Origin of the sequence: Methylocystis borbori (assembly GCF_036576025.1) — a bacterium.
GTDB classification, from domain to species: Bacteria; Pseudomonadota; Alphaproteobacteria; order Rhizobiales; family Beijerinckiaceae; genus Methylocystis; species Methylocystis borbori.
This window is the reverse complement of the sequence record NZ_JAZHYN010000028.1, coordinates 1-44,051: the sequence shown is the minus strand read 5'-3', so window position 1 is coordinate 44,051 and position 44,051 is coordinate 1. Positions and strand designations below refer to the sequence as shown.

At 64.1% G+C, this 44,051-nt stretch carries 42 protein-coding genes and 1 pseudogene; 27 read left to right on the top strand and 16 right to left on the bottom strand.

Annotation, left to right across the window (positions count from 1 at the left end; genetic code table 11):
• The 9 genes from ribD to V3H18_RS10565 form a co-directional block, all read left to right on the top strand.
• The coding region (ribD, locus tag V3H18_RS10605; RefSeq protein ID WP_332082013.1) for a bifunctional diaminohydroxyphosphoribosylaminopyrimidine deaminase/5-amino-6-(5-phosphoribosylamino)uracil reductase RibD at window positions 1-966 on the top strand (966 nt) is incomplete at its 5' end.
• Window positions 966-1,604, top strand: coding sequence for a riboflavin synthase (locus V3H18_RS10600; protein ID WP_332082012.1), 639 nt, complete (start codon window positions 966-968; stop codon window positions 1,602-1,604). The genes ribD and V3H18_RS10600, both read left to right, overlap by 1 nt.
• A 255-nt stretch (window positions 1,605-1,859) precedes the next feature.
• Window positions 1,860-2,342, top strand: a complete 483-nt coding sequence (gene ribH, locus V3H18_RS10595; protein WP_332082010.1) for a 6,7-dimethyl-8-ribityllumazine synthase — start codon at window positions 1,860-1,862, stop codon at window positions 2,340-2,342.
• Window positions 2,339-2,791 carry a transcription antitermination factor NusB gene (gene nusB, locus V3H18_RS10590; protein ID WP_332082009.1) on the top strand — a complete coding sequence of 151 codons (453 nt, stop codon included), beginning with the start codon at window positions 2,339-2,341 and terminating at the stop codon, window positions 2,789-2,791. The genes ribH and nusB overlap by 4 nt, the downstream gene beginning before the upstream one ends.
• A gap of 203 nt (window positions 2,792-2,994) precedes the next feature.
• Window positions 2,995-3,945 (top strand): thiamine-phosphate kinase, encoded by a 951-nt coding sequence (thiL, locus tag V3H18_RS10585; RefSeq protein ID WP_332082006.1) that lies wholly within the window; start codon window positions 2,995-2,997, stop codon window positions 3,943-3,945.
• Window positions 3,946-4,124: 179 nt separating this feature from the next.
• Window positions 4,125-6,305 carry a sodium-translocating pyrophosphatase gene (locus V3H18_RS10580; RefSeq protein ID WP_332082005.1) on the top strand — a complete coding sequence of 727 codons (2,181 nt, stop codon included), beginning with the start codon at window positions 4,125-4,127 and terminating at the stop codon, window positions 6,303-6,305.
• 115 nt (window positions 6,306-6,420) lie between these two features.
• A complete protein-coding gene (locus V3H18_RS10575; protein WP_332082004.1) occupies window positions 6,421-6,648 on the top strand; it encodes a hypothetical protein in 228 nt (75 codons plus the stop codon).
• 7 nt (window positions 6,649-6,655) lie between these two features.
• The gene (locus V3H18_RS10570) at window positions 6,656-7,063 is read left to right on the top strand and encodes a type II toxin-antitoxin system death-on-curing family toxin (protein WP_332082003.1); all 408 of its coding nucleotides are present in this window, start codon (window positions 6,656-6,658) and stop codon (window positions 7,061-7,063) included.
• Complete coding sequence (locus V3H18_RS10565) at window positions 7,060-9,093, top strand: NAD(+) synthase (RefSeq protein ID WP_332082002.1); 2,034 nt, start codon at window positions 7,060-7,062, stop codon at window positions 9,091-9,093. The genes V3H18_RS10570 and V3H18_RS10565 overlap by 4 nt, the downstream gene beginning before the upstream one ends.
• 57 nt (window positions 9,094-9,150) lie before the next feature.
• On the opposite strand, the gene V3H18_RS10560 is transcribed toward V3H18_RS10565, so the two are convergent.
• Window positions 9,151-9,324 (bottom strand): DUF1328 domain-containing protein, encoded by a 174-nt coding sequence (locus V3H18_RS10560; RefSeq protein ID WP_332082001.1) that lies wholly within the window; start codon window positions 9,322-9,324, stop codon window positions 9,151-9,153.
• Window positions 9,325-9,484: 160 nt separating this feature from the next.
• The gene (locus V3H18_RS10555) at window positions 9,485-9,790 is read right to left on the bottom strand and encodes a CsbD family protein (protein WP_332081999.1); all 306 of its coding nucleotides are present in this window, start codon (window positions 9,788-9,790) and stop codon (window positions 9,485-9,487) included.
• Between the two features lie 220 nt (window positions 9,791-10,010).
• On the opposite strand from V3H18_RS10555, the gene V3H18_RS10550 reads away from it, so the two are divergent.
• Entirely contained in the window at window positions 10,011-10,676 is a 666-nt protein-coding gene (locus tag V3H18_RS10550; RefSeq protein WP_332081998.1) for a DUF6629 family protein, read from the top strand.
• A gap of 46 nt (window positions 10,677-10,722) precedes the next feature.
• On the opposite strand, the gene V3H18_RS10545 is transcribed toward V3H18_RS10550, so the two are convergent.
• Window positions 10,723-11,580 carry a D-amino-acid transaminase gene (locus V3H18_RS10545; protein WP_332081996.1) on the bottom strand — a complete coding sequence of 286 codons (858 nt, stop codon included), beginning with the start codon at window positions 11,578-11,580 and terminating at the stop codon, window positions 10,723-10,725.
• Between the two features lie 273 nt (window positions 11,581-11,853).
• Between V3H18_RS10545 and V3H18_RS10540 the strand changes: the two genes are divergently transcribed.
• A complete protein-coding gene (locus tag V3H18_RS10540; protein ID WP_332081995.1) occupies window positions 11,854-13,254 on the top strand; it encodes a hypothetical protein in 1,401 nt (466 codons plus the stop codon).
• A 9-nt stretch (window positions 13,255-13,263) separates the two neighbouring features.
• The gene (locus tag V3H18_RS10535; protein WP_332081994.1) at window positions 13,264-14,292 is read left to right on the top strand and encodes a M14 family metallopeptidase; all 1,029 of its coding nucleotides are present in this window, start codon (window positions 13,264-13,266) and stop codon (window positions 14,290-14,292) included.
• Between the two features lie 166 nt (window positions 14,293-14,458).
• On the opposite strand, the gene V3H18_RS10530 is transcribed toward V3H18_RS10535, so the two are convergent.
• Window positions 14,459-15,418: an endonuclease/exonuclease/phosphatase family protein gene (locus V3H18_RS10530; RefSeq protein WP_332081993.1), complete on the bottom strand. Its 960-nt coding sequence runs from the start codon at window positions 15,416-15,418 to the stop codon at window positions 14,459-14,461.
• A 115-nt stretch (window positions 15,419-15,533) separates the two neighbouring features.
• Between V3H18_RS10530 and V3H18_RS10525 the strand changes: the two genes are divergently transcribed.
• The 10 genes from V3H18_RS10525 (at window position 15,534) to V3H18_RS10480 (ending at window position 25,616) form a co-directional block, all read left to right on the top strand.
• Window positions 15,534-16,223, top strand: coding sequence for a Crp/Fnr family transcriptional regulator (locus tag V3H18_RS10525; RefSeq protein ID WP_332081992.1), 690 nt, complete (start codon window positions 15,534-15,536; stop codon window positions 16,221-16,223).
• Window positions 16,224-16,353: 130 nt separating this feature from the next.
• The gene (locus V3H18_RS10520; protein WP_332081990.1) at window positions 16,354-16,758 is read left to right on the top strand and encodes a polysaccharide deacetylase; all 405 of its coding nucleotides are present in this window, start codon (window positions 16,354-16,356) and stop codon (window positions 16,756-16,758) included.
• Between the two features lie 262 nt (window positions 16,759-17,020).
• Complete coding sequence (locus V3H18_RS10515) at window positions 17,021-18,370, top strand: tetratricopeptide repeat protein (protein ID WP_332081988.1); 1,350 nt, start codon at window positions 17,021-17,023, stop codon at window positions 18,368-18,370.
• Between the two features lie 12 nt (window positions 18,371-18,382).
• Complete coding sequence (locus V3H18_RS10510) at window positions 18,383-19,309, top strand: FecR family protein (protein ID WP_332081987.1); 927 nt, start codon at window positions 18,383-18,385, stop codon at window positions 19,307-19,309.
• 96 nt (window positions 19,310-19,405) lie between these two features.
• Window positions 19,406-21,610 (top strand): CHASE2 domain-containing protein, encoded by a 2,205-nt coding sequence (locus tag V3H18_RS10505; RefSeq protein ID WP_332081986.1) that lies wholly within the window; start codon window positions 19,406-19,408, stop codon window positions 21,608-21,610.
• 86 nt (window positions 21,611-21,696) lie between these two features.
• Complete coding sequence (locus V3H18_RS10500; protein ID WP_332081985.1) at window positions 21,697-22,383, top strand: HD domain-containing protein; 687 nt, start codon at window positions 21,697-21,699, stop codon at window positions 22,381-22,383.
• Between the two features lie 244 nt (window positions 22,384-22,627).
• Window positions 22,628-23,440 (top strand): hypothetical protein, encoded by an 813-nt coding sequence (locus tag V3H18_RS10495; protein ID WP_332081984.1) that lies wholly within the window; start codon window positions 22,628-22,630, stop codon window positions 23,438-23,440.
• A gap of 125 nt (window positions 23,441-23,565) precedes the next feature.
• The gene (locus V3H18_RS10490; protein ID WP_332081983.1) at window positions 23,566-23,958 is read left to right on the top strand and encodes a hypothetical protein; all 393 of its coding nucleotides are present in this window, start codon (window positions 23,566-23,568) and stop codon (window positions 23,956-23,958) included.
• Window positions 23,959-24,153: 195 nt separating this feature from the next.
• Entirely contained in the window at window positions 24,154-24,651 is a 498-nt protein-coding gene (gspG, locus tag V3H18_RS10485; protein WP_332081982.1) for a type II secretion system major pseudopilin GspG, read from the top strand.
• Complete coding sequence (locus tag V3H18_RS10480; RefSeq protein WP_332081981.1) at window positions 24,648-25,616, top strand: type II secretion system minor pseudopilin; 969 nt, start codon at window positions 24,648-24,650, stop codon at window positions 25,614-25,616. The genes gspG and V3H18_RS10480 overlap by 4 nt, the downstream gene beginning before the upstream one ends.
• A gap of 3 nt (window positions 25,617-25,619) precedes the next feature.
• Here V3H18_RS10480 and gspD read toward each other — a convergent pair whose 3' ends face one another.
• Window positions 25,620-27,953, bottom strand: a complete 2,334-nt coding sequence (gene gspD, locus V3H18_RS10475; protein ID WP_332081980.1) for a type II secretion system secretin GspD — start codon at window positions 27,951-27,953, stop codon at window positions 25,620-25,622.
• 485 nt (window positions 27,954-28,438) lie between these two features.
• On the opposite strand from gspD, the gene V3H18_RS10470 reads away from it, so the two are divergent.
• Window positions 28,439-28,972, top strand: a complete 534-nt coding sequence (locus tag V3H18_RS10470; protein WP_332081979.1) for an A24 family peptidase — start codon at window positions 28,439-28,441, stop codon at window positions 28,970-28,972.
• A gap of 85 nt (window positions 28,973-29,057) precedes the next feature.
• On the opposite strand, the gene V3H18_RS10465 is transcribed toward V3H18_RS10470, so the two are convergent.
• Genes V3H18_RS10465 through V3H18_RS10445 form a run of 5 tightly spaced genes read right to left on the bottom strand, consistent with a single transcriptional unit; the run spans window position 29,058 to window position 33,496 of the window.
• Window positions 29,058-29,660, bottom strand: coding sequence for a prepilin-type N-terminal cleavage/methylation domain-containing protein (locus V3H18_RS10465; RefSeq protein WP_332081978.1), 603 nt, complete (start codon window positions 29,658-29,660; stop codon window positions 29,058-29,060).
• Window positions 29,657-30,064: a prepilin-type N-terminal cleavage/methylation domain-containing protein gene (locus V3H18_RS10460; protein ID WP_332081976.1), complete on the bottom strand. Its 408-nt coding sequence runs from the start codon at window positions 30,062-30,064 to the stop codon at window positions 29,657-29,659. The genes V3H18_RS10465 and V3H18_RS10460 overlap by 4 nt, the downstream gene beginning before the upstream one ends.
• On the bottom strand, window positions 30,049-30,510 hold the full coding sequence (locus tag V3H18_RS10455; RefSeq protein ID WP_332081975.1) for a GspH/FimT family pseudopilin: 462 nt from the start codon (window positions 30,508-30,510) through the stop codon (window positions 30,049-30,051). The genes V3H18_RS10460 and V3H18_RS10455 overlap by 16 nt, the downstream gene beginning before the upstream one ends.
• Window positions 30,510-31,730 (bottom strand): type II secretion system F family protein, encoded by a 1,221-nt coding sequence (locus V3H18_RS10450; RefSeq protein WP_332081974.1) that lies wholly within the window; start codon window positions 31,728-31,730, stop codon window positions 30,510-30,512. Before V3H18_RS10450 ends, V3H18_RS10455 begins: the two co-directional genes overlap by 1 nt.
• 8 nt (window positions 31,731-31,738) lie before the next feature.
• Complete coding sequence (locus V3H18_RS10445) at window positions 31,739-33,496, bottom strand: GspE/PulE family protein (RefSeq protein ID WP_332081973.1); 1,758 nt, start codon at window positions 33,494-33,496, stop codon at window positions 31,739-31,741.
• A 169-nt stretch (window positions 33,497-33,665) separates the two neighbouring features.
• Between V3H18_RS10445 and V3H18_RS10440 the strand changes: the two genes are divergently transcribed.
• On the top strand, window positions 33,666-34,385 hold the full coding sequence (locus tag V3H18_RS10440) for a DUF1190 domain-containing protein (protein WP_332081972.1): 720 nt from the start codon (window positions 33,666-33,668) through the stop codon (window positions 34,383-34,385).
• 107 nt (window positions 34,386-34,492) lie between these two features.
• Here the strand turns inward: V3H18_RS10440 and V3H18_RS10435 are convergent, their stop codons facing one another.
• The 3 genes and pseudogenes from V3H18_RS10435 to V3H18_RS16655 all read right to left on the bottom strand — a co-directional run.
• The gene (locus V3H18_RS10435) at window positions 34,493-36,865 is read right to left on the bottom strand and encodes a hypothetical protein (protein ID WP_332081971.1); all 2,373 of its coding nucleotides are present in this window, start codon (window positions 36,863-36,865) and stop codon (window positions 34,493-34,495) included.
• Window positions 36,866-36,997: 132 nt separating this feature from the next.
• Complete coding sequence (locus V3H18_RS16660) at window positions 36,998-37,915, bottom strand: outer membrane protein (protein ID WP_408631778.1); 918 nt, start codon at window positions 37,913-37,915, stop codon at window positions 36,998-37,000.
• Between the two features lie 80 nt (window positions 37,916-37,995).
• Window positions 37,996-38,752: pseudogene (locus V3H18_RS16655) on the bottom strand (outer membrane protein); the annotation flags it as partial.
• A 588-nt stretch (window positions 38,753-39,340) separates the two neighbouring features.
• Between V3H18_RS16655 and V3H18_RS10425 the strand changes: the two are divergent.
• From V3H18_RS10425 to V3H18_RS10415, 3 genes are read left to right on the top strand one after another with little or no spacing between them, the layout of a single operon-like run.
• Window positions 39,341-40,321: a PilN domain-containing protein gene (locus V3H18_RS10425; RefSeq protein ID WP_332081969.1), complete on the top strand. Its 981-nt coding sequence runs from the start codon at window positions 39,341-39,343 to the stop codon at window positions 40,319-40,321.
• Complete coding sequence (gene gspM, locus V3H18_RS10420; protein WP_332081968.1) at window positions 40,318-40,908, top strand: type II secretion system protein GspM; 591 nt, start codon at window positions 40,318-40,320, stop codon at window positions 40,906-40,908. Before V3H18_RS10425 ends, gspM begins: the two co-directional genes overlap by 4 nt.
• Window positions 40,909-40,940: 32 nt before the next feature.
• Window positions 40,941-41,507 (top strand): hypothetical protein, encoded by a 567-nt coding sequence (locus tag V3H18_RS10415; protein WP_332081967.1) that lies wholly within the window; start codon window positions 40,941-40,943, stop codon window positions 41,505-41,507.
• Window positions 41,508-41,532: 25 nt separating this feature from the next.
• On the opposite strand, the gene V3H18_RS10410 is transcribed toward V3H18_RS10415, so the two are convergent.
• The 3 genes from V3H18_RS10410 to V3H18_RS10400 form a co-directional block, all read right to left on the bottom strand.
• Window positions 41,533-43,002, bottom strand: coding sequence for a L,D-transpeptidase family protein (locus tag V3H18_RS10410; protein WP_332081966.1), 1,470 nt, complete (start codon window positions 43,000-43,002; stop codon window positions 41,533-41,535).
• Between the two features lie 24 nt (window positions 43,003-43,026).
• Window positions 43,027-43,359, bottom strand: a complete 333-nt coding sequence (locus V3H18_RS10405) for a hypothetical protein (RefSeq protein WP_332081965.1) — start codon at window positions 43,357-43,359, stop codon at window positions 43,027-43,029.
• Window positions 43,360-43,652: 293 nt separating this feature from the next.
• Window positions 43,653-44,051: DUF2076 domain-containing protein (locus V3H18_RS10400; RefSeq protein ID WP_332081964.1), on the bottom strand; the 399-nt coding region annotated here is incomplete at its 5' end.

Genomic DNA, 44,051 nt, shown 5'->3' with positions numbered 1-44,051 from the left:
GGCGGGCGTCCTCACGCCGAGGCCATCGCGCTCGCCGCCGCGGGCGAAGCCGCGCGCGGGGCGACGCTCTATGTCACATTGGAGCCCTGCGCCCATCACGGCGCGACGCCGCCCTGCGTCGACGCCATCATCGCCGGCGGGATCGCGCGCGTCGTCACCGCTATGGAAGATCCCGACCCCCGCGTTTCCGGCGATGGCCATGCCCGCCTGCGCGAAGCGGGGATAGAGGTCGTCGTTGGCGTCGAAGCGGCCGCGGCCCGCGCCGACCATCTCGGCCATATCTTGCGGGTGACCAGACGCCGTCCCATGGTGACGCTGAAACTCGCGCAGACGGCGGACGGCTACGCCGCCGGCGCCGCGCATGATCCGCGCCTGCACATCACCGGTCCGGTCGCCGACGCCTTCACCCATGTGCAGCGTTCGCTGCATGACGCGATCATGGTCGGCGCCGGCACCGTGCGCGAGGATGATCCGCTGATGACGGTGCGCCTGCCTGGCCTTCAGGACTGCAAGCCGCTGCGCATCGTCCTCGACCGCAGGCTCACGCTTTCGCCGCGCTCGCGGCTTGCGTCGACGGCGCGCGAAACGCCGCTGCTCATCATCGTCGGCGACGAGACGACGGATGACGCCGCGCGCGCCTTCGAGGAGGCGACCGGCGCGGAGGTGGCGCGCGTCGCGACGCGGGACGGGCGACTCGATCTCGGCGCGGCGCTGCGTCTTCTCGCCGATCGCGGCATGACGCGCGTCTTCAGCGAAGGCGGGCCGCGCGTCGCGGAGAGCCTGCTGATGGGGAACCTCGCCGACGAGGTGATCCTGCATAAAGGCGTGAAGCCTCTGGGGCGGCAAGGGCGCCTCGCCCTGACGCCCGCCGCGCGCGCCGCGCTCGAAGACGACGCGCGTTACCGGATCATCGAGACGCGTTCGCTCGGCGCCGATACGATGACCAGATATGCGAAGGTCGGCTGATGTTCACGGGCATCGTCACGGACCTTGGCGAAGTCGTTTCCGTCGAGCCGCGCGGGGCTTTGCGGCGGCTGCGCATTGCCTGCTCCTATGATGCGCAGGGAATCGCCATCGGCGCCTCCATCGCCTGCTCGGGAGCATGCCTCACGGCGGTGGCGGCCGCGCGCGACGGCGGCCGCACGATTTTCGACGTCGACGCCGCCGCGGAGACGCTCGCGAAGACGACTGTCGGAAATTGGGAGCAGGGGACGCGCGTCAATCTCGAACGATCGCTGAAGATCGGCGACGAACTCGGCGGCCACATCGTCACCGGCCATGTCGACGGCGTGGCGCGCATTCTGTCGCGCGACGACTTTTGCGATAGCGGGCCCGAAGCGCGCCCATTAGAAGAAACAAGCATGGCGCGCTTCTGGATCGAAGCCCCGGCGCCGCTTGGGCGTTTCATCGCGCAAAAAGGCTCCGTCGCGCTCGACGGCGTGTCGCTTACGGTGAACGAAGTGGAGGAGAACCGTTTTTCGATCCTGCTCATTCCGCATACGCTCGCGGTGACGAGCTTCGGCGCGCGCAAGCCCGGCGACGCGCTCAATATCGAGGTCGATCTCATGGCGCGCTATGCGGCGCGGCTGAGCGAGGCGCGATAACCCGGCTGACATCCGCTTCGCCTTATGACATAAGGCGCGGCCAACAATTAAGGGCGCGACAACCCTCTCCCTTTGGGAGAGGGTGGCCCGGCGGAGCCGGGTCGGGTGAGGGGTCTTCACGGTTGAAACCCTTGTGCCTACTTGCTCTCTGATGTCACTCGTCTCATTTGGCGCATTGGTACCCCTCACCCGGCTGCTCCGCAGCCACCCTCTCCCGAGGGGGAGAGGGTTGTCGCGCGAACTTGCGGAGCTCCAATGGCAGGTTTCTCACCCGACGACGCTGACGCCGCGCCCGTTCCCGGTGCGCGCATTCTCGTCGTCGCGGCGAAATTCAACATTCATATCGTCGCGCTTTTGCACGAGGGCGCGCTTGACGCGCTCAAGCAAGCGCAGGCGCAGGCGAGCGTGATCGACGTTCCCGGCGCGCTGGAGATCGCGACCGCCGCGGCGATCGCGCTCGACGCGGCCGAGGCCGCGGGCGCGCCCTATGAGGGCGTCGTCGCGCTCGGCTGCGTCATTCGCGGCGAGACCTATCATTTCGAGATCGTCGCCAATGAAAGCGCGCGCGCCTTGACCGACCTTTCCGTCTCGCGGCGCCTGCCGCTCGGCAATGGAATCCTCACCGTAGAGAATGACGAACAGGCGATTGTCCGCGCCGATCCCAAACAGGGGAACAAGGGCGCCGACGCCGCCCGCGCGGCGCTTGCGCTTGTGCGCCTGAAGCGAGGCGCGGCATGAGTTTGGACCAGCGTTCCGCGGCGCGTCTCGCCATCGTTCAGGCGCTCTATCAGATGGAGGTCGCCGGCAAGGGCCTCAATGAGATTTTCGCGGAGTTCGAGTCTCACTGGATGGGGCGCGAAATCGAGGGCGCGCAATATAAGCCAGCCGACGCCGGCTTTTTTCGCGACGTGCTGCAGGGCGTATTGACGGATCAGGTGGCGATCGACCGGCAGATCGACCACGCGCTTTCGGGCGGCTGGCCGCTTTCGCGGCTCGAATCCGTGATGCGCGCCGCGTTGCGCGCCGGGACTTATGAGTTGCGCGCGCGCAAGGATATTCCGGCGCGCGTCGCGATCAAGGAATATGTCGATGTCGCCGGCGCCTTTTTCGGCCCGACCGAGTCGGGCATGGTGAACGCCGTGCTCGACAGGATCGCGCATGAGGAGCGCGCCGAGGAGCTAGGTTGACAGGAAGAGAGCCGCCGGCTTCCTCGTCCTTCGAGACGCCTGTACCGATCTCGGGTTTACCCGAGATCGGCATTTGAAGCCCAAATCGGGCAAGCCCGACTTGGGCGCAGGCTCCTCAGGATGAGGAAGCCGGCGGCGCGCTTGACTCGCCCTCATGCTGAGGAGCGAGCGAAGCTCGCGTCTCGAAGCGCGAGGGCGAGGCTATGCCGCAACGCTACAGCGAAGATGAGATCATCGCCCGCGTCTTCGCGCCGATCGCGGGCGTAGGCGCCCTTGGCCTCAAGGATGACGCGGCGCTTCTCGATCCTGTAAAGGAGCCGCTCGTCCTCACGACCGATATGGTCGTCGCCGGCGTGCATTTCTTCGCCGACGACCCGCCGGCGCTGATCGCCAAAAAGGCGTTGCGCGTCAATCTCTCCGACCTTGCGGCGAAGGGCGCGGAGCCCATAGGCTTTCTCCTGTCGCTCGCTTTGCCTGATGATTGGACGAATAGCTGGCTCGAGGCCTTCGCCGCCGGCCTTGCGGAGGATGCGCGCGCCTTTCGAGCGCCGCTCATCGGCGGCGACACGACCGCCACGCCCGGGCCGCTAACGATCTCGATAACCGCGCTTGGCCGCGCGTCGCGCTTCGTTCCCCGCGACGGCGCGCGGGCGGGCGACGCGATCTATGTTACCGGGACGATCGGCGACGCCGCGCTAGGTCTCGCCGTTCGGCGGGACCAAGCGCTCGCGCAGCGTCTTTCCCCTGAGGCGCGCGACGATCTGATCCGCCGCTATCTCTTGCCCAAGCCGCGCCTCGATCTCGCGCCCTGGTTGCGCGCCAACGCCGGCGCCGCGATGGACATTTCGGACGGCCTCGCGGGCGATCTTGCGAAGCTCGCGCGCGCCTCCAGGACGAGCGCGATCGTCGACCTGCCGTCCGTCCCGCTCTCGGAGGCGGCGCGCGCGGCGATCGCATTGGACGCCGCGCTGTTTGAGACGGCGATAACTGGCGGAGACGACTACGAAATTCTCTTCACGGCCGCTCCGGCGGCGGTCCCGCCGGCGGGCGCGATCCGCATCGGGGAGATCGTCGCCGGCGATGCGCCGCCGCTCTTCCTCGACGCCAGGAAAAAGCCAGTGAATTTCAAAAAAATGTCCTTCTCGCATTTCTAGGAAAGGCGGCCGCCGCCGGCATTGCCGGGCGGCGCCGTTTCTGGCAGAAAGCGCCCCGGAAATTCGTGGTCCGCCCCGATTCGTCGGGCGCGGTCGCAGCTTCTTTCGTTGCGCGATATCCCCCGTGGCGCGACTGTTTCGGCCGTCCTCCGGCCGGCGAACGAAAAGGCGAAATCAATATGGTTCTGTTTCTGACCATCGTCTTCGGACTGGCGTCTATCGTCTATGGCGTAATGACCTCCAAGGAGCTGCTCGCGGCCGATCCCGGCTCGAAGCGCATGCAGGAAATTTCGGACGCGGTGGCGGAGGGCGCGCAAGCCTATCTCGATCGCCAATATAAGACGATCGCCATCGTCGGCGGCGTGATCTTCGTACTGCTCGTCATTCTGCTCGGCTGGGCGGTCGCTTTCGGCTTCCTCGTTGGCGCGACGCTGTCGGGCGCGGCGGGCTATATCGGCATGAATGTCTCGGTGCGCGCCAATGTGCGCACGGCGCAGGCGGCGACGAAATCGCTCGCCGGCGGCCTCGACATCGCCTTCAAGGCCGGCGCCGTCACCGGTCTCCTCGTCGCGGGCCTCGCGCTGCTTGGCGTCGCGGTCTATTACGCAATCCTCACCTGGGTGCTGGGCTATACGCCGGCCGACCGCACGGTGGTCGACGCGCTGGTGGCGCTCGGCTTCGGCGGCTCGCTCATTTCGATTTTCGCGCGTCTCGGCGGCGGCATCTTCACCAAGGGCGCGGATGTGGGCGCCGATCTCGTCGGCAAGGTCGAGGCGGGCATTCCCGAGGACGATCCGCGCAATCCGGCGACCATCGCCGATAACGTCGGCGATAACGTCGGCGACTGCGCCGGCATGGCGGCCGACCTCTTCGAGACCTACGCCGTGACCGTCGTCGCGACCATGGTGCTGGCGTCGATCTTCTTCGCCGGGCAGCAGGGACTTTCCGACGCCATTATCTATCCGCTCGCCATCGGCGGCCTGTCGATCCTGACCTCCATCGCCGGCACCTATTTCGTGAAGCTCGGCGACGACGACACGCCATGGGGCAAAATCGCCGCCCCCTATTTCAAGAAGCTCGGCATCGACGACTCGATCATGGGCGCGCTTTACAAGGGCCTCATCGCCACCGGCGTGCTGTCGATCGTCGGCCTGTTCCTGGCGACGACCTTCACCGTCGGCTGGGGCGAGATCGGCAAGGTCAATGGCGAGGCGATCCACGGCTACGGACTGTTTCTCTCCGGGATTCTCGGGCTGATCGTCACCGGCGCCATCGTCTATATCACCGAATATTACACCGGCACGGGCAAGCGCCCGGTGGTGTCGATCGCCCAGGCGTCGGTGACGGGCCATGGCACGAATGTCATTCAGGGCCTCGCCGTGTCGCTTGAATCGACCGCGGCGCCGGCGCTCGTCATCGTGCTCGGCATCGTCCTCACCTATGAGCTGGCGGGCCTTTACGGCACCGCCATCGCGGTCACGACCATGCTCGGCCTCGCCGGCATGATCGTCGCGCTCGACGCCTTCGGCCCCGTGACCGACAACGCCGGCGGCATCGCTGAAATGGCCGGTCTACCGAAGGAGGTGCGCCACGCGACCGACGCGCTGGACGCCGTCGGCAACACCACCAAGGCCGTGACCAAGGGCTACGCCATCGGCTCGGCGGGTCTCGGCGCGCTGGTGCTCTTCGCCGCCTATACGAATGACCTGAAGCATTTCATCGACACCGACGTGCCCTTTTTCAAAGGGCTGGGGAAGATTGATTTCGAACTTTCCAACCCCTATGTCGTCGCCGGCCTCATCTTCGGGGGCCTCATCCCCTATCTCTTCGGCGGTATCGCCATGACGGCGGTGGGGCGCGCGGCGGGCTCCGTCGTCGTCGAGGTGCGCCGGCAGTTCCGCGAAAAGCCCGGCATCATGGATGGCTCGGAGCGCCCCGACTATGGCCGCGCCGTCGATCTGCTGACGCAGGCGGCGATCAAGGAGATGATCGTGCCCTCGCTGCTGCCGGTGCTAGCGCCGATCGTCGCCTTTCTGGTCGCCTGGATATTGGGCGGCAAGGCCAACGCCTTCGCGGCGCTCGGCGCGTTGCTGCTCGGCGTCATCGTCAACGGCCTGTTCGTCGCGATCTCCATGACCTCGGGCGGCGGCGCCTGGGACAACGCCAAGAAGTCCTTCGAGGACGGCTTCGTCGACAAGGACGGCGTGAAGCACGAGAAGGGCTCGGAGGCGCATAAGGCCGCCGTGACCGGCGACACGGTCGGCGACCCCTATAAGGACACCGCTGGGCCGGCCGTGAATCCGGCGATCAAGATCACCAATATCGTCGCGCTGCTGCTGCTGGCGATCCTCGCGCATTAAGCGAAGCGCGACTTACGAAAACAAGGGCGGGGGAGACTCCGCCCTTTTGCTTTGTGGGAGCGACTTGATGTTTCTTGATAAAAGAAGATAATATTTTTAATCTATTGGAGTCAGAATGACCGCCGCTCGTGAGAAATTCGCCACTCAGGTGGATAAGGACCTGCTCGCCGCGATCCGCAAGATCGCGAAAGACGAGGGGCGGCAACTTCAGGCGGTGGTCGAGGACGCCTTGCGCGCGCATATTGAGGAGCGCGACAAGGCGCGACCGCGCCGTCATGTGATGGACGCCTATCGTTCGAGCCTGCCGCGCTACGGCGGACTCTATGAAAAGCTCGCCAAGTGAGGCGCAAGTGAGCGGGGAGAGGGTCGACTACCTGACCATCGCGGAAATCCTCGCCATTCACGACGATCTGATCGAACGCTATGGCGGCGCGCCCGGCCTGCGGGACGCGGGGCAATTGGAGGCGGCGTTGTTTCGGCCGCAGACCGGTTATTATCCCGATGCGATCGCGCAGGCCGCCGCGTTATGGGAGAGCCTGTCGCAAAACCACCCCTTCCTCGACGGCAATAAACGGACGAGTTTTGCGGGCATGTTCGCCTTTCTTGCGATTAACGATGTTGCGATTACGGCCGAAGCCGATGCGACATGGAACTTCGTTTCCGCGCTATATGAGAGCGGAGATTTTTGCTTCGAAAAATTGGACGCCTGGCTGCGGAGCCATACAAAAGCGTTAAGCGACGGGCGCCGAAGTTCATGACTCATCCCTTCTTTTGTCTGCACACCCATGGCTTTATCCGCGTCGCGGTGGCGACGCCGCGGGTTCGCGTCGCGGATCCCGCCTTTAATGTCGCGCGCACGATCGAACTTGCGCAGGAGGCCGACCGCCGCGGCGCGTCCCTTGTTCTTTTTCCAGAACTCGGGATTTCCGCCTACGCCATCGACGATCTCCTGCAGCAGGAGGCGCTGCTCTCCGCGGTCGAAGCCGCGCTCGCGGAGCTGATCGAGACGTTGCTGGACATTCATCCGCTGATCGTCGTCGGCGCGCCGCTGCGCCATCGCGGGAGGCTCTATAATTGTGCGGTCGCGATCCTGCGCGGGCGTCTGCTCGCCGTGACGCCAAAGGTCTATCTGCCGAACTATCGCGAATTCTACGAGCGTCGACATTTCGCCTCCGGCGCTTTCGTCGCGGGCGAAGAGATTTCCATCGCCGGACAATATGCGCCCTTCGGCTCCGATACGCTGCTCGAGGCGAGCGACTTCGACGGCCTCGTCATTCATATGGAGATATGCGAGGACGTTTGGGTCCCGATCCCGCCGTCTTCGCGCGCGGCGCTCGCCGGCGCCACGGTATTGCTCAATCTCTCGGCGTCTAACGCCATCGTCGGGAAGTCCGACTATCGCGAGACGCTTTGCGCCGCGCATTCGGCGCGCTGTCTTGCGGCCTATCTTTATTCCGCCGCGGGGCAGGGCGAGTCGACGACCGACCTCGCCTGGGACGGCGAGGCGCTCATTTGCGAGAATGGCGCCGTGCTCGCCAAGGCGCCACGCTTTTCCGACGCGCCGCAACTGACCCTCGCCGATATCGACGTTTCCCGCCTCCTCGCCGAGCGCGCACGACAGGGCACATTCGGCGATTGCGCCGATGTGGAGCAGGGCGCCGTCGCCTTTCGTCGCATCGCTTTCGACCTCGCTGCGCCGCGCGATCGCGATCTCGGCTTTTTGCGCGAGGTCGGGCGCTTTCCTTTTGTGCCGGCCAATGAGGCGCGCCTCGCGGAATTGTGCTTCGAGGCCTTCAACATTCAGTCGCATGGGCTGGAGCAGCGATTGCGCGCCGCAAAAATCGACAAGGTCGTGATCGGCGTCTCGGGCGGCCTCGATTCCACGCACGCTCTTCTCGTCGCCGTGACGGCGATCGACGCGCTGGGACTGCCGCGCGAAAATATTCTCGGCTTCACCTTGCCGGCTTTCGCGACGAGCGCGCGCACCAAGGAGAACGCCTGGCGGCTCATGCGCGCGCTTGGCGTCTCGGCGCAGGAGATCGATATCTCAGACGCCTGCAAGCAGATGCTCCTCGACATCGATCATCCGGCGGCGCGAGGCGAGGCCCTTTACGACGCGACCTATGAGAATGTGCAGGCCGGCGCGCGCACCTCGCTTCTGTTTCGTCTCGCCAATCGGCATGGCGCGATCGTCATCGGCACGGGAGATTTATCGGAGCTCGCGCTTGGCTGGTGCACTTATGGCGTCGGCGACCAGATGTCGCATTACAACGTTAATGCCTCCGTGCCGAAGACGCTCATCCAGCATCTCATTCGCTGGTGCGCGCGCGACGCGCGCTTTGGCGCCGAAACCGTTGCGGTCCTCACCGATGTTCTCGCCACCGAGATTTCGCCGGAGCTTATCCCTGGCGAGGCGACACAGCGGACCGAGGACGTCGTCGGTCCATACGCTTTGCAGGACTTCAACCTGTTCTACGCGACGCGTTATGGCTTCGCGCCGGCCAAGATCGCCTTCCTCGCATGGCGCGCCTGGCGAGACGCTTCCGACGGCGCATGGCCGTCGGGCGTATTGGAGCGAGACAGAGTCGCTTACGATCTATCGACGATCAAACATTGGCTCGGCGTTTTCGTGAGACGATTTTTCGAGACGAGCCAGTTCAAGCGGTCGGCGTTGCCCAATGGTCCCAAAGTCAGTTCGGGAGGATCGCTTTCGCCGCGCGGCGACTGGCGCGCGCCTTCGGATTCGAGCGGAGAGGCCTGGCGCACGTCGCTTGAGGACATTCCATAAAGTCAGCCGGTCGAGGGAGCGACCGGCTGACATGGGCGTCTCTCGGTTGTCGCGGATTCAGGCGCGTCGAATAAATCCGACCAAGGTCGCGACAACGAATAGGATAAGCGCGACCCAGAAGAGAAGGCGCGCGCCTTCCATCGCCGTGCCGGCGACGCCGCCGAAGCCGAGAAACGCCGCAACCAGCGCTACGATCAGGAATATAACGGCCCAATGAAACAGGCTTCCCATCTCATCCTCCTATTGGCAGATTCGGACTGATGCCAGTTAAACCCAGCATCTATGGTCTCGTTCCCCGCCCTCCCAAAAATTTCAAAATGGCTGAGATGCGCAGAAGCAATGGGGCGCCGCCGTCATAATGACGGCGGCCCATTGGTCTCGGCGCCTGACGTTACCTCGTCGCGCGATGAATCGCTTCCCTGGCGTCGTGCGTCGCACGCTTTGCGCTGTCCGCTGCGCGGTCAGCCATATCTTTCGCCGTATCCTTGGCCGTTTCCAGCGCGTCGCCGGCCGCGTTAGCGGCATCCGCCGCAGCGTCCTTCACGTCGCCGAGCATGCCTTGGCCCTTGCCCTTCATCTCCTGCAACACGCCTTCGCCCTCAAGCTTGGGCGAATCCGCCGCATCGCCAATGGCCTGTTTCGCCTTGCCAACGGTTTCGTTAACGGCGCCTTTAACCTTGTCGATGATGCCAGTCATGCGTATCTCCTTAATTCAACCGACGCATCTGCGACGCGTCTGTGCCAATAACTTGTCGGCGCATGGATTGTTCCTGGTTCGCTTCGCGGTTTTTTCGGCTCATTGGAAACATTACGTTTTAGCTTTTGAGAAAGCTTGGGCTCAGGGACTCGACGAAAATGAAGAGCGCGATATTATTCAGCGCGACGAGGCTTAAGCACTGACATTTCGCGTTCGCGCCATGTGTTATTCGCTCGAAGCAAGCATCACCGCGGGGCTCGGCCTGGGATTGGCGGGCGTCGGCATGGTCTCAAAGGCGCTACGCCATGACAGACGCATGCTCCTCTTTGCCGCCTTCCCGTTGGTGTTCTCGATTCATCAATTCACCGAGGCGGCGGTTTGGCTCACCTTGAATGATCCTAACGACGGCCAGTTTTTCCGTTATCTTTATACGCTCATCGCTTTTGCCGTCTGGCCCGTGTTCACGCCCTTCGCCGCCGCCTATGCCGAGACGGACGCCGAACGCAAGCGCGTCTTCCTCTGGATGGGCGCCGTAGGCGTCGTTCTCGCCGTCTATTTGATCGCAAAGCTCGCGGGCGCCGACGGCATCGATATTTCCGTCGTCAAACATTCGCTCGCCTATGATCCGCTGTTCGAGCGGCCGCCGCTCATTGCGCATTTTCTTTATGTCTTGCTGACCGTGGCGCCGCTGGTGATGAGCGATCGTCGCGCCATCAATATTTTCGGCGTGATGGTTTTTCTCACCTTCGTTTTTGCGCTCGCCGCCAATCGCCCGGCCTGGTATTCGCTCTGGTGCCTGACCGCGGCGGTCTTTAGCTTCGTCATTGCGCTCGGGATTGAAAGAGAGCGCAGCTCCGATTTCGACGAATTGGAGATGCAGCGATAGGCCTTAAGAATTTTTGCCGACGCCGACGCCGGTTCGGCGAAAAAAACTAGGTCGCGTCGTTCATCGCGCATTCGATATAGAGCTGGCGTAGCGCGCGCGCGTTCTCTCCCGGCACGCCCGCGCCGATTGGCCGTCCGTCGATCTCGATGACGGGAAGCACGAGACTGGAGGCGCTGGTAAGAAAGGCCTCCACAGCGTCATAGGCCTCGGCGACGGAAAAGCTGCGCTCCTCGATCGTCAGGCCTTCGCGGGCGGCGAGGGCCAGCACGGCCCTGCGCGTGCAGCCCGGAAGGATCGACTGGGAATTGGGGCGGGTGACGATCGCGCCGCCTTTCGTTACGATGAACGCGGTCGATGAAGAGCCCTCGGTGACAAGACCGTCGGCGTCGACCATCCAGGCTTCGTGACAGCCGACTTCGACCGCCGCCTGCTTGGCCAGAACCTGCGCGAGAAGAGCGACGCTCTTGATGTCGCGGCGCGCCCAGCGAAGATCCGGAACGGTGACGATCTTCACGCCGTTTTGCGCGGCGGGCGAGGAAAGAATGTTCTTCTTTTGCGAGAAGGCGACGAGCGTCGGCGCCGCGTCCTTGGGGAATCCGAAGTCGCGCTCCGCCGCGCCGCGCGTGATCTGCAAATAGACCATGCCTTCCTTGACGTCGTTTCTTGCGACGAGCTCCGCTTCGATCTCTGCGATGCGCGCGAGCGGGACCGGACTTTTAAGCCGCAACTCGCCGAGCGATCTTTCGAGCCGGGCAAGATGCGCCTCATTGTCGATCAGCTTTCCGTCGATGACGGCGGCGACTTCATAAACGCCGTCGGCGAAGAGAAAGCCGCGGTCGAGGACGGACACGCGCGCTTCCGCGAGCGGCGTGAAAGCTCCATTCACATAGGCGATGTCGGACAAGATCGGGCTCCTAGAGCGCGGCTCGCGAAAAAGTGGAATGCGGTTTTTCGCCTAAAGCGCGCTCTAAACTTTAGGAATGGATCACGTTATCTGCTTTGGGCGATTCGGCCAAAATACAGCGCGATCTGGCAAGTCGCGGCGCAATCTAAAGCAAGGGCTGCCGGCTGTCCCGCCTCCCTTTGCGGCGCCCCTGACGCGACCGCGCGATGAGCGCTACATAAAGGGCGCGCCTTGGGCTAGGGCAGGGCGCCGCGCAGCATTGGGAGCTGAAAATTGGGCGAGGAAATCGAGACGACCGGATTCACGCGCGCCGACAAGGCGCGCTTCGCCGATCGGCTTGCGCAGGAAACCGATCTCGCGCGCACGCTTTTCGCGCAAGGCAGATTTTCGCGCGCCGGCTATATGCTCGGCTTCGAGATCGAGACCTGGATCGTCGATCACAATTATGCGCCGTCCTCGATCAATCAGCGCTTGTTGGAGACGCTCGACAATCCTTACGTCGTTCCGGAGCTTTCGCGCTTCAATGTCGAATTGAACTGCGATCCCTTGCCGCTCGAAGTTGAGACGCTGCGGCGGGCCCATGAGGCGCTCACGGCGCTTTGGGCGACCTGCAATGGCGTGGCGCATCGGCTCGACGCCAATCTGGTCATGATCGGCACGCTCCCGACCCTTCGCGACGAGGATTTGACGCTCGCCAATATATCGCCGCTCAATCGCTATTATGCGCTCAATGCGGAGATACAGCGCCAGCGCGGCGGGCGGCCGACGCAAGTGGACATCGCCGGGCGCGATCATCTCCTCTCCGAACATCGCGACCTGATGCTCGAAGCGGCGACGACCTCCTTTCAGATTCATCTGAAGGCGCCGGCGGATATCGCCCATCTCTATTACAACGCGTCGATCGCGGCGTCCGGCCCCATCCTCGCGGCGTGCGGCAATGCGCCCTTCCTCTTCGGCAAGGCGTTGTGGGAGGAAACGCGCATTCCGCTCTTCGAGCAGGCGGTGAAGCCGCCGGGACCGGCGCGCGTCTGCATGGGGTCGGGTTATACGACGCTCTCCCTCATGGAAGTCTTCGAGGAGAATGCGCGTGACTATGACGTGCTGCTCCCGATGGGTTTCGACGATCCGCCGGAGGCCATGCGGCATCTGCGTCTGCATAATGGCGTCATCTGGCGCTGGAACCGGCCGCTGATCGGCTTCGACGACGATGGCGCGCCGCATTTTCGCGTCGAGCACCGTATCCTGCCGGCGGGGCCGAGCTTCATTGACATGATCGCCAACGCCGCGCTTTATCTCGGCCTCGCGCGGGCGCTCGCCTTTGCCGGCGACGGCGGTACGGGCGGCCTCGCATTCGCCGACGCCAGGCGCAATTTCTACGCCGCGGCGCGCCACGGCCTCGAAGCGCGGCTCGAATGGCCGGGGCTGGGCGAAATCGCCGCCGACCGGCTTCTCGCCGAGCGGCTCATTCCCGCCGCGCGCGAGGGGCTCGCCGATCTCGGCGTGGCCGAATCCGGCTTTCTCGACGTGATCGAGGGGCGGGTGCAGACGGGGCAGACGGGCGCCGTCTGGCAGCGAAAGGCGCTTGAGGCGCGGGGCGGCGAGTTCTATGCCCTGATGGCCGCCTATTGCGAGGGCCAGCGCAGCGGCGAACCCGTTCATCAATGGGGACTATGAGGAGAGCAAGTGACTGACGCGCCTTGCGCCGTGTTCGACCGGCCGCCCGAGGAATTTCTGAATTGTCCCGCCGATAGACTCGCCGAAATCCTGCCGGGGCCAAGCCTTTTCGATCTTCCGGGCCGCGATCCGCATCCGCTCTTCGTTTCGACGCTGCTGCACGGCAATGAGACGACCGGCCTCGCCGCCGTGCAGGAAATATTGCGCCGGCGCGCTGCGCGCGGCTTCGGCCGGTCGCTTATCCTCTTCATCGGCAATATCGAGGCGGCGGCGGCGCATCGGCGCACGCTGCCAAGCGGGCGCGATTTCAACCGCATCTGGCCGGGCACGCTCACCCCCCACCATCCGCTCGCCCAGATGGCCGGCTGGATTTGCGACTATGTCGCAAAGCGCGAGCCCTTCGCGGCGGTGGATATCCACAACAACACGGGCTTCAATCCGCATTATGGCTGCATCACGAGGCTGGAGCCCAAATATGTGGCGCTGGCGCAGCTCTTTTCGCGCATCGTCGTGCATTTCCAGCGTCCGCTCGGCACCTGCGCCGCCGCTTTCGCCGAAATTTGCCCCGCCGTCACCGTCGAATGCGGCAAGTCGGGGGAGAGTTCGGCGACGGCGCATGCGGCAGAGTTGCTGGAGGCGTGCCTTTCCGTTTCGCAGCTGTCCGATGACGCGCCGGCGCCGCATGATGTGGATTTGCTGCGCACTTGCGCGATCGTCCGGCCGCCGGCAGGGGCAAGCTTTTCATTCGACGGAACGCCGGCCGATTTCCTGTTTCGCCCGGACATCGACCATTTGAACTTCAGCGAATTGGAGGCGGGGGCCTCCTTCGGCGCGCTCGGCGCCGGAGACGCGCGGCTCGATATCGCGCCCGGCGACGGCCTGGACAGCCCGCCCGATTATTTCGATTACGCCGGCGGCGAAATCAGGCTCTCGCGCCCGGCGATTCCCGCCATGCTGACCGTCGACCCGCGCGCCGTCGAACAGGATTGCCTATGCTATCTCATGCACCGCATCGGCATGGACGGCGCGCGGATTTGAGCCGCCGTTGCGGCTTTTCGCGCCGGGGAGCGCCCCTAGGTCTCGATTGAAGGAAAACCCGCGCTCTTGCCGCTGAGTTGAGAGCGTCCGGCGCTTAGAGCATTTTCCGCCGAAGTGGATGCCGGTTCGGCGTAGAAAATGCGTCAATTCAATAAACGAAAGCGCGTCACGCCTCAAATTCGAAGCGCGCGACGACAGGCGCATGAAGCGATCCGACGATCGGGTCCGTTGCGTAAACTTCGTCCTCCAGCCCGTCGTTGAAGATCGTCGTTTCGCGCCAGCTTTGCGTGAGCGCGCGGGAAGCGAGAATATGGTCGATCAGCGTCGGCCGGCCAGCATGGATCACGGTGAAGCGGCGCTCGGGCGCGACGCGCGCTTCAAGCGCGACGAGCGCGCGCGCGGCCTCCTCCCCTTCGTCGCGGCCGCCGCGCAAAATCCGCGTCGGCGCGTCATGCGCGTCGGCGTTGAAGTCGCCGCAAATGGCGATTTTGGCGTCGGGCTCGGCGTCGAAGAGCGTCTCGGCGAAAAGCCGCGCTTCGAGCGCCTGTCCTTCGCGCTTGAGCGCCGCGACGAACTGTCCCTCGATCTGCGCCCGGCTGGACCCGACGCCCCGGGCCGTCGCCACGGGAACTGCGCGCGGGGCGCGCAGATGCAGATTGATGACATGCAGCAAGCCGCCGGGCGTCTCCACGCATGCGTAAAGCAGCGGGCGGTCCCAGGCGATTTCGATCGGCTCGGGCTGCGAGCCGTCGCTGTCGCGCGGCGGCGGCCAGGTCCAGCGGGCGACGATGTCGTGATAAATCTGCCGTCCCGCTCGGATCGGCCAGCGCGACAGGATCGCGAGATTATGCACGTCGGCGGGCGCGTCGCCGCCGGGCCTGACGCTTGTTGTCCGGTGAAATTCCGCATAGCGCGTCCCCGCGAGCAGCAGGTCGAGCGCGATGAATCGTCGCGCGCCATGCTTATGCGTTCGTTGCGCATCGATTTCCTGGAGGCAAAGCACGTCCGCGTCGAACGCCTCGAGCAGCGGGCGCAGCGCCTCGGCCCGGCGCGCAAAAGCTTCCGGCCGGGCGGGCGACCAGTCGAGATTTTCGAGATTGAAGGTCGCCAGCCGGAACGCGCCCATCCTTCATCATCGCCCGAAGTCGACGCCTCCGCCAGTTGGATGAGGCAATTGACGCTCGACTGGGTAGAGGATTGGCGGCAATATTCGCCACGATTGCTCACAGCGGGAGCGCCAATTGTCTCTTTTCGATGGAATTCCGTTCTTTGTCGGCCTCGATCCCGCGCGGGGCGAGGCGCTCGCGCGCCAATGCGCGCGCAAGCGCTACGCAGAGCATGAATTGGTGCTCGATTTCGACGACCCTTCGAGCGACGTCTATTTCATCGTGAGCGGCGACGTGCGCGTGCTCATTCGCACGGCGGCCGGCAAGGAGATGATTTTCGGCGATTTCGGCCCCGGCAAATTTTTCGGGGAGATGGCGGCGATCGACGGCGCGAAACGTTCGGCCAATGTGACCGCGCTCACCAACGCCGAACTTCTGCTGGTGCCGACCGGGGTTTTCAAGGAAATCGTCCTCGGCGAGCCGGAAATCTGCGAGCGTCTGCTCCGCATGCTCACCTCGCGCGTGCGCGAACTCAACACCCGTCTGTTCGAGCGTTCGGTGCTCGACCTCAAGCATCGGCTCTATTCGGAGCTTTTGCGCCTATCGGCGCCGCGCAAGGGCGTCGCCGGCCAGTCGATCGTTTCGCCGCCGCCTTTTCAGCATGATCTCGCGGCGCGCATCGGCTGCCGCCGCGAGCAGGTGAGCCGGGAGCTCTCGGCGATGATCGACGAGGGCCTCGCGGAGAAAATCCGTGGCGGGCTGGTGTTACTACGCCCGGCGGTCCTCGAAAAACGCGTGCAGGAGGCGCTCAACGAAGCGCAGTGAAAGCCGCTCAATGAAAGCCTTTAATGTGCGTTCTCGCACAAACGGACGAGGAAGGAGCGGCTAGGGTCGCTATGGTCGCCGACAAGGGTCGAAAGACCCGTCGGAAATAACAGCGATCCAGGAGAGGTCCATGCTTCCCGAATTGACGCCGATCGAACGCTGCGCCGAAATGGCCGGCCTCGAAGGCCATGAGATCGTCCTCGGGGTGAGCCCGGGCGACAAGCACTTCAGAATGTTTTCCCGTTATCGGCGGGCCGCGTCCCTTGACGCCGCGCGCGGACGCGTCGTCGCCGACATCCGCAACGCCGTGGAGATCGGAGCCGCGCGCCGCGCCGCCGATCTGCTGATCGTCTTGCGCTGGCTGTTCGCCCCGGGCGCTTCCCGCGTCGAGGACCGCTCTCCCGCGCATCTGCGCCGCCGTGTTTCTTCGCCGCGCCGCCGGATGGGCTGGAGCGTCTCGGGCGCGGCGAAGGCGACGATCGGCGCGGGCGAGGTCGTGGCGCTTTTCGATGGCGCGACGCCGGCGCACGTTTGAGCCAAGGGCGCTGTGGTTTAGTCGCAACACTCTGAATTTGTTTCATCGACAATTATGGCGACGGCGCGCCGCAACGCGCGGTGGGCGCTCGCCCAACAGGCGTATATCCATTGATAATCATATGGATGCCAAACAAGGCGATGCTGGGAGCCGCAATTCGGCGCTAAGTTGCGCCCCCGCGCCACATGAGTCAGCTTCGATCCAGCTTCGCCATGCAGGGCGTTTAAGCGCCCTCTCCGATTTCGATGGGAGCTTGTCATATATGGTTGCATATAAAACAGGGGCGATGATCGCCGGCGCTTTTTTCGCCGCTCTCGCTTTCATCGCGCCCGCTTCGGCGGATGAAGACCTGCGCGCCGAACAGGCTCGGCTCGCGGCCCATATCCAGACCCATCCCACGGATTACGACGCGACCTATCGCTACGTGCTGGTCTCGACGGAGTTGCGCGATTACGAGGCGGGGATCGGCGCGCTCGAGCGCGTGCTGATGTTCAATCCCAATCTCGGCCGCGCCCGCAAGGAGCTCGGCTTCCTCTACGCCCGACTCGGCGCCTATGAAGTCTCCGCGCAGCATCTGCGGAAGGCGTTGGGCGAGGGTGGGCTCGATCCGGTTCAGACGGCGCAGATCGAGGCGCAACTGCCCGACATCGAGAAACGCAACGAGTCGAACAGGCTCTATCTGCGCTTGCATGTCGGTCTGCGCGCGCAGTCGAACGCCAATTTCTTCCCGGCCAACAATCTGTTTCAGGTGGGCGGCGTCGGCGTCGCCTCGGGCCAGCCGAGAAAGAGCGACATCAACAGTTTCCAGCTTGTGCAGGCGGCGCACGATCTCGACTTCGAGAACGGGCGGGGAGACATGCTGGAGACGCGCGTGACCGGCTACGCCACGCAACAATTCCGTCTGCCGGAATACAGCATCGCGCTGTTCTCCGGCTCGATCGGCCCGCGCATCTTTTTTGCGCCGGATTTCTATAAGGGGCTTTCGGTGAAGCCCTATCTGACGGGCGCCGTGGCGATGCTCGGCTCCAGCAATTATCTCAACACGGGCGGCGCGGGCCTCAACCTGCGGGCGCAATTCGCCGAGGACTTCTGGCTCGAGCCCGGTTTCGAGTGGCGCTCGCTTTGGGTCGATCCGGGGCGGAGCTTCTTCGGCGTCTCGCCCTATTCCACCTTGTCGACGCTCGCCACGGGCGACGTCATCACCGGCTATTTCGGCGGCACCTACGGCATTTTTAACGACATCAAGCTCGAAGGCCGCGTCGCTTATTCGCATGCCGGGGCGGGCAATGCGCAACAATCGTCGAACCAGGTGGACGTGCAGGCTCTGCTGCGGCTCGAGGTCGATCCGCCGCTCCCCATCATTCCGCGCAAATGGACGATCGCGCCTTATGCGCGCTTCACGCAGCTTGCCTTCGAGGCCGCCAATCCGCTGGTCAATTTTGGCGTGGCGCGGCGCGACGTGGCCTGGATCGAAGGCATCATGCTCGATGCGCCGATCACCGCGACATTCGGCTTCACCGGCAATCTCGAATTCGCCCGCAACGATTCGAACATCCCGAATTTCAAGACGCAAAACGTGTCCGTCACTTTCGGACCGACGGCGAAATTCTGACGGAGAAGGACCATGAAGAAGCTTCACGCCTTCGCCTCAGCCGCGATCCTTGCGCTCGTCGCGGCGCCCGCTTGCGCGGAAGTCGTCGGCAATGTCGGCGCGGTCAATCAAACGGCGCATGGCACGCCGCCCGGCGCGTCGAAGCGGTCGCTGTCGGTCGGGCTCGGCGTGCAGAAGCGCGAGCGCGTCGAAACCAGCCCCGAGGGCAGCGCGCAGATCGTCTTCAACGACACCTCTACAGTGACGATCGGCCGCAATAGCGCCGTGACGATCGACGATTTCCTCTATAGCGGCAGCGGCGGCCGCCAGGGCGTCTCGATGGCGAAGGGCGTGATGCGTTTCGTCGGCGGCGGCGTCAGCCACGACGCCGGCGCCAAGCTGCGCACGCCCACCGCCTCGATCGGGGTGCGCGGCGGCTCGGCCATGATTCAGATCGGCGGCCAATGCGGCACGCTCGTCGTGCATCAATATGGCGTCATCGACGTCGGCGGGCAGACGCTAACGCGCTCGGGCTACGGCGTTTGCGTGTCGAACGACGGTACCGCCTCGGATCCCTTCAAGGTGCCGCCCGCAACCATCGCGGCGATGCTGGCGTCGCTCGAAAGCGGAAAAAATCAGAAAGGCGGCGTGAAGACGCAGCCGACGAGCGAAGAGGCGCATCTGCGGCTTGGTAATATTCGTCCGCCGGATGTCGTGACGCCGCCCGGCCTCGATGCGCTCAACCCGTTCTGGGCGGGCAACAGCATCGTGCAGAGCCGCGCCAATGTGGCCAATCAGCCCAGTCCTTTGCCGCCGGCGACGCCGCAGCAACAGGGTGAGTATTGCCCGCCGTGGCAAGGCGGCGGCCACGGCCATCATGGCCACGGCGGCCATGGCGGCGAAGGCGGCGGCCACGGTTATCACGGTCATCATGGCGGCGGCGGCCAAGGCGGCGAATAAAGCGGGGGCGGTTGCGGCGGCGGCGATCCTGCGCGTGACGCCAGAACGCCGCAGGGGCGTTTCCTTGCGGCGGCTCCTGCATAGCGAGCGGGAAGAATGCTGAGACGGCGGCCCGCCTATCTTTTCGCGCTCGCCGCCGCCGCGGCTCTTATCCTCCCCTGGGGCGTCGCCCAGCCGCGCGCGCTCGACGATCTGCGCAATTTCATCTTCGACACCTTTCAGCGCCTCGCGCCGCGAGCCTATGATCCCGAGACGCCGGCGCGGGTCATCGGCGTCGATGAGGAAAGCCTCAAGGCTTACGGGCAATGGCCATGGCCGCGCGCGCGGCTGGCCCAATTGGTCGATCGTCTGCGCGACCTCGGCGCGGCGTCGATCGCCTTCGATTTCATTTTTGCCGAAGCGGATCGAAGCGGCGCCGAGCGTCTGATCGACGCGATTCCGGACGCGCGCGCCCGCGCCGAGATCGAAAAGCTCGTCGCCAGGGCGCCGAGCGGCGATCAGATCTTCGCACAGGCTTTGGACGAGGCCCCCGCGTCGCTCGGCGCGACGCTGACCGATGCGGTCGGCGCGCCGCTGCAGCCGAAAGCCGGCTTCGTGATCGCCGGCGACCATCCCGGGCCCTTTCTGGTTTCATTCGCCGGCGGGGTGGGTCCCGCGCCGCAGCTTCTCCAAGCGGCGCAAGGGCTCGGCGCGACGAATTGGCTGCCCGATCACGACCAGATCGTGCGCCGCGTGCCCCTTATCGTGCGGGTCGGCGACGCGATCATTCCGTCGCTGGCGCTCGAGGCCTTGCGGGTGGCGCAAGGCGAGCGCGCCATCGTCGTGCGCTCCTCGAACGCCAGCGGTCAGACGGCCTTTGGCAAGGAAACAGGCGTGAACGCCATCAAGGTCGGCGCCTTCGAGATCGCGACGGGCCCGAACGGCGAAGTGCGGCCGCGCTATTCGCGCACCGACGCCGCGCGCGATCTTTCCGTCAGGGCCGTGCTCGAAGGGCGCGTCCCGCGCGAGGAGATCGAGGGCCGCATCATTTTCGTCGGCGCGCTGGCGACGGGGCTTGGCGACGTGCGCGCGACGCCGCTGGAGCCGGTCGTCCCCGGCGTCGACGTGCATGCGCAGATCGTCGAGTCCATCGCTTCGGGGTCGCTGCTCGCGCGGCCGGACTGGGCGCCGGGACTGGAGTTCGTCGTCGCCCTCATCGCCCTGCTGCTCGTCATGGGATTGCTGCTCGTCGCGCCGCTGGCGCTCTCCGCCGCCGCCGCGCCGCTCGCCGTCGCGGCGCTCTTCGCGGGTTCGTTTTATCTCTTCGACCGTCACGGGCTGCTGCTCGACCCCGCCTATCCGAGCCTTGCGATTCTTTGCGGCTATCTCTTCGGCGCGGTGACGCTGTGGCGCGCCGAAACCGCGTCGCGCCGCCATGTGCGCCAGGCCTTCGGCAAATTCGTCGCGCCCGCCGTCGTCGATCGGCTCGCCGAGCATCCAGAGCGCCTGGTGCTGGGCGGCGAGACGCGGGAACTCACCGTACTGTTTTCCGACCTGCGCAATTTCTCCGGCATTTCGGAAGGGTTGAGCGCGCGCGAACTCACGCATTTCATGAACGATTATCTGACGCCCGTGACCGACGCCATTCTCGAACAGGAAGGCACGGTCGACAAATATATGGGCGATGCGGTGCTCGCCTTCTGGAACGCGCCGCTCGACATCGACGATCATCCGCGCAAGGCTGTCGCGGCGGCGCTGGCGATGCGCGAGGCGCTCGCGGCGCTCAATGCGCGCCGCGCCGAGGCGGAGCCGGGAAGCGAAGCGGCGGCGATGGGCCTTGGCCTGCATCTTGGCCCGTGTAGCGTCGGCAATATGGGGTCGATCCGCCGTTTCGACTATTCGATCCTGGGCGATACGGTGAATCTCGCCTCGCGCCTCGAAGGGGCGAGCAAGGCCTTTCAAACCGACATCGTCGTCTCCGGCGCCGTCCGCGCGGCGGCCCCCGATTTCGCCTGGCTCGATCTCGGGCGGGTCCGCGTCGTCGGCCGAAGCGAGGCGACGGCCGTCTTCGCCCTCGCCGGAGATGCGGAGACCGCGAAATCCCCGGCGTATGTGCGCTGGCGCACGGCCCACGACCTTATGCGGGGCGACTATGAAGCGGGCAGATTTGACGCCGCCGCGGCGCACGCGTCGACGCTGGCGGAGACGCTGCCCAGACCCTGGAGCGCGCTCTATGTCGTTTTGGGGGAACGATATTTGGCTCTGGCGCGGGAGGGGTTGCAAGAAGGTTGGTCTTCGGTATGGAATCTCGGGAGTAAGTGACGTTTCCGTCTTCGCGCGACCGCTTTCCTGCCGTGAATTCGCACGCGTTATTGGTTCCTCTCCAGCGCCAGGATCGCCGCTCGCGCATGATCTCAAATCCGATTCAGACCTATTGGGCGCAGCTCGCCGCGCATCACGACGTAGACGCTTTCGCGACGCTGGACGCCGCCTATCGCGAACCGCAGCGCAGTTACCACGACTGGAGCCATATCGCCGATCTTCTTGGCAAGCTCGATGAGCTGAAAACGCTCGCCGTGCGGCCGGACCTCCTTGCCGCGGCGATCTTCTGGCACGACGCCGTCTATGAGACGCAGGAAGACGACGGCGCGCTGCGTCCGGACGCCGAGAATGTGCGCGCCAGCGCCAAGCTTTTCGAGCGCCATTCAACATTCGCGAAGGCCGACGCCGACGCGGTCGGCGATCTCATCATGGCGACGGCGGGCCATCTCGATGCGCGCGCGATGACCGAGCATTATCCAGGCTTTACGGGCGATCTCGATCTCTTTCTGGATCTCGACCTGTCGTCGCTCGCGGCGCCGTGGTCCGTGTTCCAGGAGAATCTCGAAAAACTGCGTTTCGAATATTCCTGGGTGCCGGAGCCGCTCTTCTGTCTCGGCCGACTGCAGATGATCGAGACCTTCGCGGCGCGCGGCGAGGCGCTCTACCGGCGCGCGGAAACGCGAAAGCTCTGGTCCGAGGCGGCGCGCGACAATCTCGCGCACGCTCAGGACGAATTGCGCGAACAGGTCGCCCGTCTCGCCTCGTCGGCGTGATGGCTCTGGCCGTTGGCCAGAAGCGGAACCGCGGGGCGGCTGAGCGCGTTAAATACGATCATCCTGCGGGCGCTCGATTGCCTTTGAGCGCCAGGCGTCGAGAGGTCGACAGTTTTCCGGAGGGGTCATGGTCCGCAATATATTGATTGCAGGCGCCGCAGCCTGTCTCTTGCCCACGCATGTGTTGGCCGCTAACGCCGCTTGTCCAAACATTTCCGTTCCGGAGCTTCAAAACGCGCTCAGGGTGGCGATCAGCGAGACCGGCAATGGCGGCGGACTCGCGCTCGGCCTCAATGTTTGGGGGACGATCGTGGCTCCCGACGGCGTCGTTTGCGTCGTCGCCAATTCGAGCGGCGATCCGGTTCAGGGCCAGTGGCTCGCCGGCCGCGTTATGTCGGCGCAAAAGGCTTACACCGCCGCCACGCTCAGCCTCGGTCAGACGCAGAATTCAGGGTCGGGAACGCCTCTGGCTTACGGCAAGCTCGCCTTGTCGACCGCCAATCTTTATGCCGCCGTCAATCCCGGCGGCAGCCTTTATGGTCTGCAGCACAGCAACCCCATTGCAGCGGCCGGAGCCTATGGCGACAGAATCGGCTTTGGCGCTTACCAGAGCGGGTTCGGCGGCTTTAGCGGCGGCTCGAGCAACACCGGGAACCTCGTCTATACGGGTCCGATCAATACGGCGGCCTATGGCACGGGAGCCGATCCGATGATCGGCCAGGTCATCGGTGGCATCAATGTCTTCGGGGGCGGCCTTGGCCTTTATGCCGGGGGCGCCGTCAAGGTCGGCGGCGTCGGCGTCAGCGGCGACACCTCCTGCGCCGAGCACCTTATCGCCTGGCGCGTTCGCAAATATCTCAATCTTGATCATCTGAAGTCGATCGCCGGCGTCGGCGCGCCGCCAGACCGCCCCGATAACATCGTGTTCGACATCATCCCAAATCCAAACGGCGGCATGGGCGTCAGCCCGAGCGGGTTTGGCCATCCTTCCTGTCTCGGCGTCAGTAACGCCGCGGCGCAAGCCGTCGCCAACACGCTGCCCGCGGTCGCGCCCTAACGCGTCGACGAAAAGCGGCTGACGAAAGCCGGGCCGCCGGAAGCGCGCCGGCTTTCATTGCCTTGTCTTGTTTTTCATTTTAAAAAACGGTCATGACGCCTGCAAAAGGGCCTTCGCTCCAGCGTATGTTGGAGTCTCGCCTCACGACCGCGAGAGATAATGTTTTGCGCCTCTCGCTGAGCGGCGGCCTGGCCATCTGCGCCGCGCCCGCGCCCGCGCAGATCAGCGTGAGGCCGGAGGCGCTCACGCATTATTCCTATTGCATCAGTCAGGCGAAGGATCGCGCCAGCGTGTTTCTGTTGGATCGCGGCACGCTCTATCGTTGCCGCGACGACATCGCGGTTTCCTATTTCAACTATCTCGGCCGTCAAAAGGCGCCTGAAAGGCGCGTCGTCGAACCTGAAGGCGTCTTTATTTATCGAATGATCGCCGGGGTCGGCAAATGCTGGAACATGATCCAGGACCCCGCCGGCCTTCCGACGTCCGTCTATGGCTGCGACGTCTATGTCGAACTCTAGAGCGCGCTGCGTGGGATCCGGCTTTACGCCCAAAGCGCGCTCTAAACTTTTGGAATTGCGCGCGCCGCATTCGGGTGATTTCGCCCAAATGCGGCGTGATCCAGGACCCTTTATTGCGGCTTGAATCGGCCGCGCCTAAAGTGACCTTCGATCGGGCGCATCGCGCTCGAATTTCTGCACGAGACGGGGCATAGAATGCGCAGCGTCGCAAAGAGCATCGGCCATGATTTTCCAAAAGCGGCCTGCGTCGCGCGACGCAGGCGCGTCTTTCGCGCGCAGCGCCGACGCGCGGGCTTCACGCTTGTCGAAATGCTCGTCGTGCTCGCCATCATCAGTTCGATCGTCGGGCTCGTCGGACCGCGCGTATTGAATTACCTGTCGGAGTCGAAAGTGAAGACCGCCCAGATTCAAATGGAGAATCTCGCGAGCGCGCTCGATCTCTTCTATCTCGACGCCGGGCGCTACCCTTCGACCGAGGAAGGCTTGACCGCGCTGGTGCAACGGCCTGCGGGGGTCTCCTCCTGGAGCGGGCCTTATCTCAAAACGGCGAGCGTGCCCAAGGACCCGTGGGGACACGCCTATCTTTATCGCGCGCCCGGGCAGACCAGCCCCTATGACATCGGCTCGCTCGGTCCCGAAGGCCGCGAAGGCGGCTCGGCGTCGATCGCGCGCGGTCCCGCTCAGGGGAAATGACGGACGCGCCGGGCCTCGCAGAGACGCGAAGAAAAAGGAAACGCGCGGGTTTCGCGCTTCTTGCCGTTATCTGGGGCGTTGGCGTCATTTCGCTCCTCGTCCTCTCCTTCATGAAGACGGGCCGTCTGCGCTTGCAGACGGCGCATAATATCGCGAGCGCGACGCAAGCGAATTATATCGCCGACGGGGTCATCAATCTCGCGATGCTGACCCTGGTCGCCGAAAAGAACGCGAACGTCGCCCCGCCGCGGAACGCGCCCGCCTATGCCGGCGCGCCGCATTATTGCGTCTATGAAGGGGCGGCGATCGCGGTCGCCATCGAAGATGAGGCCGGCAAGGTCGATCTCAACGCCGCTTCGCCTGAATTGCTGGAGATGACCTTGGCCGGTCTGGGCGTCGAAGCCCGCGCCGCGAAGTCTCTCGCTCAGGCTATTGTCGCGTTTCGTACGCCGGCGGCCCTCCTCGGCAAGCAGGATCGGCCGCCTCCTTCGGACAAGCCCTTCGCGCCCAAGCAGGCGCCCTTCGAGACGGTCCTCGAACTCGATCAGGTGGACGGCGTCAATCCGGCGCTGTTTCGCGATCTGACGCCCTTCGTGACAACGCATTCGCGCAACGCGGGCGTCGATGCGCGGGCGAGTCCGCCCGCGCTATTCGCCGCTCTTGCGGGTTTTCGGCTCGCCGACGTGCAGGCTTTACGCGCCGTCCCTTATCCCAATGCTCTCGATCGCGACGATCGTCGTTTTCCGGCGCAGTTCAATCAGCAAGGCGGCCAGAGCGCCTTCCTCATCCATGTCGAGGCGCTGCTTGCGACGGGCCAGACTGCCGCCAAGGACGCGATCCTGGACCTGTCGCCTACGAGCGGCAAGCCGTTCGCGATCAAGGAAATGCGCCGCGGGCAATCGAAATATGTCGATCGGCTTCGCGAGATGATCGCGACAAACGGGGCAGGCGTTCCGGCTTGCTGACCCTCACCGGGATTCGCGATCCGCGCGCCAGGGGCTGTGAGACCAGGGATCGAGCAGGGTCCGCCGGGTCGATTGCTCGATATCATGCGGCCGGCCGATCGCCCGCGTCGAAATGTCGAGCAGCTTGCGCTTGAATTCCTCGGTGATCTCTCGCCCCTCATTCAGCGAGCGCACGACATGCGGCGTAATCATGATGACAAGTTCGGTCTTGTCGACGGCGTCGCCCTTGTCCTTGAACAGATTGCCGACGACCGGCACGTCGCCGACGACGGGCAATTGCGAGGCGGCGCGGCCGCGCTGATCCTTGACGAGGCCGCCGAGCATCAGCGATTCCGCGTCGTTGATGACCACTTGAGTCTTAACTCGGCGCTGCTGAATGGTCGGCGTGGTGCTTCCCGGCGGCGTGTTGGGATCGACGTTCGAGACTTCCTGTTCGAGTTCGAGCATCACGCGGCCGCTCTCGCTGATATGGGGCGTGATCTTCAAAATGACGCCCGTATTGGTGTAGTTCACCGAGTTGAACGTATTGCCGATGGCGGACACGCTGGTGAGCGTTTGCACCGGGATCTGATCGCCGACCTGTAGCATCGCTTCGCGGTTGTCGAGCACGGTCAGCGACGGCGTCGAAATGACGTTCACCTCGGTGATCGCATTCAGCGCGTTCAGCGTCACCTGCTGGTTGAGCGCGCGGAACGCGTATGCGAAGCCGGGGAAATTCGCCGCGACATTGGTCCCGAGAAGATTCTGGCCGAGTATCGTATTCGCCGCTGGCCCTGTCTGGTTGCCGGTCGTGCTGAAGCCAAAAAGATTGGAATGGTTTTGCATGAACCAGCGGACGCCGAAGCGCAGTGTGTCGTTGAGCTTCACTTCGGCGATGGTCGCCTCGAGGAACACCTGGTTGGGAAGGACGTCGAGCGTTTCGATCACTTGCTGGATGCGTCGATAGTCCTCGGGCGTCGCCATGACGACGAGTGCGTTCTTGGCCGGATCGACGCCGACCTTATAGCGGTCATTGTCGAGCGAAACCGCCGGCGTGGGAGCCGCGGCCGACGAGGATTGCGGTCCCCCGGGCACGCTGAAGCCGCTGGGGCCGCCGGTGCCGGTTCCCGACCCCAAAGGGCCGCCGCTGCTCGACGACCCGCCCAAACCGCCGCTTCCAAGGCCGCCGCCGCTCCCTAATCCGCCTGAGCCCAAACCGCCGGCGCTTCCGGACCCGGCGCCGCCGCTCGCGGACAGGGCGCCGAGCGGGCTTGTCGAGGACTGCCCGCCTCCCATCGAGTTGTCGCCGGAGGACAGCGCCGCCGTTCCGAAGCGAGGCGATACGCCCGAATCCTGCTGGCCCTTGGCGCCGAAGAGGGAGGTCAGCACGACCATGAGTTCTTGCGCGGGACGGTTCTGGACGCGGTAGGTAAAAAATTGTTTCTCGCTGTGCTCGGCGCGCGCGTCGAGCTTTTGAATCCAGGAGCGCGCGCGGGCGAGATATTCGGGTTGCGAGGAAATGACGAGAATGGACGAAAGCCGCTTATTGCCGATGAAGCGGATCATGCCGCTCATCGGTCCTTCCTTTTCCGAGCCGAAGACGTTTCTCAAGTCCTCCGCCAGCATGTCGGCGTCGCCGCTGCGCACGGGCACGAGCGCGAAGGACATGCCGCGCATCGTATCGACGTCGAACATGCTGATGGCGTCTTGAAGCGTCGCGATGTCCTGCGCCGAGCCGCTGAGGGTTAGCGTCTGGCGCGCGTCGTCGGCGCGCACGATGGTTCCTCGCGCGGCGATCGGCTCCAGCACCCGTTTCATGTCCGCAGCGGATACGTAGTGAAGCTGCACGACGCGCGCCAAATCGCCGAGCGGCTGCGATGTCGGGGAGACGGGGTCGCCGGTGATCATTTCGCCTGAGGTGGCCGCCTGATCGGCGGGAACCACCTTGAAGATGCCGCCGGATTTGACCACAGCGGCGCCAGAGACGCGCAAGGCCGACTGGAAGAGATCGAGCGCCACGCTTCTACGCACCGGATTGGCGGTATGGACCGTCACCTTGCCATCGAGCTTGGGGTCGACGACGAAATCGGCGCCGAGAATGTCGCCGATAACGATTTTCGTCGCCTGGGATATCGGGAGGTTGACGAGATTGAGGGTGACGCCATCCTCACCCGCAGGTTCGGGCGAATTCGCGCGGTTGCTGACGGAGCCGATGAACTTCCCCGTTCCGGGCGAGACGATCGTGCGGCCGGAGGGCGATCGCGACAGCGACACCGCATTGGGGCCGCCGCCGCCGGAGCCTCGCGGAGCGCGCTGAACGGGTTCGACATTCCATTCCGCGATCGGCGGTCCGCCCATTGTCGAAGATTCGCATCCCGCGACGCTGGCGGCGGCGGCCAGAGCAGACACTCGAAGGAAAAGACGCAAATCGACACAACCCGCGTTTGACTTCGGCGCGAACCAAGCCTCGGTCCGATTTAACACTTTCGCAAAGGCTTCGTCACGACAGGCGATCGCCGCCCGAGGTCTCCTTGTTGAGTACTTTGATTTATCGCGATAGGCAAGGAAACGGGCCGGTCACGCCGAGCCAAACGCGAGGCGCCCGAAGGCTTGGTCGATATGACTCGCGAAACAGGCGCCGATTGACGAATAAGCGGCTGATATGACGAGAGATTAAATTATTTCGCGCTGACGGAAGGATCGCGTTGCGAAGCGAGGTCGGAACAAGTTCAAATTTGGCCGCGCGCAGCGGCTTTTTGAGCCTGTCTCCTCATTGCGCGCGTCGGCGTCGCGCGCTCGCCCCCTTGGCTTGGGAGGCCCTATGCGCGCGGGGCGAGGGAATTGTGCTTACGCCCGCAATATGGGCGGCGTTTCTCGCGCTCTTTCGCCTTTTCGCCGAACTTGGCGAGTTGCGGCTTTTTGTCTTACCCAGCCTTGCGCTCTTTACGGCCCTTTGCCTCGTCTCGCTCTTTGACGCGCGCTATTTCGTCATCCCGGACGGCCCCGTCGTGTTTCTGGCCTTAACCGGCGCAGCGACGATCCTGGCGAGCGCGCCGGAGGAGGCCGTAAACCGGTTCGCGGCGGCGGCGACGGGCTTCGCGGCGCTGCGCCTCTTCGGGCGCGGCTATGAGGCGTTGCGCGGAACGCCCGGCGTCGGAGAGGGCGACGCCAAGCTTTTTGGCGCGGCCGGCCTGTGGCTCGGATTCGCCGGCTTGCCGAGCTGCCTGATTTACGCGGCGCTGTCGGCGCTTATCGCCGCCGCGCTCGCAGCCTCGCGAGGATTGCTGCGAAACCCGCGCGAGCCGATCGCTTTTGGGCCTCATCTCGCCTTGGGGCTTTGGCTCGCCTGGGCGGTCGGGCCGTTGGAAATGGGCTGAGACAGGCCGATCGATAAGATTTTACTTAAAATCAATAAGGTGGAGCTAGCTCTCCCCGAAAAAGTCCACCAACTTTTTTGCGCTTCTATTGGGGTAGGGCGACGGTCGTCACGGCCTCGATCACCCGGCCGAGACGATAGGCGCCGATCCTGATCGAAACCAGTCGGGGAAGATTCGCGTCGTTCCAGTTCGGGCTCCAGCCGGGACTGTTCGCTTCCTGCGACAATCCGAAAAAAGCGAGTTCGAAGGAGGCGAGGTCCTTCAACAGCACGGTTTTTTGCATCCCGTTTCGTTTGAGCTCCACGGCCTCAAGAGGCCGGTAGACGCGCGTCCAGACGGCGAGGTCCGTCCCGTCGCCGCCAATCTCGACGACGAGGAGGCCGCCCCATTGCGCGCCGCCCTCGCTCAGCGCGATGAAGCGGCATCCCTCCCGGCTTCCTTGAAAAACCATCTGCGTCGGCGCCCCCATCCGCGTATCGGGCGCCGCCGCAAAACTGTGGGCGAGGAGGCGGGCGACGCCGCGCGCGGCGGTTTCGACCTCATCGAGCGCTTCACTCGCATGGCTCGTCTCCCATGCGCGGCGGCCGAGGCCGATGCCGCCCATGATCGAGCCGACGATCAGCGCCATCAGGCTGACGGCGAGCAATAATTCGAGAAGGGTGAAGCCGTTGGCCGCGGGCCGTTTCATTGCTTCGGCCTCATCGGCGGCGCGATCTTGAACGTCGAAAGGGTCGTCGTTTCGCCATAGCCCGTAGGGCGCTCTATGACGAGCCGCGCGTGAAAGCTCGTCGCGATGGGCTCTCCGGTCGGTCCGTCGATGTTTTTGCCCGGGACGACGAAGAGCTTCCAGCGCTGTCCGTCCGGGTAGCGGCCGGTCGTCGCGCCGAAAGGCGCTGGTCCCTCAACGCCGAGCATGTCGAGATGCGAAGCGCCCTGACGCGTGGCGCGCAGCAGAAAATCGGCGCGCGCCTCGTTGCGGGCGCCGCCGCTGACTCCCAAGAGAAGCTGCGAGAGAGCGAGCGCGAGGATGGCGAAGGCGGCCAGCGCCTCGATCAGCGTGAATCCTTCTCTCGATTTCAGCCGAGCGCGCATGTCGCTTCGCCGGTCAGCCAGTTGACGCCGATGGTCGCGCGCGCCTGCGGCGTCACCAGCGTCACGTCGCCTCCTGTCGACGTCCCGTCGGCGAAAAAAGTGATCGCGCCGAGGCGGTCGGTCAATTGCTGCGTATGCGCGATCTCAAGGAAAATCTGTGCGTCCGCCGGCAGTTTCCCCTCTCCGCCGACGGGGGAGGAATAGCTCTTGCGATCGAGGTCGAAAAGGACCGCCGACTCGGCGTTGGTCGCGATGGCGCGGGCGCGGGTCGCGCGCAGACTCGCGCATAGGGAGCGCGTAGCGCTTTCGAGCCGCAGTCGGCCGGACGGCGGCCGCAGCAATTGCGTCGCCATGCCCGCAAAGAGCGCCATAAGCGCGAGAACGACGAGCGATTCGAGCAGGGTGAAGCCCGCGCCGCGCCGCGAGAGGCGACGAAGTCGCGCCATTACTTCACCGCGAGCTCGTTGACGCCGAGCACCGCGTCCATCACCGTCATGATCAATCCGCCGACGACGGCGGCGATCAATATCGTGAGCGTCGGCGTGAGCAAGCCCATGGCGCGCTCGATGGCGCGCTGTCCTTGCCGCTCGAACATGGTTGCGATGCGCAGCAACATATCGTCGAGCTGGCCCGTCTCCTCGCCGATCGAGATCATCTGCGGCGCCACAGGCGGAATATAGGGAACGCCGCCCAGCGCCGCGCTGAGATGGGCGCCGCCGCGCACCGCCTCTATGACGCCGGCGAGCTCATGGTTGAAAAAAGCGTTGACGACGGCCGCGCGCGCGCTTTCCAACCCCTGCAGCAGCGGCACGCCCGCCTTGAGCATGGAGCCGAGCGTGCGCGCGAAACGCGCCGTCGAGAATTGCGCGAGCAAAGACCCGACCACGGGAATGCGCAGATAAAAACGAGCGATCGCGATTCGCCAGGACAAACGCGTCTGCGCCATCTTGCGAAGGAGCAGCAGCGCGCCAATCAGGATGGCGATGCAGAGGCCGATCGTCCCGGCATTGTCTTCGAGGTTGAGGATGAATTGCAGACCGGCCGGCATCTCCTTGCCATTGTCGACGAAAATCGGCGCGATGCTCGGGACGAGCGAGCCGAGCACGACGCCGGTCGAAATGACGGCGAGCGTGATGAGCAGCGCCGGATAGACAAGCGCGCTCTGGATTCGCGCGCGCAATTCGAGTTCGCGCTCCAGCATGTCGGCGAGATCGTTCAATGCGGTCCCGACCTTGCCGACCGTTTCGCCCTCGCGCACGACATTGACATATTCGGAACTGAAGATGTCCGGCCGGCGCGACAGGGCGTCGGAGAGCGACGCGCCATCGACGATGCGCGCGAGCATCTCCTGCACGAGGTCGCGCAGCGCGGGACTAGCGCTTTGCGCCGAGAGAATGCGCAGGCTCTGGTCGAGCGGCACGTCGGCGACCTCCAGGGTCGCGAATTCGCGGGTGAAGGAGGCGATCTGGGCGGCGCTCGGTTTACGCCGCTTGAAGGAGAGCCTGGCGAACAGGCCCTGCGCCGCCGCGCCGGCCGCGCGCGTTTCGAAGGGCGTAAGGCCGCGCCGAAACAGGGTCTCCTCGGCCTCGTCGCTCGATTTCGCCTCGATCTCTCCTTCGAGTAGATCACCCGCGGCGCTATAGGCGCGATATTTGAATGTCGGCATCGGCGTCATTAATCCATGCGCGTGACGCGGGCGACTTCCTCTACGCTGGTCTCGCCGCGCCAGGCCTTGGCCATGCCGCATTGATACATCGTCGTCATGCCGTTTTCGCGCGCCGCGGCCTCCAAGTTCGCATCGGGCGCGTTCTCGCAGACGAGACGCTGCATGCGCTCGTTCATGATGAGGAGCTCCGCGATCGTCGAGCGCCCCGAATAGCCGAGATTGCGGCAATGCGGGCAGCCTTTGGGCGACGACAGGCGCTCGGGTTCGGCGGCGAAGGCTTCCGCCGCGAGTTGCGCGCGCCAGCGGTCGCGCGTTTCCAGCGGCGCAGCGCAATGCGGGCATAGCCGGCGCACAAGCCGCTGCGCCAGAACAGCTTTCACGGTGGAGGCGATGAGGTAATTTTCGACGCCCATGTCGATGAGGCGCGTGATCGAGGCGGCCGCGCTGTTCGTATGGAGCGTCGAGAAGACGAGATGGCCCGTAAGCGAGGCCTGTATGGCGATGCGCGCCGTTTCCGCGTCGCGAATCTCGCCGATCATGATGATGTCAGGGTCTTGGCGGAGAATCGCGCGCAGCGTATTGGGAAAATCGAGCCCGATGGCAGGCTGCACCTGCACCTGATTGACGCCGGCGAGTTGATATTCGATGGGGTCCTCGACGGTGAACACTTTCACGTCCGGCATCGTCAGTTCTTTTAGCGCCGTATAAAGCGTCGTGGTCTTGCCGCTGCCGGTCGGGCCCGTCACGAGGACGATGCCGTTGGGATTGCGCATGGCCTGGCGCAGTTGCGCCGTGGTTCGCGGCTCGAAGCCCAGCCTGTCGAAGTCGAGCGCGACCTGGCTGCGGTCGAGAATGCGCAGCACGATGCTTTCGCCATGCGCGGTGGGCAGCGTCGAAACGCGAAAGTCGATGTCGACGCCGCGTATCGCAAGCTTGATGCGTCCGTCCTGCGGCAGTCGGCGTTCGGCGATGTCGAGACGGGCCATGATCTTGATGCGCGAGGCGATGGCGGCCTTGAGGCCCGGCGGCAGCGTTTCCGCGTTGCGCAAGGCTCCGTCGATCCGATAGCGCACCTGTACGGCCTCCAGCGAAGGCTCGATGTGAATGTCGGAGGCGCGCGCCTCGATCGCGTCGGCGACGATCTGATTGACGCGGCGCACCACCGGCGCCTCATTGGCGATGTCGCGAAGGCGCTGCAGGTCGAATTCGCTCGCCTCATGCGCCCGCTGGTCGTTGTCGACGATGGACACGCCATCCTGGCGCCCGCCGTAAAGCGTCGACCACGCCTTCTGGAATTGCGCCGGCGTCGCGAGCCGAAGCTCGATCTCGAGGCCTGTCGCATAGGCGAGGGCGTCGACCGGTTCGAGATCGAGCGGATCCGTCACCGCGAGAGTCAGCCGGCCTCCTTGCGCCCCGAGCGGAAGAAGGCCGTTGGCGCGGATGAATTTTTCCGGGATGACGTCGCTGAGCGGAGGCTCCAGCGGCAGATCGCCCGCTTCGAACGGCGGAATGCGCAGAAATTTGCCGAGATGCGCCCAAAGGTCGGCCTCCGGCACGAGACCGAGCTTGGTGAGAACGCGGTCGAACCGCTCGCCGCTTTGGCGCGCGGCGCGCTGCGAGCGCTGCAGGGCGAGTTCGTCTATCGCCTTTTCCCTCAGCAGGAACTCGCTGAACGCCTCGGCAAAATGCGGACTGTTCGCCTCGACGCGACGCGGCCCCGAGCCGCCGTCCGTGTCCTGCTCGACATGCCGGGGCAGCGTTTCCATGATCGACCTTTCGCTCAAAGACTCAGGCCAGCGCATCTTTTCGCCAGACTAGCGACGCCCTCACAATACGCGCTTCGCTCGATAAGCGCATGTCCATGGAGTCGATCCGCCCCGCGCGGGCGCCGACGGCTTGGACGCGGGAAAGACATATTTAAGGATAAGTTTACGCATGTTAGGGTTCCTGTCGAGCGCCTCGTCGATGTCGAATATCCCTGCGTATCCAATCTTTTGTCGCCAGCGGACAGCCGCCTTTTGTCTTGCGTCCGCTGTCTCGATAGCCTCTCTCCTCTCCCTTTTCGACGCCGAGGCGGCCTCCGCAGCGCCAGCAGGCAAGGCCTATTTTTTCGCCTCTCGCGAGGCCTGCGTCGCTTCGCAAGCCTTCACCAGACAAGAATGCGCCGCCGCCTTCGCGAATGCGCGCGAGCAACTCCTCGACCTTGCGCCGCGCTTTTCGTCGGGCGCCGAGTGCCGGCTGCGCTTCCAGCTTTGCGAAATCAGCGGCGCGGGGCCGCTGGAGGAGGAGGCGATGGCCTATGCGGAGACGGAAGAGCCGGTCGCCTATACGCCTGTCGCGCTCGGCGTGGAGATGGCGGTGACGATGAACGGCGTGGAGGCCGCGCCAACGCTTGCGATTGAAACAAGAGAGAAGCTTTTTCCAAGATTTCCCGTGTCGCAAACCTATGAGGGACGGGAGGCGGCGGAACGCTATGGCGCGATTTTGCCCGCCGATCGCTTCCAACCCTTTCCGAGGCGCAAACCCTTGGACGTAAGGCAGATTTTCCGCCCCTTCGCCCTTGGCGCCCTCGACGAGGCGAGAGGGAGGCCGGCGTCGCAGGAAACGCCGCAGGAGCGGCGCGAGCGATTGAAAAACGCCCCCTTCGTCGAATAGCTCGGCCCAAAAAAAATTGGCCGGCGGTTGGGGCGCCTCGCCTCGACCGCCGGCCTTTTCATTTGGACTGTCGGCAAGTCGCCTTTTAGGGCGGCTTGCCGACGGCCTCACGGAGGATTGCCGATCGGAACCGGCGTGCTGATCGTGTATTGGGGCGGCGTGTTTCCTACGCTTGCCTTCGCCACTTCGTTGATCTGGGCGCACCAAGCGGCCGTGTCGGGAGGACTTACCGAACAGTCAAGAACATTCGGGTCGAACACGACAGGCGCCTGTGGGGTAAAGTTCGGCCACACATGAATTGGGAACGCCGGCGGGGTTATGTCATATTTTTTGATCTTGAATCTGTAGATTTTGCCCTTCTCGTCCTCGGCGGAGATCACGCAGCCTTGCGGCTGCTGAGGCAGCAAGCGTGCGTCAAGCCCTATCCCGTCCGGGTTGGCTTTATTCACGAACTCCCAGTCCGGATCAGACTTGCAGATTCCGAACTTCTTCCACCGGACGATGGGCGGTTGCGGGGGATCTTTCAAGCCCCCAAATGTTACAGTGAAAAGGTACCATTGCGCGGGGAGCGGAGGCTTAGGCGGAATCTTGTTTTGATTCGGCAAGCCATTGCCTCCGCCGATGGTAAAGACAAGGCCATCCCCAGGAAAATGTTGGAAGCTCTGGAGATCGTCGATTGAATAGGCGTAAGCCGACGCGTCGAGAAAATTTGGCTGAGGGCCGTGGATGAATTCAACATATTTGTTGAACTGCCGTCCCTCGACCGGCTTTAAGACAGGATTATTGGCGAAGTTCATGAAGTCATATTGAATCTCTTGATAGTTTATTACTACGTAACCGCCAAGCGTCGGGGGATTCTCAACTGGCGGCAGGTCCGGCACCTGAGCCGTCCCGCAGTTCGGCCCCACCCGGAAGGGCACCCAGCCGTGCACGAATTGCAAATAGGCTTCCAGCGACGGAAGCTGACGGCTTCTGGCTGTGCGCCGCGGCAGTAGATAGGGCGTAGCCGCCGGCGTGCATTTCGACAAATATAGACTGTAATTGATGTCGAACGTCGCCCAAAGGCCATTGTACCAGCCGATAAGGGGGCACAGCGCGGCATTAGGCTTTTCCGCGCAATTCTCCCAGTTCACCAAGACATTGCGGAAAGTGAGGGGCAATGTCCTCCAGCTTTCGGGAGGCGTGAAACTATAGGGAGTCGGGAGCGGAACGATTTCAGGCAAGGTTTTGCCTTGGTCGATAAACATGCCCGGAGAGGCATAGAAGGCCAGGGCGGCGAATGTCGACGGCACCCTAATGCCGGCGTTCGGATATTTTCTCGGACTGTTCAGATTTTTGGGGTCTTGCTGGGGGTTATTGTAAATAGGCCATTTCAGCAAGCTCGGGTCGTATTGCTTGGTCTGTTGGTTTACCGGGGGATTTCCGTTCGCGTCCGTGCCGGCGAAATTCTGCATCGCCTTGCGGAAGTCCGTCACATTCAGCGTCGTCCCCATATAACCCGCGTCGGCCGGGCCGTTGATCGGCGCCATGGCGATGGGCAGATACACCTGATCGACATTCGACACATTATAGTTCACGCCCAGGTTCACAAGCTGGCCGAGGCCGGCTCCCGATGGCTTATCGACGGAAGCTAAAGTATATTCATTGAGCTGATAGGGGATGTGCTTGCCAAGCGAGTTGTCGATCGTTTTGGCCGGATTTCCCCCAACATTTACCGGACCCGCCCGATAGGCCGCCAACTCCGTCGCGACGCAGACGTTGGTGAATTGATCGGTTGGCCGTTTGGGGGTGCAGGTGGGTTGAGGCCCGTCGCTCAAATAAGCGAGTTTGATGTCGGAATTCGCGACTCGGCTCTTAACGATGTCGAGGCTGGCCTGAAAGCTCTCGTTCAGAGCGGTCTGGTCGTCCAGGATATATATTCTTCCCGCATTCCACCAATCGACGAATTCGTCGAGGTTCACATTCTTGTCTCGATTGATATGCGCCCACCACGGGATGAGCACCGACACGGTCGCTCCTGGGGCGACGCCGGTCGTCGGGTTGACATATAAATAATAGTCGCTCCGCACCGGAAAGCAGAGCGCGGGCCATGTCTTTTTCTTCTGTGGGCTGGGCGAGCCCGTCACCCAGGAGGTATACTCAAGCGCCCTCTGCAGCCAGGGATCTCCCAGTTGAGGATTTGTCCCCGTGCCGTCGCAGGGTCCTCCCCATTTGTCGCCGTTAAGCGGCTTGCTGAGCGCCGGCTGGACAATGATGGAGGCTTGAATGACGACCCAGATTTTCTTGTTGGTGTTGTTGACGACGCGGATTTCCTTGAAACACGCCGCCTCCGGGCTGCCGCCTTCGCATTTTGGCGGGAGAATGCCTGCCGCTTCCGCTTTGTCGATCGCGGAGGCGGTCATCAGAAACGCCGCGCCTATCAGGGTCGCATAGAAAAAGAGGAGTGTGCGTCCTGCGCTTTTTTTTGTTTGGCCGTTCATATGACTAGCCTCCCATTTTTATTCGTCGAGTTCGAGACGCCGCGCTTGACGCGCGGCGGAACATTGTCCGGCCTCTCACTGCGGCCATTTTCTCATTCGCCCGCGGTTTCTGCGGTCTAGCCTCTCGGCTTCCTAGAATTTCGCTACGACTGGGGCCTCTCCCCAGCTGAAGTGATAGTTGACGCCGGCGCGCGCGATGACGCCGTCATATCTCACCCGCGTCGTCGGGCTGTTGGCGAAGAGGAGCGCGCCCGCGAAGCCGCCGCCATTGGTGCCGTCGGGGTCCCTGGCGCCCACCGGACTCGAAGCGAAGGTCGCCGAGCCGAGGTCGTAATAGAGCGCCTCCGCCTTCAGCGTCCAATTGGGGGTGAACGCCCATTCCAGGCCGCCGCCGGCCGTCCAGCCAACCCGGATGTCGGAATAGCGGCCGGCGCCGCCGAGGGTCGGATAGATCGTCGTCAGATTATCGTCGACGAAACCCAGTGAGTGAATGGCGGTGGCGCGCACCCCGCCATAGGCCAAGCCGCCCGTTCCATAGGCAAGCAGGGTCGGCATAACGAGATAGCCCAGGCGGCCGCGCGCCGTGCCGATCCAGTCGACGCTTGCGACGACCACATTCGCGCCGATGGCCGTATCATTGGCGGCGAAGAGATCAGGCCCGAACTGCGCAAAGCCGACGCTGCCCGCAGATCCGCGGATCGCCGAGCCCTGGATGTCGGTCTCGAAGCCCGCGACGATGGCGGGAGTCCATCGATAGTTGAAACCGATCTGTCCGCCGCCGACATAACCGGACTGATTGACGCTCGTGACGCCGGAATTGGCCAGGGCGGTGAAGCCCACGGGCGTTCCCCACGCCGTTGCGATATTGTCGAGAATAGGGGCGGCGCCGGTCGTGACGTTCGTCGTCGCGCCCCAGCCGTAGCCGGCGTTGAGGCCGGCGTAAAAGTCGGTCCACGTCGGCGGCGGGGCAGGCGGGGCGGCGGGCGCCTCGGCTCCCCAATTCAGATGATAGTTGAGGCCGGCGCGCGCGATGACGCCGTCAAATCGCACCCGCGTCGTCGGGATGTTGGCGAAAATTATGTTGCTGCCATTGGAGAACAGGGCGCCGACCGGACTCGATGCGAAGCTTGCGGCCCCGAGATCGTAATAGAGGGCCTCGGCTTTCATGCTCCAATTCGGCGCGAACATCCATTCCAGGCCGCCGCCGGCCGTCCAGCCGACCCTGATGTCGGAATAGCGGCCGACGCCGCCAAAGGTCGGATGGACGGTCGGGACGTTGTCAGTAAAGCCGAGCGAGTGAGTGGAGATCGCGCGGGCGCCGCCATAGGCGAGGCCGCCCGTTCCATAAGCGAGCAGGGTTGGCGTGACGAGATAGCCCAGTCGTCCGCGAACCGTGCCGAGCCAGTCGACGCCCGCGATCACGGTGCTCGAGCCCATGGCCGCTTCGGTGAAGCCCGAAAGGTCGGGTCCGAACTGCGCAAACCCGCCGTGGCCGCCCCTTCCGCCGATGGCGGAACCCTGAATGTCAGCCTCAAGGCCGGCGACGAAGGCAGGGCCCCATTGATAGTTATAGCCAATCTGTCCGCCGCCGATGAAGCCGGACTGATTGACGTTCGAAACGCCCGCGTGGGCGGCTGCGGCGAAACCCAGGGGCGTTCCCCAGGCGGGGTCGTTCGCGATGTTGTCGATAAGGGGGAGAGCCTCCGTTGTGGCGCCGCTCGTCGTTCCCCAGCCATAGCCGGCGTTGAGGCCGGCATAAAAGCCGGTCCACAGCGGCGGCGGGGGGACATAGACGGGAGGGGCCTTGCGCGAAGGCAAATCTGCGGCCGCGGCCGGACCGCCGATGAGGGCCGCCATCAACAAGGTCACGCGAAATTTTACGCTCATGAGTCGGCCCTCTTGCTATCCAAGCCGGAAGAAGTGTTCGTCGGCCGAATGTTGTGATTTTCTCCCGTTATGATCAACGCCGCTCTGTCTATTTGCCGCCACATTTGCCTCTTTTTCCGCCGCAGTGGCAAAAGGGATACAGTCGCGGCTTCGCTGCCTGATCGGACGCAGCCACGACTCAGCTTATAAAAAAAGCCACATTCTAGCAACAAAACGCGGAGCGCCCGGGCTAAAGAAATCTTCTTCGTCACCCGCCAAAAGATCGCCTGAAGCGTTGCGCGCGATAAGACGACAAGCCTTCTCGCTCTGGATCGAATGAGGGCCCGATAAGGCCCAACTTATTGTCAGACAGGGCCCCTCCGGCTATCGTTCGGCGTTCTCTTTCATCGGCGCCAGGCTCCGCGCCCGGCGTTTCGACGGCGCGCCGGGGGTCAACTCTGCTTGTCAAATGAGTTCTGGACGCGAGATGTGCTCGAAGGCTCGCTGAAGCCTGCGGCGAGCCGTTTTCTCTCCTGGCACCGGAGAGAATTTTTTTCTCTTTTTGCGCCCGCGACCGTCGCTTGGCTCACGGACCGCGATAGTCGGCAATTGATTCTGAGCGCCGGGGGCTCCGATCTTTGGTGCGTCGATGGCCGCGGCGCGCGGCTCTGGCGTCTTTCCGCCGACGAAATCGCGGCCTCTTCTCTTGAAGAGGCCCTGGCGCGGCGCGGCGTTGCGCTCAACGCCACGAGGATCGGGCTTGAGATCGAGGCGAGCGCCTTTTTCGTGCGCCGGTTCGACATACCCGCGGCCGCGTCGGGCACTCTTTCGAAATTGCTGCCCATCGACATCGAGCGCAAGACTCCGTTTCGATTGGAGGATGTCGTCTATGGCCACACGATCGCGAGACATCTTTCCGCGCCCGACAAATTGAGCGTCAGCCTGTGGATATTGCGCCGCGATTTCATCGCCGGCGCGATCGAGAACGCGGGGATCGCTCTCTCCGATATTTCCTTCATCCGCCCCTTCGGATTGCGCGAGGCTGAAGAAGCGCCCGTGATCCAGCTCGCCGGTCCGCAGCCGGCGTCGGACAGATTTCGCAACGCCGCGATCGGACTTTGCGCCGCGACGGTTTTTTTGGCGGCGATCGGCGTCGGCGCGACGCTTTGGCGCCAATCCGCCTTGATTGCGGAGCTCGACTCGAAAATCGAGGAAATGTCCTCGCGCGCGGCGCGCGTGCGCCGGGCTGTAGACCTCGCCTCTTCGGAAAGCCGGCTTCTCTCCGTGCTCCGCGAAACGCGACGCGGCAGTCCTCGGTTCGCCGACCTTTGGGAAGAGGCGGCGCGAATTCTTCCCGATGGCGCCTTTGCGACCACTTTGGCGCTCAGTGAGCCCAAGCCGAATGAAAAGGCGCTCGAAATCGACGGCTTTGCGGACTCGGCCGTTGGTCTGCCGGCGCTTTTCAATAAGTCGCCGCTTTTCACGGAGGCGGGATTGACCGCGCCGATCACGCCAGACCAGTTCGAGAAGCGCGAAAGATTTTCGCTGCAAGCGAAGATCAAAGAGCAGAAGCGGACGGCGTCCCGATGAATTGGAAGGTCCTTCGACGCCTTCCCGTCGTTCGGCGGGGAATTTTCGTAAGCGTCAATCTATTCGCCCTTGTGATTTTCTATCTCCTTTTCATCGAGCCCGTACGGCGCATCGTCGCCGAAGGCGCCGATGCCGTCGCCGAGCGTCGGCAAACGCTTGCGCGCTACGAGGCGGTCGTTTCGCATGAGGAACAGATCCAGGATTACGCGCGGCAGGTGGCCGATATCAATGCGGGCGGCGAACTCATCGAAGGAGACAGCGAGGGAGTCATCAACGCCAATTTGCAAGCCCGCCTCAAATCAATCGCGGAAGCCTCGCGGGTTATTGTGAAATCCATCCAGATGCTGCCGGAAAAGGAATTCCGCGGCGTGACGCTTGTCGGCGCGCGGATCCAGGCCGCCGGAAATTACGAAAGCGTCCACGAGCTGGCGCGCGCGATCGAAGGCGAGCCGCCCCTGTTGATTATCACGGCGGCCGTCCTGCGAATGCTGGACCCCCTTTGGGGCGGGGGGCCCAATCAAATGGAACAGAACATCGACGTTGAGTTCGACGTATTTGGCGGCGCGCCGCAAAAGGGTCGCCGATGACGCCGCCCGATATGCAAAGGCGCGTCGCGGACATGTTCACTCACGCCGCGCGGCTCGCCGCGCCCATGAAGCAGGCGCGACTCTCGCCCTTGTCCGCGATGATCCTGGCTTCTCTTCTCGCCACGACTTTGATTGCGGGATTATTCGCCATCTCCGCGATTTTCGGATCGAATGGTTGGGACGCGGAGGTCGCGGCGCCCGACTGGAAGCCGCCGACGTTGGCGATTGGCGAGCTCGATCCTCCCAAGCCCGCGAGCGCGGATGTCGAAACGCTGTCGCGGCCGATTTTTTCGAGGAGCCGCCGTCCGTCGCCCAGGGCCTCCAAGTCTCAGTCCGAAGCCGACCTCTCTCCCAACGCCATTACGCCGGGCGGATTGACGGTGAGCGCCATCGTCAAGAACAAGGAGATGCATCAGGCCTATGTCGTTTCCCTGGATACGCCGGAAGGAGCTTGGAGGAAGGTCGGCGACACGGTCGATTCATGGACGATCTCTCGGATCGATCGCCGAGAGGTTATCTTGAGGAGCGGCGAACAGACGACGAGCATAAAGCTCTATCCCGATCCGCCGCCGGCCGGCGACGCGGCGAGCCGCCCTTGAAGGCCGCGCGATCGCCTCGCTCTTCTTATAAGGCGAGAGCCGCGCGGACTTTCGCCGAATAGCCATAGACGTCGTCGTAAAGCTTCAACGCGCCATTGGCGTCGACGACCGCCGTGAAATATTCGATATGCACCGGCATCGGCTGGCTCAAATTGATGCGCCGCTCGGCGGGGCCCACCATGCCGCGCAGGCGCTTCTCGCCATAATCCGCGCCGAGCACGGTTTCCGCGAGTTTGAAGGGCTGATCGACGCGCACGCAGCCATGGCTATAGGCGCGCTTGGCGTTGGCGAAGAAACTCTTCGACGGCGTATCGTGCATATAGACCGCGAAATCGTTCGGGAAGACGAATTTCACGCGGCCCAGCGCATTCTTGTCGCCGGGCGGCTGACGCACGCTGGCGCGCCCGTCGCGATAGGACACCTGATAGCCGCGCCCCGCGAGATAGGAGAGATCGCCGCCGCCCTTGGGCGCCATCTCCTTGTTGATGATCGATTGCGGCACGCTCCAGGACGGATTGATCGCGACGAATTGCATTTCGTCCGAGAAAATTGGCGTCGGCGTCGCAGTCTTGCCGACGACGACGCGGGTTTCGTGCGAGAGCTTGCCGTCGCGCGTCAGCATGAGTTCGAATTGCGGAATATTGACTTCGACGCGGGTGTCGCCGAGTTCGCGCGGGATCCAACGCCAGCGCTCCATATTGGCGACGATCTCCGCTTCGACGCGCTTCGATTCGCCTTCGGACAGAGTCGCGAAATTCGCGCGCGGCGTCGCGTCGGACGTCTGGGCGGCGGCGGCCACGCGGCCCGCATTGGCGCGCGCGGCGCGCAGCTCTGCGAGCTTGTCGCGCAACGCGACATAGCCCGCATGCGGCGGATTGAAAGCGGCGAGACGCGCCCCGGCGTCCCCAGCCGCGCCGATCACGGCGTCAAGCGCTTGCACGGGCGTCGCCGGCGCGGGACGCGCGCCGATGAGGCGGGAAATCTTCGCGGGATCGACGCGCGCGCCGCCGGCCTGCGCCGCATAATCGGCGATCGCTTCGGAAAGCGCGAGGTCCGCCGCGACGCTCCATCGCGTTTCCTTATCCGGCGCTTCGACGCGAAGCCCGTCGCGCGCCGACTCATGCAAGGTTTGCAAAGCGCTTTTCGCGGCGGGCGAGAAATCGGCGCCCTCGCGCCAGAGCGGCGCATAATCGTGCTGAGCGTAATAGGCGGCGATGTCCATGCGCCGCGCCCGGCCCTCAGCGCGGGTCTCCTTATTCGTCCATTCCCGCACAGCCGCTTCGACGGCGCGGCGCGCGTCGATCGAAATCGGCGCTTCCGCCTGGGGCCACTCGGCCGTCTCCCCCATCAGCGTCGGCGCGGCGCGAAGCCCCGTCAGGCTCGGCGTCGCTGGCGCTTCCTGGCCCGCGCCCCAAGGTTCGGCGACGGCGGAGGCGGCGAGCATGGCGGCGGCGATGGCGAGCGGCGCGGCTTGCAGGGAAACGCGGCGGAACATTGAATTCTCCCTTGGAAACGCCGCTTACAGGGCGTCGCCGCAGACGAAGCGGGTGGTCTTGCCGCGCACGCCATAACCCTCGTCGGCGTCGACGCTCACGCTGCGGCAATTCGCGTCGGACTGCGCGATGGCGGTCTTTTCCTGCCAGTCGATCGGCAGGATGAAGGGGTTCACGGAAGAAACGCGCGCCGCGATCTGGGGCGCGGGCGCCTCCTGGGTCTTGACGAGAAACGCCTTGCCGGCGGTGAAGCTCGCGGCGGCGACGAGAAGCGCGAAGGCGATCTTCATCGCGAGGTCGACGCGCACTGGGCGCGAAGCGAGGCCGCTCTTGATCATGCTGTTGGCGATGCGGTTCATGGCGCGTTCCCCCCAAAATCTTCGAGCCCCTGGCTCGCTGCGTCCGCTCCCTCGGCGGACAATCGCAACCTACTGAGCGCGCGAGAGAGTCGCGGTGCGCTGGCGCACATGCGGCGGCGGGCGCAAAAAAATTCCCGGCCCTGCGGGCCGGGAGCTGCGATTTGCTATGCCTTTGTGGGTTAGAGCGCGCTGCGAAAAAGTGGAAACGGTTTTTTCGCGTAAAGCGCGCTCGAAACTTTTGGAGTCGATCAAGTTATCTGCATTCGGGCGATGACGCCCAAATGCAGCGTGATCTATACGTCGAAGCCGCCGTCGCCGCCGCTGTCGAAGCCGCCGTCGTCGTCGAAGCTGGCGTCGCCGCCGTAGTCGGCGTCCTGGAAGCCGGCGTTGTCGCCAAATCCGGCGTCATAACCGGCGTCCTGGGTTCCGCCCTGGTCGCCGTAATAATTATTGATGATCGTATCGCCCGCCGGCGCGAAGCCGGAGCCGATGCCGAGATTGCTCATGCCGCCATAGCCGCCATGGCTGAACAGGCTGCGGATGCCGTCGGCGAGCAGCACGCCGCCCGCGACGCCCGCAGCGGTGCCGAGCGCGCCCTTCAAAAAGCTCCCGCCGGCCGGTTCAGCCTGCGGATAGGCCGGAGGCGGCGGCGCGTAAGAAGGCTGCTGGCCGCCCCAAGGGCCCCCGGGCCG

Excerpts from the sequence above, each read along its gene's own strand:
- V3H18_RS10500 (WP_332081985.1), top strand. The coding sequence starts at position 21,697 with ATGATCTCAAATCCGATTCAGACCTATTGGGCGCAGCTCGCCGCGCAT.
- V3H18_RS10555 (WP_332081999.1), bottom strand. The coding sequence starts at position 9,790 with ATGACTGGCATCATCGACAAGGTTAAAGGCGCCGTTAACGAAACCGTT.
- V3H18_RS10600 (WP_332082012.1), top strand. The coding sequence starts at position 966 with ATGTTCACGGGCATCGTCACGGACCTTGGCGAAGTCGTTTCCGTCGAG.
- V3H18_RS10435 (WP_332081971.1), bottom strand. The coding sequence starts at position 36,865 with ATGAACGGCCAAACAAAAAAAAGCGCAGGACGCACACTCCTCTTTTTC.
- V3H18_RS10560 (WP_332082001.1), bottom strand. The coding sequence starts at position 9,324 with ATGGGAAGCCTGTTTCATTGGGCCGTTATATTCCTGATCGTAGCGCTG.
- gspG (WP_332081982.1), top strand. The coding sequence starts at position 24,154 with ATGCGCAGCGTCGCAAAGAGCATCGGCCATGATTTTCCAAAAGCGGCC.
- V3H18_RS10445 (WP_332081973.1), bottom strand. The coding sequence starts at position 33,496 with ATGGAAACGCTGCCCCGGCATGTCGAGCAGGACACGGACGGCGGCTCG.
- thiL (WP_332082006.1), top strand. The coding sequence starts at position 2,995 with ATGCCGCAACGCTACAGCGAAGATGAGATCATCGCCCGCGTCTTCGCG.
- V3H18_RS10580 (WP_332082005.1), top strand. The coding sequence starts at position 4,125 with ATGGTTCTGTTTCTGACCATCGTCTTCGGACTGGCGTCTATCGTCTAT.
- gspD (WP_332081980.1), bottom strand. The coding sequence starts at position 27,953 with ATGGGCGGACCGCCGATCGCGGAATGGAATGTCGAACCCGTTCAGCGC.
- V3H18_RS10510 (WP_332081987.1), top strand. The coding sequence starts at position 18,383 with ATGAAGAAGCTTCACGCCTTCGCCTCAGCCGCGATCCTTGCGCTCGTC.
- V3H18_RS10480 (WP_332081981.1), top strand. The coding sequence starts at position 24,648 with ATGACGGACGCGCCGGGCCTCGCAGAGACGCGAAGAAAAAGGAAACGC.
- V3H18_RS10440 (WP_332081972.1), top strand. The coding sequence starts at position 33,666 with ATGTTAGGGTTCCTGTCGAGCGCCTCGTCGATGTCGAATATCCCTGCG.
- V3H18_RS10465 (WP_332081978.1), bottom strand. The coding sequence starts at position 29,660 with ATGAAACGGCCCGCGGCCAACGGCTTCACCCTTCTCGAATTATTGCTC.
- V3H18_RS10520 (WP_332081990.1), top strand. The coding sequence starts at position 16,354 with ATGCTTCCCGAATTGACGCCGATCGAACGCTGCGCCGAAATGGCCGGC.
- ribH (WP_332082010.1), top strand. The coding sequence starts at position 1,860 with ATGGCAGGTTTCTCACCCGACGACGCTGACGCCGCGCCCGTTCCCGGT.
- V3H18_RS10450 (WP_332081974.1), bottom strand. The coding sequence starts at position 31,730 with ATGCCGACATTCAAATATCGCGCCTATAGCGCCGCGGGTGATCTACTC.
- V3H18_RS10455 (WP_332081975.1), bottom strand. The coding sequence starts at position 30,510 with ATGGCGCGACTTCGTCGCCTCTCGCGGCGCGGCGCGGGCTTCACCCTG.
- gspM (WP_332081968.1), top strand. The coding sequence starts at position 40,318 with ATGAATTGGAAGGTCCTTCGACGCCTTCCCGTCGTTCGGCGGGGAATT.
- V3H18_RS10415 (WP_332081967.1), top strand. The coding sequence starts at position 40,941 with ATGTTCACTCACGCCGCGCGGCTCGCCGCGCCCATGAAGCAGGCGCGA.
- V3H18_RS10490 (WP_332081983.1), top strand. The coding sequence starts at position 23,566 with ATGTTGGAGTCTCGCCTCACGACCGCGAGAGATAATGTTTTGCGCCTC.
- V3H18_RS10405 (WP_332081965.1), bottom strand. The coding sequence starts at position 43,359 with ATGAACCGCATCGCCAACAGCATGATCAAGAGCGGCCTCGCTTCGCGC.
- V3H18_RS10550 (WP_332081998.1), top strand. The coding sequence starts at position 10,011 with ATGTGTTATTCGCTCGAAGCAAGCATCACCGCGGGGCTCGGCCTGGGA.
- V3H18_RS10530 (WP_332081993.1), bottom strand. The coding sequence starts at position 15,418 with ATGGGCGCGTTCCGGCTGGCGACCTTCAATCTCGAAAATCTCGACTGG.
- V3H18_RS10410 (WP_332081966.1), bottom strand. The coding sequence starts at position 43,002 with ATGTTCCGCCGCGTTTCCCTGCAAGCCGCGCCGCTCGCCATCGCCGCC.
- V3H18_RS10575 (WP_332082004.1), top strand. The coding sequence starts at position 6,421 with ATGACCGCCGCTCGTGAGAAATTCGCCACTCAGGTGGATAAGGACCTG.
- V3H18_RS10460 (WP_332081976.1), bottom strand. The coding sequence starts at position 30,064 with ATGCGCGCTCGGCTGAAATCGAGAGAAGGATTCACGCTGATCGAGGCG.
- V3H18_RS10565 (WP_332082002.1), top strand. The coding sequence starts at position 7,060 with ATGACTCATCCCTTCTTTTGTCTGCACACCCATGGCTTTATCCGCGTC.
- V3H18_RS10515 (WP_332081988.1), top strand. The coding sequence starts at position 17,021 with ATGGTTGCATATAAAACAGGGGCGATGATCGCCGGCGCTTTTTTCGCC.
- nusB (WP_332082009.1), top strand. The coding sequence starts at position 2,339 with ATGAGTTTGGACCAGCGTTCCGCGGCGCGTCTCGCCATCGTTCAGGCG.
- V3H18_RS10505 (WP_332081986.1), top strand. The coding sequence starts at position 19,406 with ATGCTGAGACGGCGGCCCGCCTATCTTTTCGCGCTCGCCGCCGCCGCG.